At 73.8% G+C, this 57,671-nt stretch carries 45 protein-coding genes, 4 tRNA genes and 2 pseudogenes (2 of these 51 running past the window's edge); 28 read left to right on the plus strand and 23 right to left on the minus strand.

The annotated features are described in order from the left end of the window. From H300_RS26150 to H300_RS0110445, 5 genes are all read right to left on the minus strand, one after another. Window positions 1-288 carry the start of a glycosyltransferase family 39 protein gene (locus H300_RS26150; protein WP_051269899.1) on the minus strand. The gene continues 1,875 nt to the left of window position 1, outside the view, so only the first 288 of its 2,163 coding nucleotides appear in the window; it begins with the start codon at window positions 286-288; the stop codon falls past the left edge of the window. Further along, complete coding sequence (locus H300_RS26155) at window positions 285-1,655, minus strand: dolichyl-phosphate beta-glucosyltransferase (RefSeq protein ID WP_106966797.1); 1,371 nt, start codon at window positions 1,653-1,655, stop codon at window positions 285-287. The genes H300_RS26150 and H300_RS26155 overlap by 4 nt, the downstream gene beginning before the upstream one ends. Continuing rightward, a complete protein-coding gene (locus tag H300_RS26160; RefSeq protein ID WP_486583690.1) occupies window positions 1,607-3,295 on the minus strand; it encodes a sensor histidine kinase in 1,689 nt (562 codons plus the stop codon). The genes H300_RS26155 and H300_RS26160 overlap by 49 nt, the downstream gene beginning before the upstream one ends. Window positions 3,296-3,393: 98 nt before the next feature. Then, window positions 3,394-4,122, minus strand: a complete 729-nt coding sequence (locus tag H300_RS0110435; RefSeq protein ID WP_028427388.1) for a response regulator transcription factor — start codon at window positions 4,120-4,122, stop codon at window positions 3,394-3,396. A gap of 399 nt (window positions 4,123-4,521) precedes the next feature. Then, window positions 4,522-4,595, minus strand: a tRNA-Met gene (locus tag H300_RS0110445). A gap of 212 nt (window positions 4,596-4,807) precedes the next feature. Here H300_RS0110445 and H300_RS31455 point away from each other — a divergent pair. Beyond that, window positions 4,808-4,969, plus strand: coding sequence for a hypothetical protein (locus H300_RS31455; protein ID WP_158678347.1), 162 nt, complete (start codon window positions 4,808-4,810; stop codon window positions 4,967-4,969). A gap of 508 nt (window positions 4,970-5,477) precedes the next feature. Here H300_RS31455 and H300_RS0110455 read toward each other — a convergent pair. Beyond that, window positions 5,478-5,550 (minus strand) — tRNA-Arg (locus H300_RS0110455). Between the two features lie 270 nt (window positions 5,551-5,820). Next, a tRNA-Ser gene (locus tag H300_RS0110460) sits at window positions 5,821-5,910 on the minus strand. Between the two features lie 257 nt (window positions 5,911-6,167). Here H300_RS0110460 and H300_RS0110465 point away from each other — a divergent pair. Continuing rightward, the gene (locus H300_RS0110465; protein WP_028427390.1) at window positions 6,168-6,599 is read left to right on the plus strand and encodes an SSI family serine proteinase inhibitor; all 432 of its coding nucleotides are present in this window, start codon (window positions 6,168-6,170) and stop codon (window positions 6,597-6,599) included. Between the two features lie 556 nt (window positions 6,600-7,155). Then, window positions 7,156-12,024 carry a PAS domain-containing protein gene (locus tag H300_RS0110470; RefSeq protein ID WP_028427391.1) on the plus strand — a complete coding sequence of 1,623 codons (4,869 nt, stop codon included), beginning with the start codon at window positions 7,156-7,158 and terminating at the stop codon, window positions 12,022-12,024. Window positions 12,025-12,143: 119 nt separating this feature from the next. Here the strand turns inward: H300_RS0110470 and H300_RS0110475 are convergent, their stop codons facing one another. The 4 genes and pseudogenes from H300_RS0110475 to H300_RS26170 form a co-directional block, all read right to left on the minus strand. After that, window positions 12,144-13,796: a long-chain fatty acid--CoA ligase gene (locus tag H300_RS0110475; protein ID WP_028427392.1), complete on the minus strand. Its 1,653-nt coding sequence runs from the start codon at window positions 13,794-13,796 to the stop codon at window positions 12,144-12,146. A 555-nt stretch (window positions 13,797-14,351) separates the two neighbouring features. Continuing rightward, a pseudogene (locus H300_RS26165) lies at window positions 14,352-14,873 on the minus strand (SigE family RNA polymerase sigma factor); the annotation flags it as partial. 325 nt (window positions 14,874-15,198) lie between these two features. Then, window positions 15,199-15,504: a hypothetical protein gene (locus tag H300_RS0110485; RefSeq protein ID WP_028427393.1), complete on the minus strand. Its 306-nt coding sequence runs from the start codon at window positions 15,502-15,504 to the stop codon at window positions 15,199-15,201. 399 nt (window positions 15,505-15,903) lie between these two features. Beyond that, window positions 15,904-16,518 carry a TIGR03086 family metal-binding protein gene (locus H300_RS26170; protein WP_051269901.1) on the minus strand — a complete coding sequence of 205 codons (615 nt, stop codon included), beginning with the start codon at window positions 16,516-16,518 and terminating at the stop codon, window positions 15,904-15,906. 143 nt (window positions 16,519-16,661) lie between these two features. Between H300_RS26170 and H300_RS29220 the strand changes: the two genes are divergently transcribed. The 3 genes from H300_RS29220 (at window position 16,662) to H300_RS0110505 (ending at window position 19,446) form a co-directional block, all read left to right on the plus strand. After that, entirely contained in the window at window positions 16,662-17,246 is a 585-nt protein-coding gene (locus tag H300_RS29220) for a hypothetical protein (RefSeq protein ID WP_486583691.1), read from the plus strand. 15 nt (window positions 17,247-17,261) lie between these two features. Further along, window positions 17,262-18,947 carry an alpha/beta hydrolase gene (locus tag H300_RS26180; RefSeq protein ID WP_051269906.1) on the plus strand — a complete coding sequence of 562 codons (1,686 nt, stop codon included), beginning with the start codon at window positions 17,262-17,264 and terminating at the stop codon, window positions 18,945-18,947. Between the two features lie 133 nt (window positions 18,948-19,080). Next, window positions 19,081-19,446 (plus strand): PH domain-containing protein, encoded by a 366-nt coding sequence (locus tag H300_RS0110505; protein ID WP_028427394.1) that lies wholly within the window; start codon window positions 19,081-19,083, stop codon window positions 19,444-19,446. 441 nt (window positions 19,447-19,887) lie between these two features. On the opposite strand, the gene H300_RS0110510 is transcribed toward H300_RS0110505, so the two are convergent. The 3 genes from H300_RS0110510 to H300_RS0110520 all read right to left on the minus strand — a co-directional run bounded on the left by H300_RS0110510 (window position 19,888) and on the right by H300_RS0110520 (window position 22,466). After that, window positions 19,888-19,975, minus strand: a tRNA-Ser gene (locus H300_RS0110510). A gap of 114 nt (window positions 19,976-20,089) precedes the next feature. Further along, window positions 20,090-20,569 carry an STAS domain-containing protein gene (locus H300_RS26185; RefSeq protein WP_486583692.1) on the minus strand — a complete coding sequence of 160 codons (480 nt, stop codon included), beginning with the start codon at window positions 20,567-20,569 and terminating at the stop codon, window positions 20,090-20,092. A 295-nt stretch (window positions 20,570-20,864) separates the two neighbouring features. After that, window positions 20,865-22,466 (minus strand): trypsin-like peptidase domain-containing protein, encoded by a 1,602-nt coding sequence (locus H300_RS0110520; protein ID WP_028427395.1) that lies wholly within the window; start codon window positions 22,464-22,466, stop codon window positions 20,865-20,867. Between the two features lie 294 nt (window positions 22,467-22,760). Between H300_RS0110520 and H300_RS26190 the strand changes: the two genes are divergently transcribed. The 3 genes from H300_RS26190 to H300_RS0110535 all read left to right on the plus strand — a co-directional run bounded on the left by H300_RS26190 (window position 22,761) and on the right by H300_RS0110535 (window position 25,639). Continuing rightward, on the plus strand, window positions 22,761-23,588 hold the full coding sequence (locus tag H300_RS26190) for a glycerophosphodiester phosphodiesterase family protein (RefSeq protein ID WP_051269909.1): 828 nt from the start codon (window positions 22,761-22,763) through the stop codon (window positions 23,586-23,588). 256 nt (window positions 23,589-23,844) lie between these two features. After that, complete coding sequence (locus H300_RS26195) at window positions 23,845-24,291, plus strand: ATP-binding protein (RefSeq protein WP_486583693.1); 447 nt, start codon at window positions 23,845-23,847, stop codon at window positions 24,289-24,291. Window positions 24,292-24,670: 379 nt separating this feature from the next. Further along, the gene (locus H300_RS0110535; protein WP_028427396.1) at window positions 24,671-25,639 is read left to right on the plus strand and encodes a DUF5926 family protein; all 969 of its coding nucleotides are present in this window, start codon (window positions 24,671-24,673) and stop codon (window positions 25,637-25,639) included. A gap of 436 nt (window positions 25,640-26,075) precedes the next feature. Here H300_RS0110535 and H300_RS0110540 read toward each other — a convergent pair whose 3' ends face one another. Further along, a complete protein-coding gene (locus H300_RS0110540) occupies window positions 26,076-26,813 on the minus strand; it encodes a hypothetical protein (RefSeq protein WP_037979871.1) in 738 nt (245 codons plus the stop codon). Between the two features lie 190 nt (window positions 26,814-27,003). After that, the gene (locus H300_RS0110545) at window positions 27,004-27,675 is read right to left on the minus strand and encodes a bifunctional DNA primase/polymerase (protein ID WP_028427398.1); all 672 of its coding nucleotides are present in this window, start codon (window positions 27,673-27,675) and stop codon (window positions 27,004-27,006) included. Window positions 27,676-28,243: 568 nt separating this feature from the next. Between H300_RS0110545 and H300_RS0110550 the strand changes: the two genes are divergently transcribed. From H300_RS0110550 to H300_RS0110580, 7 genes are all read left to right on the plus strand, one after another. Continuing rightward, the gene (locus H300_RS0110550) at window positions 28,244-29,944 is read left to right on the plus strand and encodes a PP2C family protein-serine/threonine phosphatase (protein ID WP_028427399.1); all 1,701 of its coding nucleotides are present in this window, start codon (window positions 28,244-28,246) and stop codon (window positions 29,942-29,944) included. A gap of 158 nt (window positions 29,945-30,102) precedes the next feature. Beyond that, entirely contained in the window at window positions 30,103-31,563 is a 1,461-nt protein-coding gene (locus tag H300_RS0110555; RefSeq protein WP_028427400.1) for an aminopeptidase P family protein, read from the plus strand. Between the two features lie 352 nt (window positions 31,564-31,915). After that, on the plus strand, window positions 31,916-32,536 hold the full coding sequence (locus H300_RS29225; RefSeq protein ID WP_158678348.1) for a hypothetical protein: 621 nt from the start codon (window positions 31,916-31,918) through the stop codon (window positions 32,534-32,536). Window positions 32,537-32,787: 251 nt separating this feature from the next. Next, window positions 32,788-33,183, plus strand: a complete 396-nt coding sequence (locus tag H300_RS0110565) for a helix-turn-helix transcriptional regulator (RefSeq protein ID WP_028427402.1) — start codon at window positions 32,788-32,790, stop codon at window positions 33,181-33,183. A gap of 76 nt (window positions 33,184-33,259) precedes the next feature. Continuing rightward, window positions 33,260-34,033 (plus strand): molybdate ABC transporter substrate-binding protein, encoded by a 774-nt coding sequence (modA, locus tag H300_RS0110570; RefSeq protein WP_028427403.1) that lies wholly within the window; start codon window positions 33,260-33,262, stop codon window positions 34,031-34,033. Between the two features lie 129 nt (window positions 34,034-34,162). After that, window positions 34,163-36,202 (plus strand): ABC transporter permease, encoded by a 2,040-nt coding sequence (locus H300_RS0110575; RefSeq protein ID WP_028427404.1) that lies wholly within the window; start codon window positions 34,163-34,165, stop codon window positions 36,200-36,202. 401 nt (window positions 36,203-36,603) lie between these two features. Beyond that, window positions 36,604-37,467, plus strand: coding sequence for a trypsin-like serine protease (locus H300_RS0110580; protein ID WP_199779169.1), 864 nt, complete (start codon window positions 36,604-36,606; stop codon window positions 37,465-37,467). A 156-nt stretch (window positions 37,468-37,623) separates the two neighbouring features. Here the strand turns inward: H300_RS0110580 and H300_RS0110585 are convergent, their stop codons facing one another. Further along, window positions 37,624-38,241: an ATP-binding protein gene (locus H300_RS0110585; protein WP_028427406.1), complete on the minus strand. Its 618-nt coding sequence runs from the start codon at window positions 38,239-38,241 to the stop codon at window positions 37,624-37,626. 286 nt (window positions 38,242-38,527) lie between these two features. Between H300_RS0110585 and H300_RS0110590 the strand changes: the two genes are divergently transcribed. The 11 genes and pseudogenes from H300_RS0110590 to H300_RS0110650 all read left to right on the plus strand — a co-directional run bounded on the left by H300_RS0110590 (window position 38,528) and on the right by H300_RS0110650 (window position 50,377). Continuing rightward, window positions 38,528-39,358: a hypothetical protein gene (locus H300_RS0110590; RefSeq protein WP_486583694.1), complete on the plus strand. Its 831-nt coding sequence runs from the start codon at window positions 38,528-38,530 to the stop codon at window positions 39,356-39,358. Window positions 39,359-39,565: 207 nt separating this feature from the next. Then, complete coding sequence (locus H300_RS0110595) at window positions 39,566-40,309, plus strand: YcnI family protein (RefSeq protein WP_028427408.1); 744 nt, start codon at window positions 39,566-39,568, stop codon at window positions 40,307-40,309. Between the two features lie 146 nt (window positions 40,310-40,455). Further along, on the plus strand, window positions 40,456-41,142 hold the full coding sequence (locus H300_RS0110600) for an SCO family protein (protein WP_028427409.1): 687 nt from the start codon (window positions 40,456-40,458) through the stop codon (window positions 41,140-41,142). Further along, window positions 41,139-41,609, plus strand: coding sequence for a copper chaperone PCu(A)C (locus H300_RS0110605; RefSeq protein ID WP_028427410.1), 471 nt, complete (start codon window positions 41,139-41,141; stop codon window positions 41,607-41,609). Before H300_RS0110600 ends, H300_RS0110605 begins: the two co-directional genes overlap by 4 nt. Before the next feature lie 12 nt (window positions 41,610-41,621). After that, a complete protein-coding gene (locus H300_RS26210; RefSeq protein WP_037979874.1) occupies window positions 41,622-43,646 on the plus strand; it encodes a copper resistance protein CopC in 2,025 nt (674 codons plus the stop codon). 8 nt (window positions 43,647-43,654) lie between these two features. Further along, window positions 43,655-44,887, plus strand: a complete 1,233-nt coding sequence (efeB, locus tag H300_RS0110620; RefSeq protein ID WP_078515886.1) for an iron uptake transporter deferrochelatase/peroxidase subunit — start codon at window positions 43,655-43,657, stop codon at window positions 44,885-44,887. A gap of 82 nt (window positions 44,888-44,969) precedes the next feature. Beyond that, window positions 44,970-45,448: pseudogene (locus tag H300_RS26215) on the plus strand (VOC family protein). A gap of 303 nt (window positions 45,449-45,751) precedes the next feature. Next, complete coding sequence (gene pheA, locus H300_RS0110635; protein WP_028427412.1) at window positions 45,752-46,681, plus strand: prephenate dehydratase; 930 nt, start codon at window positions 45,752-45,754, stop codon at window positions 46,679-46,681. A 709-nt stretch (window positions 46,682-47,390) separates the two neighbouring features. Next, entirely contained in the window at window positions 47,391-48,668 is a 1,278-nt protein-coding gene (gene serS, locus H300_RS0110640) for a serine--tRNA ligase (protein ID WP_028427413.1), read from the plus strand. After that, on the plus strand, window positions 48,665-49,468 hold the full coding sequence (locus tag H300_RS0110645) for an HAD family hydrolase (protein WP_028427414.1): 804 nt from the start codon (window positions 48,665-48,667) through the stop codon (window positions 49,466-49,468). The genes serS and H300_RS0110645 overlap by 4 nt, the downstream gene beginning before the upstream one ends. 159 nt (window positions 49,469-49,627) lie before the next feature. Further along, window positions 49,628-50,377 (plus strand): SDR family oxidoreductase, encoded by a 750-nt coding sequence (locus H300_RS0110650; protein ID WP_028427415.1) that lies wholly within the window; start codon window positions 49,628-49,630, stop codon window positions 50,375-50,377. Window positions 50,378-50,440: 63 nt separating this feature from the next. Here H300_RS0110650 and H300_RS0110655 read toward each other — a convergent pair whose 3' ends face one another. The 6 genes from H300_RS0110655 to H300_RS0110685 form a co-directional block, all read right to left on the minus strand. Beyond that, a complete protein-coding gene (locus tag H300_RS0110655) occupies window positions 50,441-51,865 on the minus strand; it encodes a dihydrolipoyl dehydrogenase family protein (protein ID WP_028427416.1) in 1,425 nt (474 codons plus the stop codon). Window positions 51,866-51,974: 109 nt separating this feature from the next. Beyond that, a complete protein-coding gene (locus tag H300_RS0110660; RefSeq protein WP_028427417.1) occupies window positions 51,975-52,793 on the minus strand; it encodes a hypothetical protein in 819 nt (272 codons plus the stop codon). Between the two features lie 276 nt (window positions 52,794-53,069). Continuing rightward, the gene (locus H300_RS0110665) at window positions 53,070-53,798 is read right to left on the minus strand and encodes an ABC transporter permease subunit (RefSeq protein ID WP_028427418.1); all 729 of its coding nucleotides are present in this window, start codon (window positions 53,796-53,798) and stop codon (window positions 53,070-53,072) included. A gap of 15 nt (window positions 53,799-53,813) precedes the next feature. Beyond that, window positions 53,814-54,731, minus strand: a complete 918-nt coding sequence (locus H300_RS0110670; protein WP_028427419.1) for an ABC transporter ATP-binding protein — start codon at window positions 54,729-54,731, stop codon at window positions 53,814-53,816. A gap of 82 nt (window positions 54,732-54,813) precedes the next feature. Further along, complete coding sequence (locus H300_RS0110680; RefSeq protein WP_078515887.1) at window positions 54,814-55,758, minus strand: ABC transporter permease subunit; 945 nt, start codon at window positions 55,756-55,758, stop codon at window positions 54,814-54,816. Beyond that, the gene (locus H300_RS0110685; RefSeq protein ID WP_486583695.1) at window positions 55,748-56,737 is read right to left on the minus strand and encodes an ABC transporter ATP-binding protein; all 990 of its coding nucleotides are present in this window, start codon (window positions 56,735-56,737) and stop codon (window positions 55,748-55,750) included. Before H300_RS0110685 ends, H300_RS0110680 begins: the two co-directional genes overlap by 11 nt. Before the next feature lie 255 nt (window positions 56,738-56,992). Between H300_RS0110685 and H300_RS26220 the strand changes: the two genes are divergently transcribed. Then, window positions 56,993-57,671, plus strand: the beginning of a protein-coding gene (locus tag H300_RS26220; protein ID WP_078515889.1) for an SDR family oxidoreductase. It continues 1,232 nt past the right edge of the window; the window shows 679 of its 1,911 coding nt (coding positions 1-679); its start codon is at window positions 56,993-56,995; its stop codon lies beyond the right edge, outside the window.

The raw sequence follows: 57,671 nt of genomic DNA on the forward strand, positions 1-57,671 counted from the left end.
CGCGCCCGGCGGCTTGTCCACCGTGATGGCGTTGGCAGCGTCCGACGAGCCGAACAAAAAGGCCTGCCAACTCTCGCTGCCCGCCTGGGCAGCTGCCGAGTAGTAGGAGTTGGCATAGCCCGAGGCACCGAGGCCCCAGAAGTGGAGCACCGCGGTGGCCAGCAGGAGAGCGCTCAGGGCGAGGCGCTCGCGTGTCATCGGGAGTCGTGCGGTGCGGAGCCGGGCGCCGCGGCGGGACGTCGTACGGTCTCGGCCGACGGCTGCGGCTCCGGGGACGGCGGCGCTCATGCGGCGTCACCTGCCCGAGCGGGCGGTACGTCGGCCTCGCGACCGGGCAGCGTGCCGACTGCGACACCGGTCGCCGTCCGGGCCGGCCCGGACAACTCCCCGGTCGCCGCGGTGGGCGGCTCATCGATCCGGGCGTCCGGGAAGACCCAGGCGCGCAGGAGGAGGAAGCGGACCACCGTCGCGGCCAGGTTCGCGGTGACCAGGACGGCGAGTTCCGTCCCGCGCCCCGGCTCCGGGGCCGCGCTGTGCAGCGCGAGCAGCGAACCACTGCTCAGGGCCAGGCCGATACCGAACACCACCAGGCCCTGCGCCTGGTGACGGAGCACCCGCCGACGGCCGCGCACCCGGAAGGTGAACCGCCGGTTGGCCGCGGTGTTACCGAGCGCGGCGAGCAGCAGTGCGAGGGCGTTGGCGGCCTGCGGCCCCACGCCCGGTCGGAAGAGGGAGTACAGCGCGAGGTGGGCCAGGGTGCTGAACGCGCCGACCGTGCAGAAACCGATCAACTGCCGAGCTAGTCCGCCCGATACGCCGGCCACGGCGCCGTCACGGGGGTCGTCGCCGAAGGGGCGCCGCAGCCGGTCCACCGGCAGCGCGCCGACGGCCAGCGCTCGGCCCACCCGACGGATCCCGCGCAGGTCTGCGAGTACCGTGCGCCGAATGTCGACCCGGCTGTCGGCGTCGTCGACCCAGTCGACCGGGACCTCGTGGATACGCAGCCCGGCGCGCTCGGCCAGTACCAGCAGCTCCGTGTCGAAGAACCACTCGCGGTCCTCCACCAGCGGGAGCAGCCGGTGGGCCACGTCGGCGCGGACCGCCTTGAACCCGCACTGCGCGTCAGAGAACCGCGCAGCGAGCGAGCTGCGCAGCAGCAGGTTGTAGCCGCGCGAGAGGATCTCGCGCTTCGGCCCCCGGACGACGCGGGAACCACGGGCCAGTCTGCTGCCGATGGCGAGGTCGGAGTGCCCGGAGATGAGCGGGGCGACGAGCGGCAGCAGGGCGTTCAGGCCGGTCGACAGGTCGACGTCCATGTAGGCCAGCACCGGTGCGTCCGAGCCCCGCCACACCGTCCGCAGCGCCCGTCCGCGGCCCTTGGCCGCCAGCCGGACGGCCACCACCTCCGGGTAGCGGTCCGCCAGCTCGACGGCTACCTGCGAAGTGCGGTCGGTGCTCGCGTTGTCGGCGATGGTGATCCGGAAGGGGTAGGGGAACTGCGCGGTGAGGTGGGTGTGCAGCCGGTGCACGCAGCGTTCGAGGGTGTGCTCCTCGTTGTGGACCGGGACGGCGACGTCGAGTACCGGAGCGCCGTCCGGCCCCGGCGTCAGGTGGTCTCGGGCGGGCAGGGCGCCCGGCGGGATGTCGGTTCGCATGGGAACGACCCTGGTCGGCTTGGCTGTCCCACCGGTGTGCGCCGGCTGTGACCCTGCTGTGAGTCCCCGTCGCCCGCCCCCGCAGCGGCTCCCACACATCCGCCCTCCTCGGCGGCCGCCGGCAGCCCGCCCTCCTCGGCAGCCGGGAGCTCGACGGTGAAGACCGTCCGCCCCGGGCTGCTCGCCGCCTCGACCCGACCGCCGTGCGCGTCCACCACCGCGCGGACGATGGCCAGTCCGAGCCCTGTGCTCCCGCGCGCCCGCGAGCGGGAGGCGTCGCCGCGGGCGAAGCGCTCGAAGACGTGCGGCAGCAGGGACTCGGGGATGCCGGGGCCGTCGTCACTCACCCGCAGCACCGCGAGGCCGCCGCGGCGGTGCACTGCCGCGGCGACGGTCGTACCGGCCGGGGTGTGGCTGCGCGCGTTGGCGAGCAGGTTGGCCAGTACCTGATGCAGCCGGTCCGGGTCGCCGCGCACCACTACCGGGACGGACGGCAGTTCCAACCGCCAGTGTCGTCCCACGTCGGCCGCTCGGGCGTCCGCGAGGGCGTCGACGAGGAGCGGCACCAGATCGGTGCGGGCCGATTGCAGTGGACGGCCCCCGTGAGGCGTCGGAGCGCCCTCGTCCAGCCGGGCGAGCAGCAACAGGTCCTCGACCAGGCCCGTCATCCGCACCGCCTCGGCCTCGATACGCCCCAGCGCGTGCGCGGTGTCCGGGCCGGGGCGCTCCGGGCCGCGGCGGGTGAGTTCGGCGTACCCGCGGATGGAGGCCAGGGGGGTGCGCAGCTCGTGCCCCGCGTTCGCCACGAACCTGCGTACCCGGGTCTCGCTGCGCTGGCGGACGTCGAGGGCGGATTCCACGTGTCCGAGCAGCCGGTTCAGGGCGCTGCCGACCTGACCGACCTCGGTACCCGGATCCGTGTCCCGGGCCGGCACCCGTTCGCGCAGCAGGACCTCGCCCTCGTGCAGGGGGAGTTCGGCCACCCGGGTCGCCGTCGCCGCGACCCGGCGCAGCGGCCGGAGTGCGATCCGCACCACGGCCGCGCCGGCGAGTCCGGCAGCCACCAGCCCGGCTGCGGCCACACTCACCTCCGCCGCCACCAACGTGCCCACGGTGTCCTGCACCTCCTCCAGGGGAAGACCGACGAGCGCCTCGCCCTTCTCCGTGGTGACCGCCGCCACCCGGTAGTGCCCGAGGCCGGGCACGTCGACCGTGACCGGTGCGGACACCGGCCGTCGACCGTTCCCGACCGGCGTACCGTTCCGCTCGGCGGTGGAACCGGTGCGGAGGTCGTCAACCACTGCCTCCACCGCTGCGCCGAGCGCCTCCAGTTGCTCCGTGGTGAGGCTGCGGGCGGTGGTGCCCGCACTCCCGCCGTTTGTCCCCGGCTGCACGCTGACCTCACCACGGCTCGCCTCTCCGGCGTCGAGCCGGGCGCCGAGCGTGCCGACCCGCTGGCCACCGGCCGTGACGAAGCCCAGCCGACCGCCGGCACCGGGAGGCTCCGGACCGTCGACCGGCCCGGGCGCGCGGCGGCCGAGGTCGGTCACCTGAGCGTCCAGCTGGTCCTGGAGGTACGAGCGGAGCGCGAGCGTGGTGACCGCGCCGATGACGGTGGCGACCACCGCGAGCAGGAGCACCGCGGAGATGACCAGCCGGGTACGCAGCGATCGGCTTCCCCACCATCCCCGCGTGCGCCGCCCCGGTGGTCGCTCGCGTCCGGTGGTCGGTCCGCCGCTCACTCGGCCGGCCGGATCAGGTATCCCGCGCCGCGGCGGGTGTGGATCATGGGTGACCGGCCCGTGTCGATCTTGCGCCGCAGGTAGGAGATGTACAGCTCGACGACGTTGGCCTGGCCGCCGAAGTCGTACGACCACACCCGGTCCAGGATCTGCGCCTTACCGAGGACCCGACGCGGATTGCGCATCAGGAAGCGCAGCAGTTCGAACTCCGTCGCCGTCAAGCGGATCTCCGTACCGGCCCGCCGCACCTCGTGGCTGTCCTCGTCCAGCACGAGGTCCCCGACCACCAGGAGGGCCTCGTCCACCCGCGCGGTGGCGCCGCTGCGACGCAGCAGGCCGCGCATCCGGGCGACGACCTCCTCCAGACTGAACGGCTTGGTGACGTAGTCGTCACCTCCTGCGGTCAGACCGGCGATCCGGTCCTCGACCGCGTCCTTCGCGGTGAGGAACAGCACCGGAACACCCGGCACCTCCCGCCTGAGCGAGCCCAGCACGGTGAGGCCGTCGGCATCCGGCAGCATCACGTCCAGCACGACAGCGTCCGGACGCCACTCCCGTGCGCAGCGCACGGCCTGCGCCCCGTCGCCCGCGGACCGGGGCGCGAAGCCCTCGTAGCGAAAGGCCATGGTGAGCAGTTCGGCCAGGGTGGCCTCGTCGTCGACGACCAGCACCCGCAGGGGGCTGCCGTCCGGCCGACGCAACAGGGGCGCGGAAGCGTGGTCCATGGGGACAGGCTGGCCGGGGGGAATGAGAGAAAGCTGAGAACGCGCTGTCCACCGGCTGTGAATGCCGCGAGCAGACCCGCAGTCATCGCGGCCCGGGTCCGTTTCCGGCCGGTCCTCGCAGCGCGCCGGACACGGCGTCCCGCCACGGACCGGCGGCGGGACGCCGTTCCCGCAAGCGGCGGAGCCTCCGCAGGCCCTCGGCGCTCGCTCTCACCGTCGCCCGCGGCGAGTGGTCGGTGAGCAGCGTCCCGACCGTGCGGTCATCCTGTTCTGCACGCCGCGGGCCGTCGGCACCGCCGTCCTCCGGGCGCACGGCTCCCCGCCGTGCACCCGCGGGGGAATCCGCACCGCACAGCACCGAAGGCCCAGCAGCAATGCTGCTGGGCCTTCGGCAACGAGTAGCGGGGACAGGATTTGAACCTGCGACCTCTGGGTTATGAGCCCAGCGAGCTACCGAGCTGCTCCACCCCGCGTCGACATGTTCAACTCTACGCGACTCCCGCCACGGAGGGAAATTCACCTCCCCACACGCCGCACGCCATAGATCGCACCTCCCCGCACTGTCACCGAGGGGAAGGGCTTCGGCACTCTCGTCATCGAACCCGGCACGTTGCCCTGACCCGGCCCGCCCGCTCCGCCGACTGGCTCGTCACCGAGACGGTGCCCGGCACCGGCGGGGACCACCGTGCAGCACTGGGCCGCCCAGGACGTCCACCTGTTCGGCGTCGGCCGCGAGGACACGCGGGTCACCGTCGTCACTCTCGGCGAGAGGGGAACGCTGGACACCGCACCGGTCAGGGGCTTCCACAAGACCATGCGGACCGCCCTGCACAAGCTCAGCCACTGAGCCACGAACGCGCGGCGGGCGGCCTCCGGGGCCGGTCCGTGCAGGGGACGGCCCGGCCCGGGTACAGCGACCTGGCGTTCACGAAGCAGCGCGTGGTTGTGCGCAAAGGGTCCACGGACGTCTGTACGGTTCAGGGCATGCTGCGACTTCGCCACCGCGACACGGTCAGCGGTTCAGCGCGTCGGCGAGTTCGCCTTCGCCCTCGGGGCTACACGGCTTCATCACACGAACGCCGCTCGCGGTCACCACAAGGCCGAGGCAGGCGCAGCCGGATCGCCGATGACAGCGCGGCCGGGCTGCCGTCGCGATCCGTCAGCCGGCCACCGGCCGCTGCACCGAGCGCCGTTCCCGCTGTGATCGAACTGGACAGCCAGGCGAACCCCTCCGCCATCGACCCCCGGAGCACGAGGACCTCGACCAGCGAGTGTGCTGAGATCCATAAGCAAGATCATGTGAGGAACTGCGAGAGGCCCCGTCTCTCACCGAGAAAGAAAGGGCCTCTGAACTGCGCGCTCGGCAGGATTCGAACCTGCAACCTTCTGATCCGTAGTCAGATGCTCTATCCGTTAAGCTACGAGCGCTGGACTGTCCGGCGTGTTCCTGCCGGTCGGCGTTGCGGGAACAACATTACATGACCCGTGCCCTGAGGTGAAATCCGTTCAGCAGACCACCCCTGGCCTGCGACGATGCGCCTTCACGACCTCCGACGGACGGGGTGCGGAGCCCTCACGGACGACGCGCTCCGCAGCCGTCGGCGCACTGGTCGGGAGGCTGGTCCATAGAGGCACGGACCCGGAAACGCAAGAGCCCCGACCGGCGTGGTCGGGGCTTTGGCGATCATGAAGATCGAGCGGAGGCTCCGGGATTTGAACCCGGGATGGGGGGTTACCCCAAACCGCATTAGCAGTGCGGCGCCATAGACCAGACTAGGCGAAGCCTCCAGCACACCGCGCGCTCGGCGAAGTGTGTGCAGATGATGGCACAGGTTCGGTTGCCCTCACCAATCGCGGACCACACTACCCGGCGGGCAGCCTCCCGGGCAAAGCACTCGGGCCCCGGGAACGGTCGCCCCCCGGGGCCCCGCAACCGGCCGGTCCGTCGAGTTGCGCAACGGACTGCGGGGCGGAGCGTTAGCAGGGAGTGGGGCATCCTCCGATCCCTCACGCACGCCTCACCGTGACAGTTCTGGAGCTCCGACATGCTGCGCCGATTCGCCACCGTCCTCACCGCCACCGCCACGCTCTCCGCCGTCGCCGCGCCCGCCCTGGCCTGCCCACCCCCGGCGGGCGGGGAGCAGTCGACAGGCGGCGACCGGCTGACGATCAGCTACCGGTCCGACGAGCGGGCCGCCGAGCACAGCTTCACCCTGCGCTGCAACCCGGCCGGCGGCAGTCACCCGGATGTCCGGGCCGCCTGCGACGCGGTGACGGACGCGACCCGGGGGCTGCGCGATCCGTGGGAGCCGGTGTCGGCGGACACCGCGTGCACCCAGGTGTACGGCGGCCCGCAGACCGCCCGGATCACCGGCGTGTGGAAGGGCCGTCCGGTCGACGCTTCCTTCAACCGCGCCAACGGCTGCGAGATCGCGCGCTGGGACACCCTCACCCCCGCACTCCCCGCAGCGGGCTGACCTCCGCGCCCTCGACCGTCCCGGACGACCGCCCCGGGCTGTCCGTCCGGGGACGGCGAGCGGCACCGCCCGGGGTCCGGGACGGTCGCCCGCGCAGCCCGGAGCGCGGGCGGCCGGGGCCTGCCCCCGGAACGCCGCCCTCGCGCGCCCCGCTCCCCGGAGCCACCGCACCCGCGATCTCGCCCGCGCTCCACCGGATCGGAACCGCGGGAGCACGGCGCGGTCGGTACCGAAGCCCCGCTGCGGGCCCCGGCCGCCGGGCCGACTCCCACCCCTGCCCCGAACTCGGCGCCCCGCCCCCGTACGCGTGGCGTACCGGCCGCCCGGCACCGCCCGCGAGACCACCCCGCGCCGGTAATGCGCCGATCAAGGATTCCACACATGTTTGCGCACACTTCGTCACATCTGCGCCGTTTATGTCGCTCCCGTTCCGGTGTGACGGTCCTCATCGAGCACCCCGCGGCCGGTCGCTGCCCGTAGACTCCCCCTGGTGACACACCCGGCGCGGAAGGCACACTGACCGGGCACCTCGTGGTCAGCAGGGAGGAACGACGCAGTGAGCGGCAGGCCATCCCGAGGCGCTGCTCGCCTCGCCGCAATACTCGACGCGCTGCCCGACGCGCTGCTACTCGTCAACGCGAACGGCACCGTGGTCAACGCGAACAGCATCGCGCTGGACGCGTTCGAGACCCCGGGCACGGCGCTCATCGGGCGTGGGCTCCTGGATCTGCTGCCCGCCTTCGACTCCAAGCGCATCCCGGGTTCGATGCGCAGGCCGGAGGAGCAGGTCGAAGGGCGTCAGCCCCCGACCCGCATGGTCGCGCGCCGCACCGACGGCACCGAGTTCCCGGTCGAGGTGACGAGCGCCAACCTTGAGGACGGACGGACGACCTACGAGTCACCCTTCGAAGCCGCCTACGCGGACCACGGCAACAGCTACACCGGCAACGAGCTGCTGATGCTCGTCGTCCGCGACCTCTCGGGGACGATGGACACCGAAGCGGAGCTCGCCCGCCAGCAGCGGCAGACGGAGATGATCCTCCGCGCCGCGGCCGAGGGCGTGGTCGGGACGGACACCGAGGGACGGGTGGTCCTGGTCAACCCGGCCGCCGCGACGATCCTGGGGTTCCGCGCGGGCGACCTGGGCGGGCGTCCCCTGCATCCGCTGGTGCACCACTCGCGCGGGGACGGCTCGCCACTCCCGTACGGGGAGACACCGCTGGCGGACACCCTGCGCTCCGGGCGCAAGCACCGCGTCCGCGGCCAGGTCCTGTGGGCGAAGGACGGCCGCCCGGTCCCGGTCGACATGACGACCGCCCCGGTACGGGACGGGGAGCAACTCGTCGGCGCGGTGCTCACCTTCACCGACCGCCGGGCGCAGGACGCCATGGAGGCCCGGCAGTCGCAGTTGCTCGCGGTGGTGGACGACGCGTTGCGCGGTCCGCTCGACCAGCTGCGCACGGAGCTGGCCGGGCTGGCGGGCGACCCCGCCGGGCAGCTGTGGCCGGAGGCGAACCAGATCCTGCACCACCTCTCCGCCGGGTACACACGGATGACCACGCTGCTCGACAACGTCGTGCACTACCAGCGGCTGGACTCCGGGCAGGAGAAGCTCGCGCGCAGGCAGGTGGCGCTCGACTCGGTGATCGCGGCCGGGGTGGACGGCGCGGTGGAGCTGATCGGCCCGGGGCGCGCGCGTTTCGCGGTGCACGCTCCGCCGATAGAGGCCGAGGTGGACCCGGAGCGGCTGTCGCTGGCGGTGGCGCACCTGATCGCCGACGTGGCCGGGGTGGACGCGACGGGTAGCGGCCCGGCCGGTGGTACGGGCGACCCGACGATCGTGGTCGCGGCAGCCCGCCGCGGCGGGGACGATCCGGAGCACGACGAGGGCGCGGTCGTCCGGATCGAGGTCAGGGGTCCGTGCGACGGCGGCAGCGGCGTGCACGCGCCGATCGTGCGCGCCATCGTGGAGCTGCACGGCGGCGTCCTCCAGACCCATCCGGTGCCCGGTTCGGGCGGCGGCAGCGCGTACGTGCTGGAGGTCCCGGTCGGCTCGGTGGACGAGCGCGTCGCCGCGCGCCGCGCGGCGGAGGCCGAAGCAGAAGCGCCCCGCGAGGGCGAGACGACAGTGATGCCGGTGCCGACGCAGCCGGCCCGCGGTACGGGGCAGGTTCCGGACGGCCGGTCGCCCCGCCCGGAGCTGGGCCCGGCAGCGGGCCCGGAATCCGACGCGTCGGGTAGCGGCCCCGGTAGCGGGCAGCACGCCGGCAACCACCCCGGCCACGCGCACGGTGACGATCCCCGGCACGGGGGCGGCCCCGGCCGGGTCCACGACCCGCGGCAGGCTGCCGGCGGACACGCGGACGGTGACGGCCGCGGCGCGGTCGCCCTGCGCGGTGACCGGCCGGGTTCCGATAGCCGGCGCCCCGCGCCGGGGCAGCCCGTCTCCCCGCACGGCAACGGCCCGCAGCCGGTGCCGCCGTACGGCAACGGACTCCAGCCCGTGCAGCACGGACGCGGCCCGGGGCAGGGCCCGGGTCACCGTGAGGCCCCGGGGGCGCAGGCCCGCCTCCAGGATTCCCGCGTCCAGGATTCCCGCGCCCCGCAGACACCCGGTGCCCCGCAGGCACCCGGCCAGGACCAGGCAGCACAGAGCCAGGCAGGGCAGGCCGAACACAACCGCGCGGCACAGGCAGTTCGGGACCAGGCGGGCCAGGGGCACCCGGTCGAGGCACGCCCGGCGCTGGGCCAGGGGGCGGCCGCGGCGGGCGCGAACGCGCCGGAGCCGGGGGCCGGGCAGGTGCAGAGCCGGGAGTCGGTGCCCGGGCCGCGTGCCGAGGTGGAGCCCGTCCAGGCGACACCCACCGGACGACGGGCCCGGCGTGCGTTGACGCCGGTGGAGGAGCGGTCGGACGGGTCCGACGAGCAGCACGCGAGCCCGATCCCACAGCAGGCGCAGCCCGGCACGGGCCGGCGGGGCCGCCGCGCCAAGCCTGGCGGCGAGGAGGAGACCCCTGCGTCCGGGTCTCCGGACCCGGCCGGGAACTCGGCGTTCGCTCTTCCCCCCGCAGCCGCCGACCGGACGGAGCCGACCGCACACGAGACGTCGGGATCGGCCGCGGCCACCTCGGAGCGTCCCACCGGGCGACGGCGCAAGCCTGCCGCCCAGCCGCCACCTCAGCCGGCGGCGCCCGAGCCGCGCTCACCACAGCAGCCGGCATTGCAGCAGTCGGCGCCGCAGTCGTCGGCGCCGCAGTCGTCGGCGCCGCAACGGCAGGTGCCACAGCAGCAGGCGACGGAGCCGGTGGCCCGGCCCGAATCGGGCCTGCCCGCCCTTCCCTCCGAGCTCCCGGAGCCCTTCACACCGCGTGCGGCCACTCCCGAGGAGGCGGCGTCCGCGCCGCTTCCGCAGAGTTCCGAGGGCCCGGCAACCGGCCCCCACGCACGGGGGCCCGCCTCCGGTTCCCACCCGCGGGGGCCACAGGCCGAGGGCCTCGACGCCCTGCCGCCGACAGACGCCCCCGGGCCTGCGCCGGGAGCCGAACCGCGGCCGCCGCAGGCCGCGACGCCGCCGCAGCCCGACGGCCCGTACGCCGACGCGCCGCATCCGGGCCCGCCGCCCGGACCGCTGCCGCCGCCGGGTCCGCTCCCAGCAGCGGATCCGCTGCCCCCGCCCGGCCCGCTGCCCGCTCCGGAACCGCTGCCCGAGGCAGGTCCCTTGCCGGCTGCGGCCCCCGCCCCGCAGCCGGCGCCCCAGCCGGCTTTCCGGTCCGAGCCCGACACCGACCCGGACCAGGAGCCGATGGGCAGCCTGCCCCGCGCCCAGCCGATGCCGGACGCCCAGCCGATGCCGCCGGAGACCCCGGCCGCCGCACCCACCGGCCCTCCGGAGGCATTCCCCCCGGAGGCGGCACCGCAGCGGCTTCCGCAGCAGACGACCGACTTCCCGGAGCAGGAGTCCGGCCGCCCGGCGGCGTCCGCCGCGCACCGCACGCCCGAGCAGGCGGAGGCCGAGCACGCGGTGGCCGAGCAGGCCGAGGCCGAGCAGGCCGAGGCCGAGCAGGCCGAGGCCGAGCAGCGGGCGGCGCATCTACGGGTGGCAGCGAGTCCGATCCTCGGTGGCACGGCTCCGCCCCCGGAGGCCGCCCCGCGTTCCCAGGCGCTGCCGATGCCGGGGCACGACTCCTCGGCCGGTGAGCACTCCTCGGGCATCAGCGTGCGCACGCTCGGCCAGGGCACCCCCTACACCACCCCCGGTTCCGAGCAGCACTCCGGCCACTACCCGTTGCCTGCCCAGGACCCCCGCCGACCGCAGCCCCCGCAGCCGCAGGGCGGGCCCCAGCCCTCCGAACACCAGGGCCAGAGCCAGGGCCGCTCCCAGCCCCCGTCCCTGTCCCAGCCCCCGGGCCAGTACGACGAGCAGCAGGGCTCGCCGGGCAGGCGGAGGCGGCTCGCGGCACCCCCCGGCGACGGACAGGCCCCCGACCCGGGGCGCCGCGCAGCGGGCGGGGCGCCGGAGTCGGCCGCGCTGCCGCCGAACGGTGCCGCCCTCTCGCCGCCGCGCGAGTTCGCGATCGGCGCCCCCGAAGCGGGCTCCGCCGAGGGGCCCGAGCCCCTGGACGGCCCGAACGGCGCAGTGGAGGTCACGGACTCGGCGGGGCGGAACGCGTCGCCGCACCCGGCGGAGAGGGACGACGAGCTGCCCCCGGAGCCGCTGGACAATCCGCGCAGGCTGCTGGTGTGGCCGGAACCGGACGTCTCGACCCAGCAGGCACTCACCGACCGCGGCTACCGACCGGTGCTGGTCCACTCCAGGGAAGAGGTGGACGCCCAGATAGCGGCCTATCCGGCCGCGCTGTTCGTCGATCCGCTGACCGGCCCGATCACCCGTACGGCGCTGCAGTCGCTGCGGCAGGCGGCCGTGGCCGCCGAGGTTCCGGTGCTGGTCACCGCGGGGCTCGGGCAGGCGACCCGCGAGGCCGCGTACGGCGCGGACCCGGCCGTGCTGCTGAAGGCGCTGGCCCCGCGGGACAGCGAGCAGCACCCCCCGCGGGTGCTGCTCGTCGAGGAGCAGCCCGTGATCGCGCAGGCGCTCGCGTCGACGCTGGAACGCCGCGGTATGCAGGTCGCGCACGCGCCGACGGACGCGGGGGCGGCCTCGCTGGCCGCGCAGATCCGGCCGAACCTGGTGGTGATGGACCTCAGCCAGATCCGCCGCCGCCGGGCCGGGGTCATCGACTGGCTCCGTGTGAACGGACTGCTGAACCGGACGCCGTTCGTCGTCTACACCTCCTCGGGCGTGGACCCGTCGGAGCTGGCCCGGCTGGCCTCCGGGGAGACGGTGCTGTTCCTCGCCGAGCGCTCCACCAGCCCGGAGGTGCAGAGCCGCATCGTGGACCTGCTGGCGAAGATCGGCGCCGCCTGACGCCACCGTCCCGCCCGGCCCCCGCCCCGACCCGCCGCAGGAAAGGGCCTGGTCGGAGACGGGGCGGGCGGGACGGTGGCGCCATGGTGCGGTGATCCGGAACGGGGTCCGGTGGGCGCTCAGATGCGGGTGACCGGGAGATCGCCGTCCGCGTGCCGCCTGCGGAGCACCTTCTTGTCGAGCTTGCCGACCGAGGTCTTCGGCACCTCCTCCAGCACCGTCCAGCGCTCGGGGAGCTGCCACGCCGCGACGTGCGTGCCGAGGAACTCGCGAAGCGCGGCGAAGTCGGTGTCCGCTCCTTCGCGCAGGACGACCGTCGCCAGCGGACGCTCGCCCCAGCGCTCGTCCGGCACGGCCACGACGGCCGCCTCGGCCACGTCCGGGTGGGCCATCAGGTGGCCCTCCAGCTCCACCGAGGAGATCCACTCGCCACCGGATTTGATGACGTCCTTCGCCCGGTCGGTCAGCGTGAGGTAGCCGTCCGGGGAGATGGTGCCGACGTCCCCGGTCCTGAGCCAGCCGTCCGGGCTGAACTTGTCCTCGGGACGCAGCGGCTCGGTGGACCCGGCGCCTCCGTAGTAGGCGGCGGCGATCCACGGACCGCGAACCTCCAGCTCACCGGCGGTCTTCCCGTCCCACGGTGCGAAGGTGCCGTCCGGGGCGGCCAGGCGCGCCTGCACCGAGGCCGGCAGCCGCCCTTGGGTGAGCCGGTACGCCCAGGCCTCCTCGTCGGTGGCCCCGGCCGGCGGGTTCGCCACCGTGCCCAGCGGGGAGGTCTCCGTCATGCCCCACGCGTGCACCAGCCGGATGTCGTGCCGCTCCTCGAAGTCGCGCATCAGGCTCGGTGGGCAGGCCGAGCCGCCGATGACCACCCGGTCCAGCGAGGAGACGTCACGCGGACGGGCGTCGAGCTCGGCCAGCAGGCCCTGCCAGATCGTCGGCACGGCCGCGCCCAGGTTCGGGCGCTCCTTCTCGATCATCTCGGCGATGGGCCCGGGCTGGAGGAACCGGTCGGTCATCAGGAGCGAGGCGCCGACCATGTAGGCGGCGTGCGGCAGCCCCCAGGCGTTGACGTGGAACATCGGCACCACCGGCATCGCGAAGTCGTTGCCGGTCAGCGCGAACGACTCGCCCGAGCACACCTGCATCGCGTGCAGGTAGACCGAGCGGTGGCTGAAGAGCACGCCCTTGGGGTCGCCGGTCGTGCCGGAGGTGTAGCAGAGCGCGGCGGCCTGCCGCTCGTCCAGCTCCGGCCATGCGAAGCTGGTGGGGCGGCCGGAGAGCAGCTCGTCGTAGTCGTGGACCTGGGCCTGGCCGCCGGCCAGGGACGCGAGGTCGCCGGGGCCGGCGACGACCACGTGCTCCACCGAGCTCAGCTTCGGCAGCAGTGGCGCGAGGAGCGGCAGCAGCGATCCGTTGACCAGGAGCACCCGGTCAGCGGCGTGCTCCACGATCCAGGCCAGTTGGGCGGGCGGCAGCCGCAGGTTGAGCGTGTGCAGGACCGCGCCCATCGACGGGATGGCGAGGTACGCCTCCAGGTGTTCCGAGTTGTTCCACATGAGCGTTCCCACACGCTCGTCGCCCTGGATCCCGAACTCCTCACGCAGCGCGTGGGCGAGTTGGGCGGCCCGCCCACCGACCTCGGCGTACGAGCGGCGCTGCGGCTCGTCCTCACCGCGCCAGGTGACGACCTGGGCGGCGCCATGGATCGTCGCGCCGTGGTCCAGGATGCGGCTGACGGTCAGCGGTACGTCCTGCATCGTGCTCAGCACGGGGGCCTCCCGGGGTAGACGGTCGGGCGGGCGCGTTGCGCGCGGGCAGCGCCCATCCCCTGGCAGCCTGCCACCGACCGCTCGGTATGTCACGAGCTCGGAGCACTCGGGTTGGCCGCTCCCGTTGTTCCCCTGCACAACGCTCCCGCTCCCGGAGCCGGGTGCGGGGCCGAACGCACCGCGGCACCCTCGGCACACCCCGCGCACCCTCCGCGCCCCGCGTCCGCGACGCGGACGGGCCGCAGCGGATACCCCGGATCGACACGGGTCGGATCGCCGCAGGTGCCGGGCCGCCGCGGAGGCGGGGCCACCGCAGGTGCCGGCCCGCCGCAGGTCGTGCCGGACGGCGGCCCGCCGCGGAGGCGGGGCCTCGCGTCAGGCTGCCGCGCCCACCGGTCGGGCGGCGGGGGCGCGCACCGGGCGGACGGCGGCGGGGCGGGCCGGGACGGCGCGGGCGGCGGGCACCTGCGCGGCGGGCCCCCGAGCGTGCCGTTCCGGAACGGCACGGGCCGCGCGGGCCGGGACGGACTCCGGAGCGCCGACGGTGTCGGCCGCGAGCTGCGTGTCGCTCCGGAGCTTGGCCAGCGCCCGGGACACCGCGCTCTTCACGGTTCCGACCGAGACCCCGAGGACCTCGGCTGTCTGCGCCTCGCTGAGATCCTCGTAGTACCGCAGTACGACCATCGCGCGCTGCCGGGCCGGCAGCTTGAGCACGGCCCGCCACATCGCGTCGCGCAGGGCCTGCTGCTCGGCCGGGTCCGGTCCGGCGACCGGCTCCGGCTCCGGCAGCTCGTCGCAGGCGAACTCGTCGAGCTTGCGCTTGCGCCACTGCGAGGTGCGCGTGTTCAGCAGGGCGCGGCGGACGTAGCCGTCGAGCGCGCGGTGGTCCTCGATGCGTTCCCAGGCGAGGTACGTCTTGGTCAGCGCCGTCTGGAGGAGGTCCTCGGCGTCGCAGGGGTTGGCGGTGAGGGAGCGGGCGGTGCGCAGCAGCACGGGTCCCCGCGCCTGCACGTAGGTCGTGAACGTCAGCGGCGTCACGAGAGACGTCACGGTGGCGGAGGTCCCAGACGTGGTCATGGCACTCAACCTAGGAGTGCGAGAGGTGCCGGCGGATCGGTCGCAGGTGCCGAGCATTGTCCGCCTCAGGTTGTAGTGCCGGGTCCGGCTCACCTCCCAGGGGTGGAGGCGTGGGCCGTCGCATGCCAGGGGCCACCCCGATGCGGACGTTCCGGGCGCTGCCACCCGCGTCCACGGACGCCCCGGGCGCAGGCGGTGCGAGCCGTGCCGGGCACGGCCGCCCGTACGCGGACCCCGGAAACGGCTGCGCGGCCGCACCGGAGTGCGACCGCGCAGCCTGACCCTTCCCTTGGCGTCGGCCCTCCCGAAGGCCCGCCTCAGCGGATCACCACATGTTGCCGAAGCTGACGGCGGCGTTGACCTGGTCGATCGAGGTGAAGCCGGAGCCGTTCACACTCGCGTTGTTGGCCTGGTTGCCGGCTCCGGCACCGGTGGCGGCCTGCTGGTTGGTGGTGGAGTTGCCGTCGTTGTCGCCGACCACTCCGCTGCCCACGCTGCTGACCACAGAGGCGTTCGAGCCGTCGCTGGCGAACCCGCCGTTGTCGGCGTGGGCGACCCCGCCGAACATGACCGCTGCGAGCGGCAGAGCCGCAGCGGCAGCGAGAACGCGGACGGTACGGGTACGTGCCATGTGGATTCCTCCAGGAATCGAACTCATACAACTTGCTTGGCAGTTGGCCTCACTGCCTGACGGTTGTCACGACGTCGCGGATCCAACGCTGCCCGCAAAAACCCCGGCGAACCAGTCAAATCGCTGTGATTCCCTCGTAGGTATGACGACGTGTCGATAAACCATCATTCCCAACGAACTGTTCGTACCGGTTGGCCGCAGGACCACCACGCGGGGCACACCACTTGCCATACCTGGGAGCAATCGTTCCTGCGGATACTCCCGAAGCCCCCACGCCCCGCCCCGCCCCGGCGGCCGCACCGCGCGAACGGCCGCCTCCCGACCCGAACGGCAGGCCGAATCCACCAAGAGCCCTCACCACCGCCGCCCCGGCGGCGACCGTCGGACCGTCCCCCCACGTCACCACCCCTCCGGCGACCCGCCCGGCGACCAGTGGGGCGACCAGTGGGGCGACCGCCCGCCGAGGCCGACCACCCGGTCCAGCAGCGACGCCCCCGGCGGCACCGGCACGACCGGGCCGAACAGTCCCTCCCGGTCGGCCGGCTCAGTGGACGCCTCCAGCAGCCCGAGCGAAGCCTCCAGCGCCGTGCGGTCGCAGGGGAACTCCTGACCGGTCGCCCGGGCCAGGTCCCAGCCGTGCAGGACGAGTTCGTTCACCGCGACCAGCCCCGCCTCCGCCCCACTCAGGCGCATCCCACCCGCTTCCGTGGCGCCCTGCCAGGCCGACGGCTCCCGCCAGGCCTCGGACAGCTCCGCAAGCCGCTCCGGCAGCGCCTCCCGCCAGCCGGGGTCCCGCGGCGGCGCAGCAGCGCCCGGATCGGTCCCGGTCGTCGCTCCCCGCCGCTTCGCGGCCGCGTCCCGGAAGGCGGTGGCCAGCCCGAGCAGGTGCCCGAGCAGCTCGCGCACGGTGTACTCCGGGCACGGCGTCGGATCTTCCAACCGCTCCTCGCCGACCCGCTCGGCGAGCACGGCCACCTGCCGAGCCACGGGCGTGAGGTCCACCGGTACGGACATGTGCACTCCTCCTGTAGGACGGATCGTTCACTCGGGCGGACTCCGCGGCGGACCGGAACTCATCGCCGGGGCCGCGGGGGAGACCCGGAGATTCCGCGCGCCCGCCCCGTACTCCCGCGCCCCCACCCTGAGTACACATACCCATGCGCACGCAAAGAGAGCACTCGCATACTGTCCGTGGCGGCCGTACGGGTGAGGCCGCCCTGCGGCAGACCGACCACCAGGAGGAACGGGTGTCTTTCGACGAGGAGTGGGCGCACTGCACCGCGCTCGCCGCCGCACGCCAGGAGAACGACGAACGGGACCGGCCGCCCGCCGGAGGCGACAAGCCGGTGCTCGCGCCGGGAGCGGGCGGCGGCGACCTCACCGTCGAAGCGGCGAAGCAGCGGTCCGCGGCACGCGCGCTCCAGCGCGACATCCAGCCCGGTGCCCGGCGGGCAGCCGACTGGGCCGACGAGGCGACGGGGGCCGCCGTGGCGGAACTCGCGGAATGGCAGACCGGTGCCGCCCTGCGCACGGCACGCACGGCATGGGCCCGCAAGGCCGACGCGCTGCGGGGCCGGCTGGACCGCGAGCAGGAGGCCCTGCGCGGCTCCTCCCGCGACTACGCCGACGGCGAGGCCGAGAGGCGACGCCGCTTCTCCGGCCGCACCCCGTTCGACGGCCTCCGCACCCCGTCGGTCGGCGCGCCGCCCGGCCCGCCGGGCGTGCACGGTCTCGGTCGCTGAGGGGCGGCGGGAGCCGTGCCGAACCACTACGCCATCCTCCACGACGACCTCTCCAGGCTCTCCACCGCGGCCGACCGCTGGGAGGCGATGGCGGACCGCTTCCGACAGCTCTCCGCCGCCTACCGGCGCGAGGTCCGGAGCGCCGCCCGGGACGGCTCGTGGGCCGGGCACGGCGCCCGGGCCGCGCTCTCCACCTTCGAGGTCACGCTGGGCGAGCTGCGCGGAGCCGAGGCCGAGGCACGCGGCGTCGGACGTGTCCTGGGCAACGCACACACCGAGTTCGTCCGGTTGCGCGGGGAACTGCGCCGCCTCGTGTCCGACGCCGTCGCCGACGGCATGAAGGTCTCGGAAGGCGGCCGGGTCAGTCCCGCGGAGGACCTCGCGGGTCTCGGCCGGAACGACCCCGACCACGCGGCGGCCGTACGGCGGTCCGAACAGGCGGCGGCGGCCTGGGACCGGCGGATCAGCGGGGTCGTCCGCCGGGTGCGCGACACCGACGCCGACATCCGGCGCGACCTCGCCGCGGTCACCGAGGACTCCGACATCCTCGACGGCACCCCCGACGGCTTCAACCGCCGCGCGGACGACGACCTCCCGTACGACCTGCCGCCAGCGGAGGTGAAGGACTGGTGGGACCGGCAGTCGCAGAAGCGCCGCCGGTACCTGCTCACCGAGTACCCACAGGAGATCGGCGGCCTCGACGGTGTCCCGGCCGCCGCCCGCGACCGCGCGAACCGGCGGTATCTGCCGCAGCTGATCGGGGAGCTGGAAGCCATGGACGGCGCGGACGCGGCAGCGAAGCTCGCCGGCCTCCGCCTCCTGCGGGAGAAACTGGAGCAGGGTTCGGAGCCGCCGGTGTTCCTCCTCGCCCTCGGCGCGGAGGGCGGCGGCCGGGCCGTCGTCTCCTACGGGGACCCGGACGTCGCGGACCACGTCGCGGTGTACGTGCCGGGCACGATGGCCGGCCTGGACCCGCATTTCGCGGAGGAGGACCTCCGGCGCGCCCGCACGACCGCAGAGGCGGCCGTCGCGTACGACACGTCCACCGCGTCCCTCGTCTGGCTCGGCTACGACGCACCGCAGACGGGCTTCGGCGAGGGACTCGGGAACACCGACGTGATGTCCGCTGACCTGGCCGAGAAGGGCGGCAGAAACCTGCACCGCTTCCTCCAGGGCGTGGAAACGACCAACGACCGTGCGGAACGGGCCCACATCACCGTGGTGGGCCACTCCTACGGATCCGTCACCGTCGCCGAGGCGACCCGGCGGGAGGGCCGGTCGCCCGTCGACAGCGCCGTGCTCCTGGGGAGCCCCGGAGTCGGCGTCGACCACGCGGGGGACCTCGGCATCGGCGCGCGGAACGTCCACGTCGGATCCGCGGAGAACGACCCGATCACCCACCTCCCCTCCAGGGCCGAGAGCCTCGGATACCTCGGGGGCGGCCCGGTGGGCGGCAGCCGGATCTCCGAACTGGTGGATCCGCGCGACGACCAGCTCTGGTTCGGCACCGACCCCGCGAGCGCGTCCTTCGGGGGCCGGCGCTTCGCGGTCGACGATGGCCCCCACCCGCTCCGGGAGTTCGGCGGCGCCGAGGCCCACTCCTCGTACTTCGACACGGACCGGAACAGGGAGGGCGTCGACAATCTCGCACGGATCGTCACCGGACGCGGCGACGAGGCCGGCCGGCAGGAGCCCCGATGACGGGCCCCGGGCGCCCGCCACCGACGGCCGTCGGCCTCGCGCCCGTCCTGCGGGCCTTCACCGCCGGCCCCGGCCGGACGCGCGGAGCCGATATACAGTGGAGTTCGGAGACTTCGACGAGCGGGGACCACGCATGGCGATGTTCGGAAACGCCCACACCATCGACCCCGCAGAGGCGGCGCAGGACTACGCACGGCTGCTGGGCCAGGGCGAACGCGTCCACGCCGCCTACCTGCTGATACGCGACACCATCCTCTTCACCGACCGGCGACTCCTCCTCATCGACAAACAGGGGGTCACCGGCAAGAAGGTGGAGTACCACTCCGTGCCGTACCGGAGCATCACCCATTTCGCCGTGGAGACCGCCGGCACCTTCGACCTCGACGCCGAACTGAAGATCTGGATCTCCAGCAACCCGACGCCGATCCAGAAGACCTTCACCAAGGGCGTCGACATCTACGAAGTGCAGGCCATCCTGACCCAGTTCGTCACCAGCTGAGCCGCCCGGCCCCGCAACGGCAGTCGCACCGCTCCGAGCAACGGACGCCGGTGGGACGGGAGACCGGCGCGCGAAGTCACGCGGACGTGCGGGACGGTACAGGACGGCGGCCCGTGCGGGACGTACCGCTACGAAATCGCGCTTCCGCCGGCGCAACTTGCTCTGGCGGACGACAGGGCAGCGTGGTTGAGGCCGGCGGGGTGCAGCGAGGCACACGCGTGCGCGGTCGGTTGGCGCACCCGCCGTCGTGGCTGACTGTCGTTGGCTGAGGCTCAGACAGGAAGTCACGGATGCTGGGCGTCAGGGGGACGGAATCGTCCGGCGGGCGTGCCCCTTGCGTGCCCGATGGGGCGGGGAACTGCGGGCGATGCGGGGTGGGTGCATCGAGAACGGCCCCTGACCGGGTTGCCTGGTCAGGGGCCGTTCTCACTGCTCATCTAGCGGAGGCGGTGGGATTTGAACCCACGGTGAGGGGTTACCTCACGACGGTTTTCAAGACCGTTCCCTTCGGCCGCTCGGGCACACCTCCCGGTGCCGACGCCGGGGGCGAAGGCACCGGGACAGCGTAACCGGTTCGGACGGGCGTGTGTCTGCTGCCCGGTTGCAGCACCATACGGGCAGCGGAACCCCGCCGGGACAAAGGTCAGTTGAGATGGATGCCGGACGGGGTGGGACGGCGGCCGAGGGCCTGGTCGAGAGTCCGGAGGGGCCGGAGCGTCTCCAGGAGGCCCGCTGCGGTGATCACCCGCAGCGGCTGCGGCCCGCTGCACACGATCCGCAGCCGGCCGCCGTGGAGGTTGACGCGCTGCCGCGCTCGGCAGAGCAGTCGCAGACCGGAGCAGTCAAGGAACGTGACGGGGGTGAGGTCGAGGGCGACGGACGGGGCGTCGTGGCCGGTGGCCGCGTCGAGCTCCGGGATGACTCGGAGCGTCGCCGAGACGTCGATCTCGCCGTGCAGTTCGAGCACCGTGAAGCCCTCGGCCCGATAGGTGCGGAAGTGCGCAGCCGGGTGAGGGTTGGTGGGGAGCCGGACGGCGTCACCGCGGAACAGCCGGTCTTCTCCTTTGGTGGGGAGCAGGTCGGCGGCTTCGACGGGGAGCCAGGGAGATCGAGGTGACGACACGCTCCGAGAGTAGGCCGCGAAGTGCCGCTCTAGCGAACGGAAAAACGGTTCACACCGTGTGACATTCGCCCGATGTGGCGAAAGTTGGTTGAAGAGTTGACGTATATGCCCGGATGGGCTACCACGGGATACCGGGCACGCGGGGCGCCGCGGCCGGCCTGCCGAGGCGTGGCGGGGCTAGCCGGACTGGCGGGACGGGCAGTGGTGACGGGAAAGGCGAGCGGTGCGGATGTGCCGAGGGGGTGGTGGGGCACCGGTTCCGGTGCCCCACCACCCCCTCGGGGCGGGCGACGGGTCAGCCGTCGCCCCTGCGCTCGCCCAGGGTGAGCTGGGCGGTCTGCTTCTGGCTGTCCCTCTCGAACTCGATCTCCACCTGGTCGCCGGGCTCGTGCGTCCAGATCTCGCTGATCAGCGTCGGCCCACTGTCGACCACGGTGCCGTCGAGCTTGGTGATGACGTCGCCCGCCTCCAGGCCCGCCTTGTCCGCCGGACCGTTGGGGACGACGGCGGGCGTGCCGTCGACCGCCTCCGGCGAGATCTGCGCGCCCGCGCCCTGGTCCTGGAGGCCGACCGTCGCGCCGATGATCGGGTAGACGGGCTCACCGGTCTCGATCAGGTTCTGGGCAACCCGCTTGGCCTGGTCGATCGGGATGGCGAAGCCGAGGCCGATGCTGCCCGCCGAACCACCGCCGAAGCCGCCGCCGCTCGCCGACTGGATGGCGGAGTTGATCCCGATGACCGCGCCCTTGGCGTTGAGCAGCGGCCCTCCGGAGTTGCCGGGGTTGATGGAGGCGTCGGTCTGCAGCGCGCTCATGTACGAGGACTGGGACCCCTCACCGTCGCTGGACGCCACAGGCCGGTTCAGTGCGCTGACGATGCCGGTGGTGACCGTGCCGGAGAGGCCGAAGGGAGCGCCGATGGCGATGGTGGAGTCGCCTACCGCCACCTCGTCGGAAGAGCCCAGCGGCAGCGGGGTCAGGGTGGTGTCCTCCGGGTTCTTCAGCTTGAGCACCGCGACGTCGTAGCCCTGCGCGCGGCCGACCACCTCGGCGGGGTACTTCTTGCCGTCGGAGAACACCAGGGTCAGTTCGCCGCCGTCACCGGTGGCTCCCGCCACCACGTGGTTGTTGGTGAGGATGTGCCCCTGCTTGTCGAAGACGAAGCCCGTGCCGGTGCCACCACCGGCCTCGCCGCTGCCGCCGTTGGCCTGGATGGTCACCGTGCTGGGCAGCGCCTTGTCGGCGATGCCGGCGACCGAGTCGGGTGCCCGGGTCAGCGTCGTCTCGTCGTTGCGGGAGGAGACGGTCTCCGAGGACGAGGAGTCGCCGCGCTGGTCGGCGGCCCAGAAGCCGACACCGCCGCCGACCGCTCCCACGACCAGCGCTGCCGCCAGGCCCGCGGCGATGAGGCCGCCACGGCGCTTGCGGGGCGGCGGGGACGACATCGGCGCACCCCAGGGCTGGTGGTGCCCACCGGGCGGCGGGCCGCCGGTGGAACCGCCGTGGCCCGCGCCGCCGTGGCCCGCGCCCCCGTAGGGCGCGGCGCCGTAGGCACCGGTGTACGGGCCGCCGGGCGGAGGTCCGCCCGGAGCAGGCGGAGTGCCGGGCGGGGTGCCGTGTCCGTGCTGCGCAGTGGGGTGCCCCGTGGAGTACTGAGCGGCCGGGCGCTCCGGCTCGTACCGGGGCGGCTCCGCCGGGGCGGCGGGGGGCGCGGCGGTCGGGTCGACCTTCCGTAGTTCGGTGGTGGAATCGGCGGCGGGGACGTCGTCCCGGGAGGCCTCGTGCGCTCCTCCGGACGCGTCCTGCGACGCGACCGGCGGCACGTGGTCGGCGGCGGCGCCGTCATCGGCCCGGCCTGCCTGCGGCGACCGGTCGACGCCCTCGTGCTCGGTGCTCACAGCGAATCTCCTCAGGTGCACGACAGTCATGGGTAGGCACTCACGCTATGCCCAGTGTGCAGTCAGCTTTTCCCATCGCCTGTCAGGGCGGCGTAAGCCATCCGGTTATCCAGCACCCGGATCATTTAACCCCGGACAATTCCGGCCCTGGCATCCCGGCCCGGTCGGAAGAGTGCGCACCACCGGGCGGGAGGGGTGCGCCGCGGGGCGCGGAAGGCGCTGTGCCGGTCGGGGACGCACTGCCGACCGACCGGTGTTCACGCACACGGGCGTCGGGAATGACACGATGAGGCGGTGCGCCACGCCGCCGACAGATCCGGAATCTCCGTCATCGCCCACCGCGGCGCGTCACAGGACGCTCCGGAGCACACCCTCGCCGCGTACCGCCGGGCCATCGAGAGTGGCGCGGACGCGCTGGAGTGCGACGTCCGGCTCACCGCGGACGGGCATCTGGTCTGCGTGCACGACCGCCGGGTGAACCGGGTCTCCAACGGGCGCGGTGCGGTCTCCGCGCTGGAGCTGGCCGACCTCGCGGCGCTCGACTTCGGCTCCTGGGCCGGTGCCGACGCGCGGCCGGAGACAGCGGGGGCGGGGGAGCGCGGTCCGATCTCGGTCCTGACGCTGGAGCGGCTGCTCGACCTGGTGCAGGAGCAGGCCCGGGCCGGACGGCGGGTCGAGCTGGCCATCGAGACCAAGCATCCGACGCGTTGGGCCGGACAGGTGGAGGAGCGGCTGCTGACGGTGCTACGGGAGGCGCGACTGGACACCCCGGTACGGGTGATGAGCTTCTCGGCCCGTTCGCTGCACCGGATCAGGACGGCGGCCCCGCACATCCCCACCGTGTACCTGATGCAGTTCCTGCTGCCGCGGCACCGCGAGGGGCGGTTGCCGCCGGGGGTCCGTATCGCCGGCCCCAGCATCCGGGCCGTCCGCAGCCGGCCGGACTACGTGATCCGGGCGCAGCGGGCCGGGCACCAGGTCCACGTCTGGACGGTGGACGACCCCGTCGACGTGGAACTCTGCGCCCGTCTGCGGGTGGACGCGGTGATCACGAACCGTCCGCGCCAGGTGCTGTCCCAACTGGCCGACCTGGCAGAGCGGGACGGAGGACGGCACAGCTGACCGGGGCCGAGGGGCCGCGGTTCCGCAGTGTCACCCGGGATGCACTGGCGTGCACATCGGGGCCCGATTCGTTACATCTGCGTCGTTGGGCGGCACCCGGCCGGTTTCCGCTGTTGCACGCGGGGGCATTCATCCCGTGGCGTGGGCAGAGAAGGAGGTCTCGGGGGTGGCGTGGGTGGTGGCACAGGAAGTGCCGACTTCGTCGACCATGGCCGTTCCCCATGGACCCATGGGTGTCGGTCAGGCGCGTCGGCGCATGCGTGAGGAGCTGCGGGCGCACGGCACGCCCGACGGCGTCGTGGACGATGCCGTACTCATCCTCTCCGAACTCCTCAGCAACTCCTGTCGGCACGCCCGCCCGCTTCCGCCGGACGACTCGGTCCACGCGGGCTGGCGCCGTGCGCGGTGCGGGGAGCTGACCATCTCGGTCACCGACGGCGGGGGTCCGACCCGTCCGCTACCGGCCACTCCGTCGATCACCGCCCGCGGCGGGCGCGGCCTGGCGATCATCACCTCACTCGCGCGCGACTGGGGCGTACAGGACGACGGCGCCGGAAGCGGCGGTGTGACGGTCTGGGCGACGGTGGCACCGACCCGCTCCGAGGCCGCCTCGCGCAGTCCCCGGAGCCCCGGGCCTGCGCTCGGCGGCAGCCCGGAGGGCTTCGGCCTGATCGACCTCGACGCCTTCGACGAACCGGCCTGAGCCCGGCAGCGCGCCCGATCCGGCGGGGAGCGGACCCGCGGGACGCGCCGACCCGGCGGGCCCGCGAACCCGCCGTGCGGCGCGCCCCGGTGGGGCGCGCGGACGGCGGTGGTCGGCCCGTCGCGGGGGGCCGGGGACGTGCGGAGGCCGAGGGCCGGGAGCGTGCCGGGCCGGGGCCGGGAACGTGCGGACGCGGTGTCCTCGGCAGCCGGGCGGGCGGTGGCAGGGAGACGGTGCCGGAACCGGCCGCGGCAGCCGACGAACGGGCTATGGTCTGTCCCGTGGTCACGGTGCGATGCCGCCGGAACCACGGGACAGACCTTGGGCTCGCGCGACAGTGTTGCCCGTTGCCAGGTAGCTACGACACGGAGATTCGCGCATGGCCAAGAAGCGCCGCCCGCAGAACCAGGCTTCCCAGCCGCAGCTCGTCGACGGGGAGGTGCCGGTCGTCGGTGCCCGCGCACCCTGCCCCTGCGGCTCCGGTCGCCGCTACAAGGCCTGCCACGGCCGGGCCGCCGCCCACGCCGTGACCGAACTCGTGCAGCGGCCCTTCCAGGACCTGCCCGGTGAGTGCGACTGGGTGGCCATGCGGGAGCTGGTGCCCGCCGCGACGGCCGCGCTCGTACCGGCCGACGGCCTTCCCGAGGACGTCCCCTCGCTGACGCTGGCCACCGTGCTGCCGATGGCCTGGCCGGCCCTGCGCCGGGACGACGGTTCGGTGCTGATCGGCCTGCAGAACGACACCGCGTCAGGCGACATCAGCCGGGACCTGGCCGACGTGCTGCGCCGTGCCTTCACCGCCGAGCCCGGGAACCCCGTCGTCGCGGAGCGCCCGGCGCCGGACGGGCCGCGGTTGCAGGACCTGCTCGACCCGGCGGCCGAGCTCGTCCCCGAGGTGCACACCGGGTTCGAGTTCTGGCTGCCGGACGGCGAGCAGGCCGGCGGCGAGGTGGCGGCTTCTCTGGAGCGGGCCAACTCGGCCGCGCTGCCGACCACTCGGCTGACCGGAGTGGAGGCCGCCTACTGGTGCGAGACCCCGGAGAAGAACCACCTGCGCTGGGTGATGCCGCACCCGGAGGACCGGCTGCTGGACTCGCTGGCCCGGCTGCACGCCGCCGGGGCGTCCTCGCTCGGTACGGACACCCGGCTGGTCGGCTCGTTCCGCGCGCACGGCCTGCTGGTGCCGGTCTGGGACCTGCCGAGTGGCATGGCGGCCGAGGAGTGCGAGAAGCCGGCCGCCGCGTTCACCGAGCGGCTCGGCGAAGCACTCGCGGAGACGGGTCCGCTGAGCGCCGCCGAGCGCCGCGCCCGCAGCGGTCTGGCCAACCGTCAGATCACGCTGAGCTGACGGTGGCGGGGGCAGAGCCCGCCGTCCGCCTCCCGGAAGACCGTCACCACTGGTCATCCGCTGGAAACAAGTAGCCAGACGAAGACTCAGGGGCTCGTGATCCCGGTCACAACTCCCCGTCCGAACAGGCACTTCGGCGTCTGAAGAGGAGTGGGGGAATTTGCGAACGGCCGATCTCTTGTTACCGTTCTGGAAGCCCGGTCGCTGGTGCATCCCCCGTCGCCAGCGACCGGGCGTTTCCATGCCCGGAAGCTGCGGGTTCTCGCAGGAGGCCCGGGTACACCGCACGAGCCGAGCTGCGGAAGCAGCCGGAGGATCTCGCCGATCGCCGTGCGGCCGCCCGGTCGGCAGACCGGGCGTCCGCTCCCTCGCACACGGCCGCGGAGACCGCGCGGCGGGCGCCCGGACACGGCCACCGAGGTGCGGGCGGTCATCCCTAGCTGCCGGAAGCGGAATCGCTGCCCGCTCGCAGCAGCAGACGGTCCTCGTGTGGGCGTGCGATCTCCGCGACCGCCGCGTAGGGCGGCTCCTCACCGATCGGCCGCACCTCGTGACCACGCGGGGTCTCGCACACTCCGGGGCCGGCGGAGCCGGGCAGTTCGCAGTGCACCCGCAGGGTCCGACCGTCGGGGCTCATCAGCGTGAGCACCGCCCGCAGCGGCCCGCCGGTGTCGTTGCGGTAGTAGAGCCGGCCCCAGGCGTCACGCTGCTCGGTCAATACGCAGGTCTGTGCCTTCACCCCTTCGGGGGAGACGACCTCCGGCCCGCAACCGGCGGTGGGCCCCGGCGCGCCGACTACGGTCCGCACGGTCGACCGCCCGCCGTCGCCGTCCTCAGCCCCGTCCTCGGCACTGCCGGGGCCGGCACCCCGGGCGCCGGAGGTGCCGCCGTCCGCCCCGGGGCGTGCCCGCGGGCCGGCAGCGCCCCCCGTTGCGTCGACCTCTGCCGCGACGGCCTCACCCTCGGCACCGCCGACGAGGGCTCCGGGCCCGGAGCCCTCCGGCCCCGACTCCCCGCGCATCCGCTCGCCGCCCGCCGTGATCGAGCCGGATGCCGACCGCGTGACCGCTTCCTCGGGCCCTGCCGCGGCGGTCGCCAACGGCAACGCGACGGCGAGCGCGACCGCCCCGGCGAGAGCGACCAGACGGATCCCATGAGCGGAAGGCGGCGACATGGGCCCGAAGATACGGGCCGAACACCGGCCCGCGAACCGTCTGCGGCCGCCTGGCGGCTGTCTTCCGCACGGCCCCACCCGCACGAGTGACGACCCAACGGGTGACGGCCGGGTCCGCAGGTGGCCGTCGGCTCCCGCGGGCCGAGCCGCCGGCCCAGGGGTGCCCCGGCTGGGGAGCCGCCCCGCGCGCTCAGAAGGTGAGGCGACTGCCACCGTCGGGAGCCGTGCTGCTGGCCGCCACCAGGACGTCCAGCAGCTCCTCCATCCCGGGCAGATAGGGGCCGCTGCCGCCCTCCGGGACGACAGGGCGACGTTCCCAGCAGACCTCGCTGCCAGCGGCTTCCGTGGGCGGCAGCGGGATGTAGCCGCCCTCTCCGTGGAAGCGCAGCGAGCTGGGCACCCAGTCCTGGGCGTGCAGCAGTTCGCCGAGCTCGGCCAGTTCGTACGGTGCCACCAGCAGAAGGAAGCGGGTGGGCGTGGCGGCGACGGGGCCGGTGCGCACTCCGCGCCGGTCCAGTTCGCGCAGCGCGGCCACCCCGGCCGAGGCGGGCAGGCTGAGCGCGCAGGGGGCGCTGCCGCCGGTGGCCAGCAGAACGGAGGCGCCGGGGCGGTCCGTCCACCACCAGCGCACCATCCGGGCATCGGTGGTGGCGGCCAGCAGGTCGACCTCATGCGGGTGCGCACCGGGCACCGGGCAGTCGGGACGGGGGCAGGCGCATGCGCGTGAAGAGGGGCGGGCGGAATCCCGCAGGGCGGCACCGGGCACCACCGGCCAGTGCCACTGGGTGGCACACCCGAGCGCGGCCGTCCGCCGTGCCCAGCGTGACATGCGTCGCCTTCCGATTCCGAGGATCTCGCGCATGGGCGCTCGTTCCTTTCCGTTACGCCGAAACAACTCCGGACAACGCCGAGCGGGCTCCGTCGGGCATCGACAAAGGATCCTCCGAGGTCGACAAAACCGCCGAGAGCGACACAGAACGTGGATTTCACATCACTACGCGTACAAAGCAGCGCATCATGGTGCAGGCCTGGCGTGGAACATCGCGGGGGGTGGCGCGCGCTTGGCGCTTGCGCTTCGTGCCGTGCGTACGTGCCTGGTGTGCTGAACCAGCTTGCCACGCACCGGACGCCGGGTCCGGCCACTGCCGGTTGAGACGCAGGGACGCGTTTCCGGGTTCCGATCGACCCCGACCGACCCGCACTCTCTCCCACTCGTACCCAGAACCGGCCCTGCGACCGATACCGATGGACGACAGTCGATCCCGAACAGGCGCACACAGGGAACTTTTCGCGCCAATCTGCGGGACAATCGGCTTGTCACCCCCGGCGAAGCACCCCGTCCGGACATGATCGCCCACACAAGGACAACGCTGGACATCCCGTCGGCGGTGCGTGTACATCTGGATGCATTACCGGCAGAGCACCATGACATGGGGGTTTGCGATGCTGATGAGAAGAACGATCTCCGTGGAAAGCCACTGCTCATGAGTACACCCCGGAACTCAAAAGTGGCTGGAATCAGCCCACCCCCGACACAGGCGGAGCACACTAGCGCCCCTTCGGGCTCCGCACACCCCCCGGACGGCGCCGATCAGGCCCCCGGGAACACGGTGCCGGACGCCGCGGTGCACGCCGGCGAGGGCTGCGCCCCGGGCTTCGGTGCGTCCCCGCAGACGGCGACGCACGGCGGCGAGGGCCCCGCCGACGGGCTCCCGCCCCGGCCGGTCGACCGGCTCGCCGCCGTGCAGGACCGGCTGGCGGGCTGGATCTCCGACCTCACGACACTGCACGACCTCACCGAGCGGCTGCTGCGCTCGGACTCACTGGAAGAGGCGCTGGACGAGACCCTGCGGGCCGGCGCGTCGCTGGTCGGCGCCCGCCGCGGGCTGATCGCCCTGGAGCCGGGTGACGGACTCGGCCCGGAACGCACGGTCGGGCTGGGGCTGGGCCGGTCCGACCTGGGCCAGCTGGAGACGATTCCGCGCAGCGCCACCTTCCACGGCCGCCTGCTCGACGGCCTGCCGGAGTCCGGCGGTCCGCGGGAGCTGACCCGGCCCGACCTTGCGGGAGAGGACGACCTCGACCCCCGCCACCGCGAGGTCGCCGCCCGTCTGGGTTACGCCGCCGGCCACGCGGTGGCACTCGCCACCGCCAGCACCGGCCGGGACCCGGAGGGGACGGCCCCCGGCACCCCCGCGCCTCTCGGCCTCCCGGCAGCACCCGGCGTCCCGGCAGCCGGCGCCGCCTTCGACGACCCGGCCGAGCCGACCGGACGCCCCGCTGTGCACCTGGGTGCCGCGGTCTGGCTGTACGACGAGCCGGCCGAGCCCGACGGGCGGCAGCGCCACCTGCTGGGCCTGTATCTGCGCTGCGCCGCCGAGCAGATCGACCGACAACTCTCGCTCGACCGCGCCCGCGCCGCGGCCGAGGCGGTGCGGGAGGAGCTGCTCCCGTCCCGCCTGCCGCGCGTACCGGGGGTGCGGCTCGCCGTGCGGCACCGCACCGGTCCCCGCGGCGGGGGCGACTGGTACGACGCCCTTCCGCTGCCCGAGGGGGCACTCGGCCTGGCGGTCGGCGGCGTGACGGGCAGCGGCCCGACGGCGATCGCGGCGATGGGCCGGCTGCGGGCCTCGCTCCGCGCCTACGCCGTGATGGAGGGCGAGGACCCGGTCGCGGTGCTCTCCGACCTGGAGCTGCTGATGCGGCTCACCGAGCCCGCCCGTTCGGCCACCGCGCTGTTCTGCTTCGCCGAGCCCGGCTCCCGGCGGATCGTCCTCGCGGGAGCCGGGCACTGCCCGCCGCTGCTCGTCGGCCCGCGCCGGTGCGACTTCGTCGAGACCACGCTGTCCGCCCCGCTGGGTATGCTGGCCTGCTGGGAGGCGCCGAGCGTGGAGCTGGAACCGGAGGCCGGTGAAACGCTCCTGCTGTACAGCGACGGGTTGGTGCAGCGCACCGGCCTGCCCCTGGACCGGGCCTACGCGCGCGTGCGGGCCGCCGCCGCCGGCGCGTCCCCCGCGGTGCGGGACGACCCCGACGCCCTCGTCGATCACGTGCTGCACACCGTCCTGCCCGACGGAGGCGCGGACGCCGACGGCGAGGAGGACGTGGTGCTGCTCGCCGCCCGCTTCTGACCGCCCCGGAGCCGACCGGTCGGAAGCCGTCCCGGTGCCGGGCCTGCCCCCTGTCCGGGTGCGGGCGGCGAAGGCTCCGGTGGTTCGGCCCGCCGCTGGTCGGCGGCCGGGACATACGATGGACGGCGGTCCCAGTCCGTACGCAAGGAGGCAGCGACGTGGCCGAGCAGCAGTCGCCGGAGACCCCGGCTGACGAGCAGCCCATCAAGCAGCGGAAGAACGGCCTCTACCCGGGTCTGTCCGACGAGCTTGCCGAGAGCATGAGGTCCGGGTGGGCCGACACCGAACTGCACGACCTCGAACCGGTCGAGCAGGCCGAGCACACCGCACGCCGCCGCGCCGCGCTCTCCACGCGTTTCCCCGGCGAGCGGCTGGTCGTGCCGGCGGGCGGTCTGAAGACCCGCTCCAACGACACCGAGTACCGCTTCCGTCCCTCGGTCGAGTACACGTGGCTGACGGGTGACCAGAGCGAGGACGGCGTCCTCGTGCTGGAGCCCAGGTCCGGCGGTGAGGGGCACGACCCGCTCCTCTACCTGCTGCCGCGTTCCGACCGGGAGAACGGCGAGTTCTGGCTGGACGGCCAGGGCGAGTTGTGGGTCGGCCGCCGACAGAGCCTGTCCGAGGCCGAGAAGCGGTACGGGATGCCCTGCGCCGACGTGCGCACCGCCGCCGCGTCGCTGCGCGACGCCACCGGACCGGTGCGGCTGGTGCGCGGCCACGAGGACGCCCTGCTGACCGCGCTCCACGACAAGGTCACCGCCGAGCGGGACGAGGAGCTGCGCACGTACCTGTCCGAGGCGCGGCTGGTCAAGGACGCGTTCGAGATCGACGAGCTGCAGAAGGCGGTGGACGCCACCGTCCACGGCTTCGAGGACGTCGTCCGGGTGCTCGACAAGGCGGAGGCCACCTCGGAGCGCTACATCGAGGGCACCTTCTTCCTGCGCGCCCGGGTCGAGGGCAACGACATCGGCTACGGCTCGATCTGCGCCTCCGGACCGCACGCCACGACGCTGCACTGGGTGCGCAACGACGGCCCGGTGCGCTCCGGTGAGCTGCTCCTGCTGGACGCCGGTGTGGAGACCCACAGCCTCTACACCGCCGACGTCACCCGGACGATGCCCGTCAACGGCCGGTTCGACCCGCTCCAGCGGAAGATCTACGACGCCGTGTACGAGGCCCAGGAGGCGGGCATCGCGGCGGTGCGCCCGGGAGCGAAGTACCTCGACTTCCACCGGGCCGCGCAGCAGGTGCTGGCGACACGCCTGGTCGAGTGGGGACTGGTGGAGGGGCCGGTCGAGCGGGTGCTGGAGCTCGGGCTCCAGCGGCGCTGGACGCTGCACGGCACCGGCCACATGCTGGGCATGGACGTGCACGACTGCGCCGCCGCGCGCCGGGAGAGCTACGCCGAGGGCACCCTGGAGCCCGGCATGTGCCTCACCGTCGAGCCGGGTCTCTACTTCCAGCCCGACGACCTCACGGTGCCGGAGGAGTACCGCGGCGTCGGCGTGCGGATCGAGGACGATCTCGTGGTGACGGAGGACGGCAACCGGAACCTGTCGGCGGGCCTCCCCCGCCGGGCCGAGGACGTCGAGTCCTGGATGGCCGAGCTCAAGGGCTGACCTGACCGGTCGGCACGGCCCGCGGCCGGTGGGCCCCTTCGGGGGGGCTCACCGGCCGCAGCCGTGTCTCTACCAACCCCGCGGACAGCCGGCCCCGCGGTGGGACGGAGCCGCAAGGCGGACGGCAGCGCCACCGGTCACAGGACGGTAGCGCCACCGGTCACAGGACGGCAGCGGTATCGGGCGCGGGACCGGGGACGCCGGGCGCGGGCCCCCGGAGCGGCGCCGGGGGCCGGCCCCGGGGACGGCCCGGGTCCCCCGTTCGGAGTGCCTCCAGTGGTCGCGGCGCCGAACGGGGGATCCCATGATCCTGGACGCGCGCCCGCCTTCCCGCGCGTACCAGGGAGTCACGATGCGCAGAGCTCACCGCGGCCCGGGAGCCGCCCGTCTCACCGCTGCCGGTCTGCTGTCCGCGGCCGTCGTCCTGGGCACCGCCGGCACGGCAGCCGCGGACCCTGTCGTCGACGGCAGCGTCACCGTCCAGCCCAACCCGGTGGCGCCGGGCCACGGTTTCGCCGTGTACGGCACCAACTGCGCCGACGACACAGGAACCGTCAGGTTCGAACCGCCGTCCGGCGGCGCCGCACTGCCCGACCTGGAGCTCAGCATGCTGAGCAACGCGCTGGGCGCGACCGGCAGCGTTCCGGAGGGGACCGGCCCCGGCGGCTACCGGGTGCTGGTCGACTGCGACGACACCACCTACGAGGGCACCCTCACCGTGGCAGCGGGCGCCGCCTCGCTCTCGCCGAGCAGTTCGCCGAGTGCCACGCCGAGCCAGTCGCCGAGTGTGAGCAGCACCTCGACGCCGTCGGCGCAGCCGACCGCCTCGGCCACCGCGCCGCAGGGCGGGGTACGCACCGGTAGCGGCGGCACGAGCAGCACGGTGAACCCGGCCGTCTGGGCCGCGGGGGGCGCCGTCGTGATGGCACTGATCGGCGGCGGCCTCTGGTACCGCCGGCACGGACAGGCCTGACCGCGGGCGGAGGCCCGGACACGCGCCCGGGCCCCCGCCCATCCGGCCCCGCCCGCGGTCAGGCCCCGCTCCCGCTCCCCGGTCGCGCACACGGTAGCGGCCGCGGCCGTGCCCGCGGTCACGCACGGGCGCCCGGGGCGCCCGAGACGTCGAGGTCGCCCGGCGCAGCACACACCGTACGCACGCACATGCCGGTCGATTCGCGCACCCGGCCTTGCAGATGCGCCACCCATATCGCTAATGTGCCGCACATGCAGCAGTACACCCTGAGTCGCGCGGCGCGTCTGCTGGACGTGAGCCCGGACACCGCGCGGCGCTGGGCCGACGCCGGCCGCCTCCGCACCGAGCGCGACGCCTCGGGCCGTCGGCTGATCGACGGCCGCGAACTGGCCGCGTTCTCAGTACACCTCGCCCAGCAGGACGAGGGCGACGAGGAGGCACCCTACACCTCTGCGCGCAACGCCTTCCCCGGCATCGTCACCGCCGTGAAGCTCGGCGATGTCGCCGCCCAGGTGGAGATCCAGGCCGGACCGCACCGGCTGGTGTCCCTGCTGACCAGGGAGGCCGTCGAGGAGCTGGGCCTGGAGGTCGGCGTCGAGGCGACCGCGCGGGTGAAATCCACCAGTGTGCACATCGACCGCACCTGAACCGGCGCGCCCGGCGGCCCGGTCGGCGACCGGCACCGGGCCGCCGCCGCACCGCACAGCCGAGGAGCCGCTCCGCATGCGTCCCGCAACCCGACGACCGCGCCGCCTCTCCGGCGCGGTGCTCGCCTCCGCGCTGCTGCTGCCGCTGGCCGCCTGCGGCGGCTCGGAGACGGCGGACGGTCCGACCGAACTGACCGTGCTCGCCGCGGCCTCGCTCACCGACGTCTTCCGCGCCGCGGGCGCCGCCTACGAACGGGAGCACCCGGGCACCGAGGCGGCCTTCTCCTTCGCCGGCTCCCAGGAGCTCGCCGCCCAGGTACGGCAGGGCGCCCCCGCCGACATCATCGCCACCGCGGACGTCCCCACGATGGAGGGCCTGCGGGACGAGACCGGTGCGTCGGCCGTCTTCGCCCGCAACCGCCTGGTCATCGCGACCGAGCCGGGGAACCCGGAGCAGGTCGGCGGTCTCGCGGACCTCGGCGACCCCGACCTGAAGGTCGTCCTCGCCGCCGACGAGGTCCCGGTGGGCCGGTACGGACGGCAGCTGCTGGCCGACCGGGGGGTGTCCGTCCGCCCGGTGTCGCGGGAGCCCAGCGTGCGGGCGGTGCTGAGCAAGGTCGAGCTGGGCGAGGCGGACGCCGGCATCGTCTACCGGACGGACACCCGGGCAGCCGGCGCCGAGAAGGTGGACACCGTGGAGATGCCCGACGGGCAGAACGTGGTCGCCGCCTATCCGGCCGCCGCGCTCGACGGCTCCGACCACCCCGAGGAGGCCGCGGCGTTCGTGGAGTGGCTGACCGGGGACACAGCACGAGGGCTGCTCCGCGATGCCGGTTTCCAGCAGCCCTGACGGCGGCGCACGCCGCCCGGCGCCTCGTCCGGGCGCCGCCGCCCGCTCCGGTCGCGCACGCCGCCCGCGACCCGCCCCGCCCACCGGCCCCCCAGCACGGGCGGGGACCCCCGGCGGAACGGACCGACGGTGAACCGGAACCGCAGCCGCAACCGGGTGTCCGGCACCCGGGCTCCGCTCGCACTCGCCCTGCCCGCGCTGCTGGCGGTCGCGTTCCTCCTACTGCCGCTGCTCGGCGTACTGGCACGCACTTCGTGGGGCGAACTCGGCGGCCACCTCACCGCACCGGAGTCCGTCCGGGCGCTGCGGCTGTCGCTGACCGTGTCCCTGTGGACGCTGGTGCTCTCGCTGCTGCTCGGTGTCCCGCTGGCCTGGGTCCTCGCGCGGGTGCCCTTCCGCGGCAAGGCGGTGGTCCGCTCGCTGGTGCTGCTGCCGATGGTGCTGCCCCCCACCGTCGGCGGTGTCGCCCTGCTGCTCGGCTTCGGCCGACGCGGGTTGCTCGGACCCTGGTTGGAGAGCACCTTCGGGCTGGTGCTGCCGTTCCACACCTCGGGGGCCGTGGTCGCGGCGACCTTCGTGTCCATGCCGTTCCTCGTCATCAGCCTGGAGGGCGCGCTGGCCGGGCTCCGACTCCGCTACGAGGAGACCGCCGCCTCGCTCGGCGCCTCCCCGTTCCGGGTGTTCAGGACCGTGACGCTGCCGATGGTGGCCCCCGGGCTGGCCGCGGGGGCCGCCCTGACGTGGGCTCGTGCGCTCGGCGAGTTCGGTGCCACCATCACCTTCGCCGGGAATCTGCCCGGCAGCACCCAGACCCTGCCCCTCCAGGTCTACCTGCTGCTCCAGAACGCACCGGAGGCAGCGACCTCGGTGTCGCTGCTGCTGCTCGTGGTGGCTACGGCCGTCCTCGTCGCCCTGCGCGGCCGCTGGACCGCAGGCGCCCGGTCGGTCCCCGCGGACCGGCACGCGCCCGAGCCCGGCACCGCGGCGGACCCGCTCTCCACTCCCGCCGCTCCGGGAGCCGCGCCGAAGGCCGACCAGGCCGCTCCGACCGCAACCCGGGCCGCACCGCCCGCGACCGCACCGGCGGAGGCCGCGGCCGGAGACGGGCCCCGGGACGGGTGGGGTCTGCACGCCGAGGTGACCGGCTTCAACCGCCTCGTGCTGGACGCGGACCCCGGCACCACCGTGGCGGTGGTCGGCCCGAACGGGGCCGGCAAGACCACTCTGCTGCGGGCGCTGCTGGGGCTGACCGGCCGCTCCCACGCCCGGGTCGCGCTCACCGGGGCGCCGTCCGGCGACCGGGTGGAGGTGACGGCCGCGCCGCCGCACCGCCGGGGCGTGGCCTGGGTGCCGCAGGACGGTGCGCTGTTCCCGCATCTGACCGCCCTCGCGAACACCGCCTACGGGCTGCGGGCCCGGGGGATGCCGCGGGCCGAGGCACAGCGGGCCGCACAGGGCTGGCTGGACCGGCTGGGAGTCGGCCCCCTCGGACACCGCCGGCCCGATCGCCTCTCCGGCGGCCAGGCCCAACGGGTGGCGCTGGCAAGGGCGCTGGCGGCACACCCGCGCCTGCTGCTGCTCGACGAACCGCTGGCCGCTCTCGACCAGACGACACGGGCGCAGGTACGGCACACCCTGCGCGCGCACCTTTCCGACTTCGGCGGGGTCTGCCTGATCGTCACCCACGATCCGGTTGAGGCGGTCTCCCTGGCCGACCGGGTCCTCGTGCTGGACGGCGGCCGTGCGGTGCAGGACGCGCCGCCCACCGAGGTGGCCCGGCATCCCAGGTCACCCTGGGTGGCGCGGATGCTGGGCAGCAACGCCTGGCCGGGCACGGCCGGCGCCGAGGGCCTGGAGTGCGCGGGTGGCGGGCACCTGGTCGCCGCCGAGCCGGTTCCGGTCGGCACCGGGGCGCTCGCGGTGATCCCGCCGGAGGCGGTCTCGCTGCACCGGGACCGCCCGGCAGGCAGTCCGCGCAACGTGTGGCGGGGCACGGTGCGGGAGATCACCGCGATGGGCAGCAGGCTGCGTGTCCTGGTCGTCTCGGACAGCGCCCCCGACCTCGTCGCGGAGATCACCCCGGCTGCGGCGGCGGAGCTGCGCCTCGCCGACGGCACCGCGGTGTGGAGCAGCGTCAAGGCGACCGAGGTCACCCTCGTCCCCACGTGAGGACTGTCCCGCCCGGCACCGACAGCACACCGGCGTGTTCGGGAAGTCCCGCCGGCCCGGCGAGTCCTCGCGCCCTCGTACCGCAGGAGGCCCGGGAGGCTCCGGAGCCCGATGAGAATCGGCCGTTGCCGAGGAATCGTGCGGGATCCGGGCCGGTGACGTTCCGGCAGATGGGCGCGGGTTCCGAGCCGAACGTTCGGACAGTGGTGGGGGCTTGGGCTGCGGGCTATTTCGGTAGGCACTCTTGTGCGCGACCCATCGCACCCCTGAGACTCCTGATTGTCAGGAGCACGCCAGAGCATCACGGCGTGCTCAGGCTCTGCTCCCCCGGGCCACACCCAAGGCCCTTACCCCACGGAGGACGAGTGAAGACCAGACGTACCACCACCCCCCTCGGCGGCATGTCCAAGCGCGCCCGCCTGATCGCCACCGCTTCGGGGCTCGCCGTGGCCGCGGCGCTGATGAGCCCGGCCGTCGCCCAGGCCGAGGAGCCCTCGACGTTCAGCAAGGCCCAGTTGAACCAGGCCAGTGACGCGGTCCTGGAAGCTGACGTCGCGGGCACCGCCTGGCGGGTCGACGAGAAGACCGGCACCCTGGTCGTCAAGGCCGACCGCACCGTCAGCAATGCCGAGATCGCCGAGATCAAGAAGGCCGCGGGTTCCAACGCCGGCGCCGTCGAGATCGAGCGCACCCCGGGCAAGTTCACCAAGTACATCTCCGGCGGCGACGCCATCACCACCGGCAGCGGCCGTTGCTCGCTGGGCTTCAACGTGCGCAGTTCCAGCGGCGCTTCCTACTTCCTGACCGCGGGCCACTGCACCGACGGCTTCCCGACCTGGTACACCGGCTCCGGCGCCTACCTGGGTCCGACGGCGGCTTCCAGCTTCCCGGGCAACGACTACGGGATCGTCCAGCACAGCAACTCGCAGTCGAAGCCGGGCACCGTCGGCGGCCAGGACATCACCACGGCCGCCAACCCGTCCGTCGGCCAGTCCGTCACCCGGCGCGGCAGCACCACCGGCACCCACGGCGGCCAGGTCACCGGCCTGAACGCCACCGTCAACTACGGCGGCGGCGACGTGGTCTACGGCATGATCCAGACCAACGTCTGCGCCGAGCCCGGCGACAGCGGCGGCCCGCTGTACTCCGGCACCACCGCGCTCGGCCTCACCTCGGGCGGCAGCGGCAACTGCACCTCGGGCGGTACGACCTTCTTCCAGCCGGTCGTCGAAGCCCTGAACGCCTACGGCGTGAGCGTGTACTGAGCACCACCGACCGGGGTCCGCTCCCCGTCGCCAGCGCCCCGGCCGTCGGCACCGCCGTCGGCCGGGGCGTCTCCGGCGCGGGGGCTCCGAGGAGCCCGATCGGGGGAACGACCCCGACGGAGCCACGAAGCACGGCGGCGTCGGAGGTCGGCCGCTTCAGGACGCCTTCAGCAGGGCGTCGTCACGCCACTTGAGGATCTTGTCGAAGCTGACCACCGCCCCGTCGCCGGGTCGGCTGCGGAACCGGACGTGGTCGACGAGCGACCTGATCAGGAACAGGCCGCGCCCGCCCTCCGCACCCGCCTCGGGAACGTCCTGTCCGACGGGCGCCGGCGGTACGGCCTCCGGAGCGGGCCCGAGGGACGGCCCCGGCAGCGGCACCCGGACGCCCTCCGGCGAGGTGCCGCGAACGGACCCGGTGGCAGCGGGAGTCGGGGACGTACCGGAGGACCGGGGGAAGGAGTCGGCCGGATGTTCGGCGGCCCCCAGGAACGCGGGCCCGGAAACGGTGGCCGGAAAGCCGGGACCGCGGTCGCTGACCTCGATCCGGCACAGATCGCCGTCCAGATGGGCCGTGACCCGGTAGGCGTCGTCGGCGCCGCTGCCGCGCCCGTGCTCGACGGCGTTGGCGCAGGCCTCCGAGAGGGCCACCGACAGGTCGTACGCGATGTCGGCCTCCACTCCGGCCGTTTCCATCGTCCCGAGCAGCAGTCGGCGGGCGAGAGGCACGCTCGCGGCCTCACGCCGCAAATGGAGAGTCCACCAGATGCTCATGCTCCAGCCTCCTGGCTGCGGTCGACATACCGAGGCTCGACATACCGATACGTATTGCCCTTCTCACCGCACCGTAAGCATCGGGTTGACGTGACACCGCTCATTCGGCGCATGCCAGGCGTTCCGCCGCGCCAGGCTCCGCCCGATGTCGGCCACGTCGCCCTGCGACCCGCTCCCGGCGCCGCCGCGCCGCCTCCCGACGCCTACGGCCGTCCGGCCCGGGGCGGCCCTGCCCGTGTCCGGTACGACCGGTGGTGAGATGATGTCGCCCGCCATGGTTGTACCCGTGCGGCGTGCGAGCGCCGATCTGCGCGTTCTCCGGGCCGCGGTGTTCACCGCGGCCTGCGTCGCGCTGTCCGCGGCCGGCCATGTGTTCGCCGCGGGAGCCCCGGTACCGCTGTGGTCCCTGGGCGTCGCCGTGGCGGCGGTGTTCGCGGTGGCCCTCCCGCTCGCCGGGCGCGAGCGGACGCTGCCCGGGATCGCCGGCGTCCTGGCCGCGGGGCAACTCGCCCTGCACACTCTCTTCGCCGCCGCGCACAACGGCGCCGCGGTACCCGCGCCGCCGTCCCCGACGGGCAGTGGCAGCGGTCTGGTCGCACTCGCCGGCAGCCTGCTCTGCGGCAGCCAGCCGACCGTCGGCATCACACACGCCGAGGCCCGGCGCATCCTGGCCGACGCGGGCATCGACGTACCGGCGGTCGCCCAGGCAGCCCACGCGACGCATCCGGTCGTCACCCCGTCCGCGGCCGGCGGCGACCCGGCCGCCGTCGAGTGCCTCCAGGCGATCGTGCGGACGGCGCTGTCCATGGCGTCCGGTCCGATGCTGCTGGGCCACCTCGCCGCGGCGCTGGCCGCCGGCTGGCTGCTGCGGCGCGGAGAGGCCGCACTGTGGCGGCTGGTCCAGCTGTCCGCCGTCGCGGTGGACGAGGCGCTGCGGTCACTGCGCGCCGCCCTCCGCGCCACCGACCGCCCCGCCGCGGAGCACGGCACTGCGGCGTCCGGACCGTGTCCCACCGGCGCGTCCGACGGGTGGGCCCCGGCGCCCGCCGAACTGCGGCACTCCGTCAGCCGGCGCGGTCCGCCGGCTGACCGGCGCGACGTCGACCTGACGGCCTGACCCGCCCCGTCCCCTCCCGGCCGCCGGCGCAACGCGCCGGTGCCCGCGTGCGCTGCGGTTCCCGCGTGCGCGACAGCGGAGGAGGACGCACACGGATGCGGCCGGTGCACCCACCGGTTCCGACCGGTGCCCGGGCTGAACAGGGAGCGGTCGCGTCGCCGTACCCCATCCTGTCCGTTTCCCGCTGTATCTGGAGTGTCCGATCAGATGACCTCGTTCAAGACCAGCTCGTTCGCCCGCCGCGCCGCCGTCGCCACCACGCTGACCGCGGCCGCCGTCCTCGTGGGCGGCGGGCCCGCCCTCGCCCACGTGACCGTCGACCCGGAGGAGGTTCCGGCCGGCGGCTACGCCACGATCAACTTCAAGGTCCCCAACGAACGGGACAACGCCTCCACCACCAAGCTGGAGATCACCCTCCCGACCGACCACCCCCTCGCCTCCGTGCAGCCCGAAGCGGTCCCCGGCTGGGAGGTGGAGGTCGAGCGCGGCAAGCTGGACGAGCCGATCGAGATGCACGGCGAGGAGGTCAACGAGGCCCCGCGCCGGATCGTGTGGACCGGCGGCGAGATCGCGCCGGGCCAGTTCCAGCGCTTCCCGGTCTCGGTCGGCCAACTGCCGGGGGACGCCGACCAACTGGTCTTCAAGGCGATTCAGACGTACGACAACGACGAGGTCGTCCGCTGGATCGAGGTGCCCGAGGGCGGCGAGGAGCCGGACAGCCCCGCGCCGGTCCTGGCACTCGGCGAGTCCGAGGGCGGCCACGGCGCCGCCGACGACGAGCACGAGCAGGCCGACGACACCGAGCAGGCCGGCGACACCGAGGAGACCGCGTCCGGCGGCGAGCCGGAAGCCGCCGCGGACACCACCGCCCGGGTACTGGCCGGGGTCGGCATCGCGGCCGGCCTCGGCGGCATCGCCTTCGGCGTGGCCGCCCGCCGCCGCACCTCCTGACCGCGAGGGTGGCCGCCTGACCGGTTCCGGTGCCGCCCGGGGTGGTGCCGGGAGCCGTACGGCTCCCGGCACCACCCCGGCCCCGCCCGGCCGACCGCCCCTTCACCACCCTCACCATCTTCACCACCGGCAAGGAATACAGCGCCATGCGAAGCACCACCCGATCCGCACCCGGCGGCCGGCGCCGTCGGCAGGCAGCCGCCCTCGCGTCGGCAGCCCTGCTCGCCGTCGCCGCGGCCGCCTGCTCCGGCGGCGGCGACGAGGGCGGGGACACCGTCGCCGAGGTCTCGAAGACCTCGGACACCAGCCGGGCCACCGTCCTCGACCAGCCCTTCGACAAGCCCGACCTGGTTCTCACCGACACCTCGGGCGAGGAGTTCGACCTGGTCGAGGAGACGGCCGGCAAGCCCACGCTGCTCTACTTCGGCTACACCAACTGCCCCGACATCTGCCCGCTGACGATGGGCAACGTGGCCGTCGCCGAGGCCGGTCTGACCGAGGCGCAGCAGGAGGAACTCCAGGTCGTCTTCGTCACGAGCGACCCCGAACGGGACACCCCAGACGAGCTGGGCGCGTGGCTGGACGGGGTGGCGCCCGGCGCGGTCGGCCTGACCGGCGACTTCGCCACCATCCAGGCCGGCGCCCGTTCCGTCGGCGTCTCCATCGAGCCGAGCGTCGAGAAGGAGAACGGCGATATCGAGTCCACCCACGGCTCGCAGGTGCTGTTCTTCTCGCCCGAGGACGACAAGGCGCACGTGCTCTACACGGAGGACGCGACCGCCGAGGCCTTCGAGAAGGACTTCCCCCGGCTCGTCGAGGGGAAGAACCCGTGACCGGCCCGCGCGGCCTCCGCGCCGCGGGCCTCGCGTGCCTGCTGGCTGCCGTGACCGCCCTGTCCGGTTGCGCCGGCGGGGACGCCGAGGGACCCCAGGTGTCCGCCGTGCCGGACTCCGCCTACATCCCGGAGCCCCCGACCGACAGCACCGCGGGCGGCTTCCTCACCCTCACCAACGAGGGCGACGAACCGGACCGGCTCACCGGCGTCACGAGCGACCTGTCGGACGACGTCCAGTTGCACCGGACGGAGGACAACCGGATGTCCCGGGTGGACTCGCTGGAGATCCCGGCCGGCGGGGAACTCGCGCTCTCCCGTGGCGGCAACCACGTGATGTTCATGGAGCTGAACCGCGTTCCCTCCGAGGGCGAGACAGTCGCGCTGGAACTGCGTTTCGAGAAGTCCGACCCGATCACGCTCGACGTCCCCGTGGAGTCCGGAACTTACACCGGGCACGCGCACTGAGGAGCTGATCCCATGTCCAGCACCGCTCCCCCCACCGCCGCGCGGCTCCCGGCCGCGGTCACCGCGACGCTCGCCGTGGTCGCCGCGCTGCTCGCGGCGCTGCTCGGCACCGCCCAGCCGGCCGCCGCGCACGCCTCGCTGACCAGCACCAGCCCGGCGGAGGGATCGGTGCTGGAACGGGCTCCCCGCACGGTCACGCTGACGTTCTCCGAGCAGGTCGCCGTGTCCGACGACTCGATCAGGGTGCTGGACCCGAACGGCGACCGCGCGGACGACGGCGAGCTGCGGGACCTGTCCGCCGACGGCACCGTGCAGTACGCCGTCGGCATGACGCCGGGAGTGCCCGACGGCACGTACACCGTCGCCTGGCGGGCGGTGTCCGCCGACAGCCACCCCATCTCCGGCGCCTTCACCTTCGCCGTCGGGGCTCCGTCCGAGACCGCCGCCGTGCTCGGCGAGGAGGGCGGCAGCGCGGTGGTGGAGAACCTGCACGTCGTCGGCCGCTACCTCGCCTACGCCGGGTTCATCCTGCTGGTGGGCGGCGCGGCGTTCCTGGTCGTCACCCGCTACCGCGGGGAGGGGCTGCGGGCCGTGCAGCGGCTGACCGCGGGCGGCTGGATGCTGCTCACCGCCGCCACTGTGGCGCTGATGCTGCTCCGCCACCCGTACACCACCGGCGGCGGCCCGGCCGACGCCTTCGACATGGCCGGTCTCCAGGCGGTTCTGGAGACGAAGCAGGGTGCCGCACTGATCTCCCGGCTGCTCCTGCTGGGGACGGCGGCGCTCTTCCTCTCCGTCCTCTTCGGCTCCCCCCGCCGTCCGGGACGCGGCCTCTCCGACGGCGATCCGCCCCGAGGCCAGGGCCCCGAGAGCGCGTCCGGCAGCGAAGCGGACGACGGCGGAGCGGGGGCCCGGCAGCGCCGGGACCTGCTCCTGGGCCCGTCCATCGGCGGAGCGGTCGTCGCCGTGGGACTCGCCGCCACCTGGGCCATGGCCGAGCACGCCTCCACCGGGATCCAACCGGCCGTCGCGATGCCGGTGGACGTCCTTCACCTGCTCGCCGTGGCGGGTTGGCTCGGCGGTCTCGCCTGCCTGCTGATGGCCTTCGCCCGCGACGGGCGGGTGGGGCGGGACGTCGTGCGGCGCTTCTCCCGCGTGGCCTTCGGCTGTGTACTGGTGCTGATCGCCACCGGCCTCTACCAGTCCTGGCGGCAGGTCGGCTCCTGGTCCGCGCTGACCGGCACGGACTACGGTCGCCTGCTGCTGCTCAAGGTGGGTCTGATGGCGCTGCTGGTCGGTGCGGCGGCCTTCTCCCGGCGCCTGACAGGCCGCCTGACCGAGACCCGCCCGGCGGGAACGGCGCCGCAGCCCGCCACCGGCCCGCAGCCCGCAAGCGTCCCGGAGACCCGGCCGGCGGACAGTGCCGGTGCCCTCCCGGAGGCCCCCGAGCCGAACGCGGAGCGGATGGCGCAGTTGGCGCGGCAGCGACGGGCCGTCGACGCCGCACAGCGCCGCCGGGACCGCGAGACGGCCCGCGAAGCGGACCCCGCGGGCGCCGGACTGCGCCGCTCGGTGCTGGTCGAGGCGTCGATCGCGGCGCTCCTGCTCGCGGTCACCACCGTGCTCACCGGTACCGAGCCGGCGCGCGGCGAACAGACCGCAAGAGAGAACGCGCCCGCCGCGGACGCGCCGCCGGTGGCCCCCGACGAACCCGTCTCGCTGTCGGTGCCCTTCGACACCGGCGGTCCGGAAGGGCGGGGCACCGCCCAGCTCGACCTCGACCCGGCGCGCAGCGGCGAGAACACCCTGCACCTGCGCACGGACGTCGACGCCGAGGAGGTGAAGGTCGCCTTCACCCTGCCGTCGCAGGACATCGGGCCGCTGCCCGTCGCGCTGGAGTCCGTGATGGGCGACAAGCGACACTGGCTGAAGGCGAGCTTCCGGTTGCCGCTGGCCGGCAAGTGGGAGATCGACGTGACGGTTCGGACGTCCGACGTCGACCAGGTGACCGAGACCAAGACGATCGAGATCGGCTGAGACAGCGCATGCACGACGAACACCCCCTCACCCGGCGCAGGCTGCTGGGCACCGCCGGAGCGGCCGGGGCCGCCGGGGTCGTCCTCGGCGCGGCCGGTGGCGTGGCCGGTCACGCCACCGCGCAGGGCGATCCGCCCGCCGACCTGGCCGGCGTCGGCCGGGCCGCCGTGCCCTTCCACGGCACGCATCAGCCGGGCATCCTCCAACCCGCCCAGGCGCACGGGCACCTGCTCGCCCTGGACCTGGTGTCGGACGCCGGACGCCAGCAGGCCGCCGCGCTGCTGCGCCGCTGGTCGTCCGCGGCCGAGCGGCTGATGGCGGGGCGGCCCACCGAGGACGACACCGGCATCGCCCTGGACTCGGGACCGTCCTCGCTGACCGTCACGTTCGGCTTCGGCGCGAGCTTCTTCGCACGCACCTCGCTCACCGACCGGCTGCCCCGGGAACTGGCGCCGCTGCCCGACTTCTCCAACGACGCGCTGGACCCGAAGCGCTCCGGCGGGGACCTGTGGGTGCAGGTCGGCGCGGACGACTCGCTCGTCGCCTTCCACGCGCTGCGCACCCTGCAGCGGCTGGCCGCCGGCACCGCCCGCGTCCGCTGGCAGTCGACCGGCTTCAACCGGACGCCGGGCGCCACCGCGGAACCGCGGACCACCCGCAACCTGATGGGCCAGGTGGACGGCACCAACAACCCGAAGGAGACGGAGGAGGACTTCGCCGGGCGCATCTTCGTACCGCCCGGGGGGACGCCCGACTGGATGCGCGACGGCTCGTACGCCGTGGTGCGCCGTATCCGGATGCTGCTGGACCAGTGGGACGCGCGCTCGCAGGACGAGCAGGAGCGGGTCATCGGCCGGCGCAAGGCGGACGGCGCCCCGCTCTCCGGCGGCAGCGAGACCACCCCCGTCGCGCTGGAGAAGGCAGGCCCGGACGGGAACCTGGTGATCGCCCCGAACGCGCACGTCCGCGTCTCGGCGCCGGAGACCAACGGCGGCGCGGCGATGCTGCGCCGCCCGTACTCCTTCCACGACGGGTTCCTCGACGACGGCGCCCCCGACGCCGGGCTGCTGTTCGTCGCCTGGCAGGCGGATCCGCTGCGGGGCTTCGTGACCGTGCAGCGCAAGCTCGACCGCGGTGACGCACTCTCCCCCTTCATCCGGCACGAGAGCAGCGCCCTGTTCGCGGTGCCGGGCGGCGCGTCCGAGGGGGAGTACGTCGGCCAGGCGCTCCTGGAGGGGTGACGCCGGTCCCCCGGGTGCGCGATGGGTTTCCGCCGCGCGGCTCGTCGGTACGGGTGGCAGTCCGCGCGCCGGGGAGGCACCCATGGCGACCGGCGCACTCACGACATGCCTGTGGTTCGACGGCAGGGCAGTGGAGGCGGCGGAGCACTACACGTCGGTCTTCGAGGATTCGCGGATCGGCACGGTGACCCGGAACGGCGACGCGGGCACCGGCGTCCCCGGCACCGTCCTGACCGTCGAGTTCGAGCTATACGGCCAGAAGTTCGTCGGCCTCGACGGCGGTCCGCAGTTCACCTTCGACGAGGCCGTCTCGTTCCAGACCCCCCGCGCCGACCAGGCCGAGGTGGACCACTCCTGGAACCGGCTCTCCGAGGGGGTGCGGAGAGCCGCTGCGGGTGGCTCAAGGACCGGTTCGGGGTGTCCTGGCAGGTCGTGCCGACCGTGCTGCCCCGGCTGCTGTCGGACCCGGATCCGGAGCGGGCCCGGCGGGCCACCGAGGCGATGCTCACGATGGGCAGACCGGACATCGCCGCCCTGGAGAAGGCCGTCGCGGGCACCTGAGGGCTGCCCCGCGCTCTCCGGGGGCGAAGTGGCGCGCTCGGTGTCGGATGCGGGGCGTCGCAGGGGGAGGGAGCTCCGCACACCGGCCGCAGGGGGCGATCCGGCGGCGAAGTGCCGTGGCTGTCCTCGTGCGCCCGCCGGGGAGTGCGGGACGGCCCTCGGTTGCCGGCACGCGCCCCGGACCGGACGGGGTCCGCCGATCGGACGCGGCGGCCGGTACCGGCCCCCGTGGGTAGGGTGGGCCGGTGTTCCGGGCGATCGGCGGGCGGTCGCCGCGGGGACGCGCGAAGGAGCCGCAGCGCGATGTCACCAGCCAGCCGCTACACCTATCTGGGCCCCGAGGGCACCTTCACGGAGGCCGCGCTGCGCACGCTCCCCGAGGTGGCCACGCGCGAACTGGTGCCGATGGTCTCCGTGCCGGCGGCGTTGGACGCGGTGCGGGACGGCGAGGCCGCGGCGGCGCTGGTGCCGATCGAGAACTCGGTCGAGGGCGGAGTGACGGCCACCCTGGACGAGCTGGCCACCGGCGCACGGCTGATGATCTACCGCGAGGTGCTGCTGCCGATCGCCTTCGCCCTGCTGGTGCGGCCCGGCACCACGCTGGAGTCGATCAAGACGGTGACCGGCCACCCGGTCGCCCAGCCGCAGGTGCGCAACTGGCTCGCCGAGCGGCTCCCGAACGCGCTGTGGGAGTCGGCCGCCTCCAACGCGGACGGCGCCCGCCTCGTGCAGGAGGGCCGCTACGACGCGGCGTTCGCCGGTGAGTTCGCCGCGACGACGTACGGGCTGCAGCCGCTGGTCACCGACATCCACGACGCGGAGAACGCCGTGACCCGGTTCGTGCTGGTCGGCCGCCCGGCGCGGCCGGCCGCGCCCACCGGGGCGGACAAGACCTCGGTGGTGATGTGGCTGCGCGAGGACCATCCCGGCGCACTGCTGGAACTGCTGCAGGAGTACGCGTCCCGGGGCGTGAACATGATGCGGATCGAGTCGCGCCCGACCGGTGAGGGCATCGGCCGGTACTGCTTCTCGGTGGACTGCGAGGGGCACCTCCAGGACCGCCGGGTCGCGGATGTGCTGATGGGGCTGAGGCGGGTCTGCCGCGAGGTGCGCTTCCTCGGTTCCTACCCGCGCGCCGACGGGGTGCGGGCCGCCCTGCGTCAGGGCACCGCGGACGGGGACTTCACCGCGGCGGCCGACTGGGTGCAGCACTGCATGGACGGGCGGGGCTGAGCCCACCGGCCGGACGCTGCCGGCCCCGCGTCCGCCGACTCTCCGGCAGCCGCGGTCCGAGTTATCCACAGGCAGGGGTCGACGTCTGTGTACAAGTCGACACTCGATTCCGACACCGTCGACATATCCCTACGCGGGACCCAGGACCCCCAAGAGTGCCCCGATCCTTCCGTGTCAGCACTCTTCACTTGATCAACTCTTTGAAGGGGGGCAATTCCCCTCAAACGAGTGCGAATTGCCGGTTCGAACCGACGAAATCACACCTGCCGCAGCGAGACCGCCCGGGGGTTCCCGGAAATCCACAGGCCAACCTCCCATCCTGTGGATAAGTCGTGCCGCCCTCCCCGAAACTGTGGATAACCGGTGGACGGCCCCGCTCAACCAGGCGCTCGCCACCCGGAGTTCAACCCCCGCGCCACCGGCACGACAACTCGGCGCCGCCCGCCGGCCACCGCCGGGACCTCGCTTCCCGCCCCCCGATGCACCGCATATCCGCAGGTGAGGTGCGAAAAGCCCAAAAAGGGAGAAAGTCGAAAGTGGATTCCATCCCGGACTCCCGCTCCCCGGAGAGTTCCCGGCGGCGCCGCGGCTCCCGGGCCGGGTGCCGGAACGGGATGTCGAGCGGGCCGATGCCCCGCTCCCGCCCGAGGAGGAAGCGACTACGCAAGTGGGATGCGGGACCCGCCCCCGGTCCCGGTAGCCTGAGGGGGTGATTGACCTTCGCCAGCTCCGTGAGGACCCCGACCGTGTGCGCGCCTCCCAGCGCGCCCGAGGAGAGGACGTCGAACTCGTCGACTCCCTGCTCGCCGCCGACGAGCGCCGCCGATCCTCCAGCGTCCGCTTCGACGAGCTGCGCTCCGAGCAGAAGCAGCTCGGAAAACTCGTCCCCAGGGCATCCGGTGACGAGAAGGCGGAGCTGCTGCGGAAGGCGGGCGAGCTGTCCTCCGCCGTCAAGACGGCCGACGCCGCCCGGACCGAGGCGGCCGAGGAGACCCAGCGCCTGCTGCTCGGGCTGAGCAACCCGGTGCACCCGGACGTCCCGGTCGGCGGCGAGGAGGACTTCACCGTCCGCGAAACCCTCGGCAGCATCCGCGACTTCGAGGCCGAGGGCTTCGCTCCCAGGGACCACATGGAGCTGGGCCAACTGCTCGGCGCGATCGACGTCGAACGCGGCGCCAAGGTCTCCGGCTCGCGCTTCTACTACCTCACCGGGATCGGCGCGCTGCTGGAGCTCGCGCTGGTCAACGCCGCCGTCGCCCAGGCCACCGCAGCCGGTCTCACTCCGATGCTGACCCCCGCGCTGGTCAAGCCCCGGGCGATGGAGGGCACCGGTTTCCTGGGCCAGGCCGCGGCAGACGTCTACCACCTGGAGAAGGACGACCAGTACCTGGTCGGCACCTCCGAGGTGGCCCTGGCCGGCTACCACATGGACGAGATCATCGAGGCAGGGAAGCTGCCGCTGCGCTACGCGGCGTTCTCGCCCTGCTTCCGACGGGAGGCCGGCTCGTACGGCAAGGACACCCGGGGCATCTTCCGCGTCCACCAGTTCGACAAGGTGGAGATGTTCTCCTTCGTCGACCCGGCGGACTCCGAGGCCGAGCACCTGCGCCTGCTGGAGTGGGAGAAGCAGTGGCTGACCAGCCTGGAGCTCCCGTTCCAGGTGATCGACGTGGCCAGCGGCGACCTCGGCTCCTCGGCCTCGCGCAAGTACGACTGCGAGGCGTGGATCCCCACCCAGGGCAAGTACCGCGAGCTGACCTCGACGTCCAACTGCGACGGGTTCCAGGCCCGTCGGCTGTCGATCCGGATGCGGGACGGCAAGCACGTCAAACCGCTGGCCACCCTGAACGGCACCCTGTGCGCCGTGCCGCGGACGATCGTGGCGCTGCTGGAGAACCACCAGCAGCCCGACGGCTCGGTTCGGGTGCCCGAGGTGCTGCGTCCTTACCTCGGCGGCCGGGAGCTGCTGAAGCCGGTCGCCTCGTGAGCTTCCCGTACCGGCTGGTCGCCACCGACCTCGACGGCACCCTGCTGCGCAGCGACGACACCGTTTCGCCGCGCACCCGGAAGGCCCTGGCGGCGGTGGCCGAGGCCGGCGCCGCCCACATCGTGGTCACCGGCCGCGCGGTCCCGTGGACCAGGCACGTGCTGGACGACCTCGATTACCGCGGGCTGGCGGTGTGCGGCCAGGGCGCGCAGGTCTACCACGCGGGCGAGCACCGGCTGCTGACCTCCGTGACCCTGGACCGGAAGCTGGCCGCGCTGGCCGTCGCCCGGATAGAGGCCGAGGTCGGACCGCTGCTCCTGGCCGCCTCCCGTGACGGCCTGGACGGTGACGTCCTCGTCGGGCCGGGCTACCGGGTGCAGGAGGGCCCGCTGCCCGTCAAACCGTGGGAGGACCCGGCGGAGCTGTGGGCGGCCCCGCTGAACAAGCTCTACCTCCAGCACCCCGAGCTGGGCGACGACGCGCTCGCGAAGACCGCGGCGGACGCGGCCGGCGGCCTGGTCGGCGTCACCATGGCGGGCGAGGGCGTGGTGGAGCTGCTCCCATTGGGACTCTCCAAGGCCACCGGCCTCACCCTCGCCGCCCGCCGGCTCGGCGTCCGCGGCGAGGAGGCCATCGCCTTCGGCGACATGCCGAACGACGTCCCGATGTTCGGCTGGGCCGCACACGGGGTGGCGATGGCCGACGCGCACGAGCAGCTGCGTACGGTTGCCGACGAGGTCACCGCCTCGCACGACGAGGACGGCATCGCCGTCGTCCTGGAGCGCCTGCTCGCCGGTTGAGCCGCCCCGCGGCCGCGCGAGCGGGCACACCGACCGCACGAGCGGGACGGTGGCACGAGCAGGGCCGGGCGGCGGCCGGTCCTGCTCGTGCCACCGGTTCCCCCGGGCGCGCGTCCCGCCCTCGGACCGGTGGCGGGTGTCCGGGGTTATCCTCGCGCCATGACACGCACCGTGGTGATCAGCGGCGGCGGCACCGGCATCGGACTGGCCACCGCGCACTGCTTCGCGGCCGACGGGGACCAGCTGGTGCTCGTCGGGCGCCGTGCGGAGGTCTTGGAGGAGGCCCGCGAACGACTGCCGGGAGCGCTGGCGGTGTCCGCCGACCTGACCACCCCGGCCGGCGCGCGGACCGTCGCCCGCTTCGTCGCGGACGAGTGCGGCGCCGTCGACGTCCTCGTGCACAGCGCGGGCGGCAACGGCGGCCTGGAACTCGCGGACCCGGCACCGGCCGAACCGCTGGACGGGACCGCCCACGACTGGACGCTCACCTTCCGGCTCAACACCCTCACCGCCGTCCTGCTGACGGAGGCGCTCGCCGACCGGCTCGCCTCCCCCGGCGGCCGGGTGCTGTTCCTCAGCTCGATCGCCGCCACCCGGGGCTCCGGATCGGTGGCCTACGCCGCGAGCAAGGCGGCACTGCACCCGTACGCCTTCGACCTGGCGCGCCGGCTCGGCCCGCGCGGCGTCACGGCGAACGTGGTCGCCCCCGGCTACGTCGAGGACACCGAGTTCTTTGGCGGGGCGATGTCCGCACGGCGGCACCGGCAACTCGTCGAGGAGACCTTCACCGGCCGTCCGGGCTCGCCGGGGGACGTCGCCGCCACCCTGCACTGGCTCGCCTCGCACGCCGCGGGCCATGTCACCGGCCAGGTGATCCAGGTCAACGGCGGCGCCCAGCTCGGCCGCTGACCCCCCGCCCCGGGCCCGCCACCGCCGGGGCGGGGCGGGGCGGTCCCGGGGCGGCGGCCCCGGTCAGCCGCGGTAGGTCTCCAGCAGGCGGAGCCAGATCTCGCTCATGGTCGGGAAGGCCGGAACGGCGTGCCAAAGCCGCTCGATCGGCACCTCGCCGGCCACCGCGACGGTGGCCGCGTGCAGCAGCTCGCTGACGCCGGGACCGACGAATGTCACCCCGACCAGGACCCTGCGGTCCTCGTCCACGACCATTCGGGCCTGCCCGCGGTAGTCGTCGCCGTGCAGCGCCGCCCCGGCCACGTTGGCCAGGTCGTAGTCGACCACGCGGGTGTTCAGGCCGCGCTCACGCGCCTCCTCGGCGGTCAGGCCGACGGCGGCGGCCTCAGTGAGGCCGAAGACGACCTGCGGCACGGCGTCCCGGTCGGCGGTCGCCGTGTGCGCGCCCCAGCGGTCGGTCTCCAGCAGCGGCACGCCCTGCGCCCTGGCGCCGATCGCCGCCGCCGCGATCCTGGCCTGGTACTTGCCCTGATGGGTGAGGAGCGCGCGGTGGTTGACGTCGCCCACCGCGTACAGCCAACCCCCGCGCACGCCGTCGACCCGGCAGCTGTCGTCCACGGCGAGCCAGTCGCCGGGCGTCAGCCCTACGGAGTCCAGGCCCAGGTCCTCGGTGCGTGGCCTGCGCCCGGTGGCGAACAGGATTTCGTCGACGACCAGTTCGCCGCCGTCGTCCAGCAGCACCGTGACGGTGCCCTCCGGGGCGCGGTGCACCTCGGTCGCCGAGGTCCGCGTCCTCACCCGCACACCGGAATCGGCCAGCGCCCGGGCGACCAGATCACCGGCGAAGGGCTCCATCCGGGCCAGGGGCTGCTCGTCGCGGATCAGCAGCGTCACCTCCGCGCCGAGCGCCTGCCACGCCGCGGCCAGCTCCACTCCCACCGGGCCGCCGCCGACCACCGCGAGCCGCCCCGGCACCTGCTTGGCAGCGGTGCCCTCCCGGTTCGTCCACGGACCGGCGTCCGCCAGGCCAGGAAGGTCGGGGAGCGCCGCCCGGGTGCCGGTGCACACCACCACCGCGTGCCGGGCGTCGACCGCCCGATGCACGCCCTCCGGCGTCTCGACGACGACCCGGCGCGGGCCGTCCAGCCGGCCCGTGCCGCGGAGGAAGTCGGTGCCGGTCGAGTCGATCCACTCCACCTGCCCGGAGTCGTCCCAGTGCGAGGTGAACGAGTCCCTGCGCCCCAGCACGGCGGTGCTGTCCAGTTCCCCGGCCACCGCCTCCCGCGCTCCAGGCAGCCGGCGTGCGTCGGCCAGCGCGGCGGGCGACCGCAGCAGCGCCTTGCTGGGCATACAGGCCCAGTAGGAGCACTCGCCGCCGGCCAGCTCGCTCTCCACCAGAGCCACGGACAGTCCCTGCGCGCGGGCGCGGTCGGCCACATTCTCGCCGACCGGGCCGGCACCCAGCACGATCACGTCATAGAAGTCCATCCCGCCATGATGGACCTCCGGCCCGGACCGCACGAGGCAGCCGCGCCGGGTCCCCCGTCCCGGCCCTGCGCCGGCCCCGGCGAGCGGCGCCGGACCCGGTGCACGCAGCTCAGCCGACGGGTGCGGGCAGCGGGACGGGCCGGGAGTCCGGCACCGGCTCCGGCCGCACACCCGGCCCGGTGAGCCGCTCGGCCCCGGCCGGTACCGGGACGGCGGCGAAGATCCGGGCCTGCCGCTCCTTCAACTCCGCCACCCGCTCCGGCGGGGTGTCGGGGAGCCGCTGCTCCTCGTAGAGGGGGTGGGTCAGCTTCGCTGCCCGGAAGCTGACCGGCGTGTGCATCTGGATCTCGAAGGTGTGCCCCGAGTCTGCGTCCCGCCAGGCGGAGTTGATGGCCTTGTCGCTGTCCCGGTTGCGCCAGGTGTTGCTCCAGCGGCTGTTCCCGTGCCCCCAGGCCGCCAGCGTGGCGGAGGCCGAGCGGGCGCCTTCGGTGTACTGCTCGTCCGGCCACTGGAAGGTGTAGCGGACCGAGTCGTTGATGTCGCCCAGCGCCTCGTGCACCGTCTGGTCGGGGTCTGCGCGGAGCCAGCCGGCGACCTTGCGCTTCAGTGAGTCCGGGGTCTTCAACCGCTGGTCGAAGCCGACCAGTTCCGCGCCACTCCAGGCGGCGACGGTGCGGATCTGCGGGCTGAGGTGCCGCTCGGCCCGTTCGGCGCGGTCGAGGAAGGCGTCGACCGCGCGGTTCTGCTCGGCGTCGAGCCGGAGCCCGTCCTTCTGCCAGCCCCCGGAGGAGGGGGCGTGGCCGCGGACGGACCGCTCCGGCCCCTCGGCGGCGAACGCGCCTTGCGCGGGGACGGCGGCCAGCGCGGCCGCGAGCGCGGCACCCGTCACGGCGTGTGCGGTTCTGCGGTGGGACGTGGTCGGCGTCATGGAGCGGTTCCCCTCGAACGGGTGTCAGTGCGCCTCGTACAACTGCGCACCGGTGCCCGGTGTCACGGGGATGCCCCTACGGACCGTATTGCGCCCCCGGCCCGCACGGCACGTCCTCGCGCCCCGGCGCACACCGCGCAGGCGCGCGCCGGGGCGCGAGGACGTCCGGAACCCGCCGGTACCGGACGGACGCGGAGCAGGGGGCAGGGGGCAGGCGGACCGTGCGGTCACTCCGAGCGTCAGACCCGTCGGAGAAGCCACATCACATCCTCACTGTCACTCCTCGCCGGCGAGGGTGAGCACCCGCAGTCGCCGCGAGGCATACCAGGTGCCGACCACCGTCACCGCCGCGATCAGGAGCACCGCGGTCGTCAGCCCGACCTCGGCGTTGATGCTCACCCCGCTGCCGACGACCTCGTCGGCCAGGGAAAGGCCCCACTGCTGGACGCTCAGGGTACGCGCACCGGGGACCAGCGAGCCGAGCAGCGACTCCCAGAGCAGCGCGTAGACGAGTCCGAAGACCACGGCGTGCCGGCTGACCGTGCCGAGCAGCAGGAAGAGAGCACTGTAGGCCACCGAGGCGAAGACCGCGCCGATGGCGAAGGCGACGGCGATCTGCTGACTGGCGCCCACCAGGATGAATCCGGCGAGCAGGATCGGTCCCGCGGAGAAGGCCATGGTGGTGCCGATGGCGATGATCAGCTTGGTGAAGATGATCGTGGACCGCTTCACCGGCTTGGCCAGCAGGTAGACGATCGAGCCGTCGTCGATCTCCGGGCCGATCGCCCCGGTACCGGCGATGACGCCGATCAGCGGCACCATGGTGGCCAGGGCGAAACCGCTGAGCAGCTGCACCGCCACTTCGTCGTCGGCGGCGCCGAAGCCGCGGACCGCGGCCGCGATCAGCACCAGCAGTGCGGGCAGGGCCGCCAGGATGAGCGCCCGGCGGCGGCCGAGCAGGGCCCGGTAGGTGAGCCGGGCGACGGTCGGGTCGTACGTGGGCATCGCGTGGGCTCCTTGCTAGGCCGTGACGAGGTAGGAGAAGACGGACTCCAGCGACTCGTCCGAGGGCGAGACGGTCAGCAGCCGGATCCCGTGCGCACGGGCGATCCGGGGCAGCTCCTGGGTGAAGCGGCTGAAGTCGACCGCCTGGATGCGCAGTGCCTGCTCGTCGCCGTCCAGTTGGATGCCGGAGGTGGACGGGTCGGCGATCAGCGCGGCTGCCAGTGCCCGGTCGTCGCTGGACCGGATGAGGTAGCGGTGCGGGCGGTCCGTCATCAGCCGGCGGATCCGGCGGAAGTCGCCGCTCGCGGCGTGCCGCCCGGCGACGATCACCTCGATGTGCGAGGCCAGTTGCTCGACCTCCTCCAGGATGTGCGAGGAGAACAGCACGGTGCGTCCCTCCGCACCCATCCGCCGCAGCACGTCCATCAGCTGCATCCGCTGGCGCGGGTCCATGCCGTTGAAGGGCTCGTCGAGCAGCAGCACGGACGGGTCGTGGACCAGGGCGGAGGCCATCTTGACGCGCTGCCGCATGCCCTTGCTGTAGGTGGAGATCCGACGGTCGGCGGCGTAGTCCATCTCCACCGTCGCCAGGGCCCGGCGGGATGCCTCGCCCGGGTCGGGGAGCCCGTGCAGTTCCGCGTTGGCCCGGACGAACTCCTCACCGGTCAGGAAGTCGTACATGGCCTCCCGTTCGGGGACGAGGCCGATGGACCGGTACGCCTGCTCGTTCCGCCAGATGGCGGTGCCGTCCAGCGTCACCGCGCCGACCGAGGGCGCGAGGAAGCCGCCCATCATGTGGATCAGGGTGGACTTGCCCGCTCCGTTGGGGCCGAGGAGTCCGGTCACCCCGGGGCCGATGTCCACACTGATGTCGTTGACGGCGACGACGTTCCCGAACCAGCGGGACGCGTGGTCGATTCGGATGGTGCTCATCGCGTCTCCTCGGCCTGCCGGGCGGCGGTGTTCGGGAACCGGTCCGCGGAGGCGGACCGGCTGCGTGCGTGGGGCGCGATCGTCACAGTCCGGCCTTCCGGTAGCGGAGCATCAGCGCGAAGTGGCTGCCGACGATCAGTGCGGCGGTGACGAGCAGGTAGCAGGCTCCGGCGGCGTCGCTCGGCACCACCTGACCGATGAAGTCGGAGGGGCCGTCGAGGAACTTGGACTGGACGCCGGACATCAGCGAGCCGGGGGAGAACAGGCCCAGCCAGCCGACGACCGCGGTCTCGCCCTCCTGGTAGGCGATCGTCTGGAGGGCGGTCACCGCGAAGTACGGGATGGTCAGCACCGCGATGATCGCCGCGACGCCGAAGCCCCGGCGCGGCGTGAGGGCGGCGACCACGAGGCCGATGCCCGCGTGCAGCACGGAGAAGACGACCACCGAAAGCAGGCCGAGCGCCACGCCCCTGCTCTGGTCGGCGAAACCGAGCTTCGCGAGGAGGCTGCCGGCGTAGAGGATGAGCAGCGGCACCGCGGTGAACAGCAGGATGGCGCCGGCCATCGCCGCGTACTTGGCGAGCACGTAGTCGAGCCGCTCGATGGGACGCGAGAAGTACAGCGGCACCGTGTGGAAGCGCAGGTCCCGGGAGACCGACTGCGGTGCCGTGGACGCGATGAACAGCCCGATCAGCGGCAGCATCCACAGCGCGTACTCCGAGTACCCGAGCGGCAGTTCGTTGGCGTCGGTGGTGATCGCGACCGCCACCAGGACGAGCGCCGGAAGGCACATCACGCCGAACAGGATCATCGGCGGCATCTTGGACTTGGCCGACCGGCCCAGGCCGTAGGCGCCGCGCAGCGACTGCGCGAAGAGCGAACGCCGCGCGTAGGCGCGGCCGAGCCGGGGGCCCTCGTAGCTGCGGTAGCCGATGTTGTGGATGCTGGCGGCCGCCGGGTCGCCGGATGCGGCAGGTTCGCCCTCGACGGTGCCGCCCGGCGCGGGCGGGGTGGACTCAGACCGCATCGCTGCCGCCTCCTTCGGTGACCGCCTCGTGCTGCGGCCGGTTGTTCTCGAAGACCTCGGCGATGCGGTGGCGACGCTGCTCCATCCGCACCATGCCCAGGCCGAGTTCGGCGACGGTGTCGCGGACCGTGTCGTAGGTGCTCTCGCCGCCCAGGCCGACCAGCAGGACGTGCCCGGCGCCCGGGTTCCCCTCCAGGGCGGAGGCGGGCTGCACCAGCAGCCCGGCGTCGGTCAGCGCCTGGCGCAGCGCGGCGGTGCCGTCCGGGTGGGTGTCGGTGTCCGTCACCTCGACCGCGACCGAGGCCGTGGCCTGGGTGAAGTCCGTGGTCGCCGAGGAGCGCAGCAGCGCGCCGCCGTCGATGACGACGACGTGGTCGCAGGTGCGCTCCAGTTCGCCGAGCAGGTGCGAGGTGACCAGGACGGAGATCCCGAAGTCGGTGTGGATCCGGCGGATCAGGTGGAGCATGTCGTCGCGGCCGACCGGGTCGAGCCCGTTCGTCGGCTCGTCCAGCAGCACCAGTGCCGGGTCGTGCACCAGCGCCTGGGCGAGTTTCACCCGCTGCTTCATGCCGGTGGAGTAACCGCCGATGGGCCGGTACCGCTCCTCGTACAGTCCGACGTGGCGCAGGATGTCGGCAGTGCGCTCCCGGGCGGCGGTGGGTGGCAGACCGGACATCCGGGCCATGTGGACGACGAACTCCGTCGCCGACACGTCCGGTGGCAGGCAGTCGTGCTCGGGCATGTAGCCGACCTGCTCCCGGATCGCGGAGCCGGAGGTGCTGACGTCCAGGCCGAGGACCCGGGCGCCGCCCTCGGTCGCGGGCGAGAGGCCGAGCAGGATCTTGATCAGGGTCGACTTGCCGGCTCCGTTGGCGCCCACCAGGCCGGTGACGCCCGGTGAGATGTCGACGGTCAACCGGTCGAGAGCGGTCACCCGTGAGTACCGCTTGCTGAGGCTTTCGGTGGCGATCACAGTCACAGGAACGACCGTAGTGGCGAACACCACAGCGGTCGTCAGCCCGGGCGGTCGGTTGCCTCTCAGCCTCAGGTCGTACACGCCCCTACGGGGGTGCGCCCGCAGGACGGACCACACTGCTGTTACCGACGGTATCCACAGCCCTGGTGACCCCCTTGACGCCGCCATCGAGCGTTGTCACATTGAACAGTGTCATCTCGGTCGCCGGGCGGTCACGCCGGGTGGCCGTCGCCGGTGTGGGAAGGGAGCGGAAGCCGTATGCACGAGCAGGGGAGGCGCGGGAGCAGCTCGGGCGGGGCCGGGGAGAGTTCCGGCGGGGGTGCGGGTGGGGGCACGAGTGGTTCGCCGCCCGAGGCGACGCGCGAGCGCTGGGTGGAGGCCCCGGACGGCGTCCGGCTCCGGGTGGCCGAGGCCGGCGATCCGGCCTCCCCCACTGTCCTCCTGGTGCACGGCTACCCCGACTCCAAGGAGGTGTGGTGGCCGGTCGCCACCCGCCTCCAGGACGCCGGTCTCCACGTCGTGCTCTACGACGTCCGCGGTTGCGGGAAGTCCGACGCCCCCGCGCCGCTCCGCGGCGGCTTCACCCTGGAGAAGCTCACCGACGACTTCCTCGCGGTCGCCGACGCCGTCAGCCCGGACGCTCCGGTGCATCTCGTCGGCCACGACTGGGGCTCGGTCCAGGGCTGGGAGTTCGCCACCCTCGCGCGCACCGAGGGGCGGATCGCGACCTTCACCTCCCTCTCCGGCCCCTCCCTCGACCACCTCGGCCACTGGATCGCCCGGCGCACCTCACGCCCCACCCCCCGGCACCTCGCCCAACTCCTCCGGCAGGGAGCCAAGTCCTGGTACATCGCAGCACTCCGGGTACCGGGGCTTCCCGAACTCGCCTGGCGCGGCCCGCTGGGCCGGCACTGGCCGACCCTCGTCCGCCGCATCG

It is taken from the genome of Streptomyces sp. TAA040, from assembly GCF_000424845.1.

Coding starts and splice junctions, on each gene's coding strand:
- H300_RS26155 (WP_106966797.1), bottom strand. CDS start 1,655: ATGCGAACCGACATCCCGCCGGGCGCCCTGCCCGCCCGAGACCACCTG.
- H300_RS0110435 (WP_028427388.1), bottom strand. CDS start 4,122: ATGGACCACGCTTCCGCGCCCCTGTTGCGTCGGCCGGACGGCAGCCCC.
- H300_RS0110465 (WP_028427390.1), top strand. CDS start 6,168: ATGCTGCGCCGATTCGCCACCGTCCTCACCGCCACCGCCACGCTCTCC.
- H300_RS0110485 (WP_028427393.1), bottom strand. CDS start 15,504: ATGGCACGTACCCGTACCGTCCGCGTTCTCGCTGCCGCTGCGGCTCTG.
- H300_RS26170 (WP_051269901.1), bottom strand. CDS start 16,518: ATGTCCGTACCGGTGGACCTCACGCCCGTGGCTCGGCAGGTGGCCGTG.
- H300_RS29220 (WP_486583691.1), top strand. CDS start 16,662: ATGCGCACGCAAAGAGAGCACTCGCATACTGTCCGTGGCGGCCGTACG.
- H300_RS0110505 (WP_028427394.1), top strand. CDS start 19,081: ATGGCGATGTTCGGAAACGCCCACACCATCGACCCCGCAGAGGCGGCG.
- H300_RS26195 (WP_486583693.1), top strand. CDS start 23,845: ATGCGTGAGGAGCTGCGGGCGCACGGCACGCCCGACGGCGTCGTGGAC.
- H300_RS0110535 (WP_028427396.1), top strand. CDS start 24,671: ATGGCCAAGAAGCGCCGCCCGCAGAACCAGGCTTCCCAGCCGCAGCTC.
- H300_RS0110540 (WP_037979871.1), bottom strand. CDS start 26,813: ATGTCGCCGCCTTCCGCTCATGGGATCCGTCTGGTCGCTCTCGCCGGG.
- H300_RS0110545 (WP_028427398.1), bottom strand. CDS start 27,675: ATGCGCGAGATCCTCGGAATCGGAAGGCGACGCATGTCACGCTGGGCA.
- H300_RS0110550 (WP_028427399.1), top strand. CDS start 28,244: ATGGGGGTTTGCGATGCTGATGAGAAGAACGATCTCCGTGGAAAGCCA.
- H300_RS29225 (WP_158678348.1), top strand. CDS start 31,916: ATGCGCAGAGCTCACCGCGGCCCGGGAGCCGCCCGTCTCACCGCTGCC.
- H300_RS0110565 (WP_028427402.1), top strand. CDS start 32,788: ATGCAGCAGTACACCCTGAGTCGCGCGGCGCGTCTGCTGGACGTGAGC.
- modA (WP_028427403.1), top strand. CDS start 33,260: ATGCGTCCCGCAACCCGACGACCGCGCCGCCTCTCCGGCGCGGTGCTC.
- H300_RS0110580 (WP_199779169.1), top strand. CDS start 36,604: ATGTCCAAGCGCGCCCGCCTGATCGCCACCGCTTCGGGGCTCGCCGTG.
- H300_RS0110585 (WP_028427406.1), bottom strand. CDS start 38,241: ATGAGCATCTGGTGGACTCTCCATTTGCGGCGTGAGGCCGCGAGCGTG.
- H300_RS0110595 (WP_028427408.1), top strand. CDS start 39,566: ATGACCTCGTTCAAGACCAGCTCGTTCGCCCGCCGCGCCGCCGTCGCC.
- H300_RS0110600 (WP_028427409.1), top strand. CDS start 40,456: ATGCGAAGCACCACCCGATCCGCACCCGGCGGCCGGCGCCGTCGGCAG.
- H300_RS26210 (WP_037979874.1), top strand. CDS start 41,622: ATGTCCAGCACCGCTCCCCCCACCGCCGCGCGGCTCCCGGCCGCGGTC.
- efeB (WP_078515886.1), top strand. CDS start 43,655: ATGCACGACGAACACCCCCTCACCCGGCGCAGGCTGCTGGGCACCGCC.
- pheA (WP_028427412.1), top strand. CDS start 45,752: ATGTCACCAGCCAGCCGCTACACCTATCTGGGCCCCGAGGGCACCTTC.
- H300_RS0110650 (WP_028427415.1), top strand. CDS start 49,628: ATGACACGCACCGTGGTGATCAGCGGCGGCGGCACCGGCATCGGACTG.
- H300_RS0110655 (WP_028427416.1), bottom strand. CDS start 51,865: ATGGACTTCTATGACGTGATCGTGCTGGGTGCCGGCCCGGTCGGCGAG.
- H300_RS0110660 (WP_028427417.1), bottom strand. CDS start 52,793: ATGACGCCGACCACGTCCCACCGCAGAACCGCACACGCCGTGACGGGT.
- H300_RS0110665 (WP_028427418.1), bottom strand. CDS start 53,798: ATGCCCACGTACGACCCGACCGTCGCCCGGCTCACCTACCGGGCCCTG.
- H300_RS0110670 (WP_028427419.1), bottom strand. CDS start 54,731: ATGAGCACCATCCGAATCGACCACGCGTCCCGCTGGTTCGGGAACGTC.
- H300_RS0110680 (WP_078515887.1), bottom strand. CDS start 55,758: ATGCGGTCTGAGTCCACCCCGCCCGCGCCGGGCGGCACCGTCGAGGGC.